A 52,265-nucleotide genomic window follows, 5' to 3' on the forward strand; every position below is an offset into this window, starting at 1 on the left:
GGAAAGTTCCTAAAATAGAGTCAATGCGCTAGGATGCGGGCTTTTCAGGAGAACGAAAAACCATGCAGATCACCGGCGAAAATATCACGCTCGAAAGTCTTTACGAAATTGCTCACAATCCGCAGATCAAGGCGGAGCTTGCCGCATCTGGAAAAGCGCAGATGCAAAAGTCCCGGGACTATATCGAAGGACGTATTGCCAGTGGCGAAGTCATGTATGGTGTGAACACCGGTTTTGGAGCGTTCTCATCCGTGCGTATTTCTGATTCTGAAATCGAACAACTGCAAAAAAATCTGATCCGCTCTCATAGCATGGGTGTGGGCACTCCATTTACGAAGACCGAGACACGCGCGATGATGGTTCTTCGTGCGAATGCTTTAGCCAAAGGGCACAGTGGAATTCGTCCGGTGGTGGTCGAAAAGATTTTGGAATTCCTCAATAACGACATCATTCCTGTTGTGCCGTCTCAAGGCTCTGTGGGGGCCAGTGGCGACTTGGCGCCGCTTTCACATTTGGCATTGACGATCATCGGTGAGGGCGATGCGTGGGGAGCTGACGGTAAAATCGTGCCGGTACAAAAGCTGCTTCAAGAAAAGGGGATCAAACCTCTTGAGTTGAAAGCCAAAGAAGGTCTTTCCATGATCAATGGTTGTCAGGTGATGACTTCAATTGGTCTCTTGTCTGTGTGGGAGGCGCGTCGCTTATTGTGGATGGCGGATTTAGCGGGGGCCATGTCCTTAGAGGGCTTGCGTGGATCTCGCAAGGCGTTTGATCCTTTAATCTCGGCCAGCCGTCCTCATCCGGGAGAGGCGAAGACCGCGCGTAACTTGATGAAGCTGATGGGCGAAATAAGCGAGATCGGGCAAAGTCACTTTACTGACGATCACCGTGTGCAAGATGCGTACTCTCTTCGTTGTATGCCGGCGGTTCATGGGGCCGCGAAAGATGCTTTGAGATATGTGACAAAGGTTCTTGAGACAGAGGCCAATTCTTCAACGGACAATCCGTTGGTATTTGCTGATGCCAATAAGGTTCTTTCTTGTGGAAACTTCCACGGAATGCCGGTCGCGCACGCGATGGATTTTGCGGGGATTGCAATTTCTTCTCAGGCGAGCATCAGTGAGTGTCGTATTTCAAAAATGATTTCAACTCAAATGAGTGAGTTGCCGGCGTTCTTAACTCCCAATGGCGGTTTGAACTCAGGCCATATGATTGTCCAGGTAGCAGCGGCATCATTGGTCAGTGAGAATAAAGTATTGGCTCATCCGGCGAGCGTGGATTCGATTCCCACTTCGGCAGAAAAAGAAGATCACGTTTCCATGGGAACGATTGCCGCGAGAAAATTCAATCAGATCTTGCGAAACGCAGAAAATGTCGTCGCGATGGAGATGTTGTCGGCGTGCCAAGCTTTGGATTTGGTGGCTCCACTGAAGCCAACTGCAGCGGTGAGGGCCGCTTACGATTTGATCCGCAAAGATGTTCCATTCGCGAAGGAAGATCGCGTGTTCTCAAAGGACGTGGAAGTCATCAAGGCTTTGATGAACTCAAACGAACTATTAAAAGTAACTCAAAAAACAGTCGGCGATCTGGAGTGGTAGGTACCTGCTTCCGATCGTGTTGAAAAAGTACATGGATTGATAAAACTATAACGCCGCGCACTTCAAAAAGGTACGGCGTACCTCCGGAGGAAAAATGTCTCGTGTTGTTAGGGCTCCCACTGGGAATAAGTTGGTTTGTAAGGGGTGGCTGCAAGAAGCGGCTTATCGCATGATTCAGAATAATTTGGATCCGATGGTGGCTGAGCGTCCTGAGGATTTGGTGGTTTATGGTGGAATCGGGAAAGCGGCTCGGAACTGGGAATCTTTTGATAAAATTTTGGAAGCCCTAAAGAATCTTGAAAATGATGAGACTCTTTTGGTGCAGTCGGGAAAGCCCATTGGTGTTTTGAAGACTCATGAAGACGCGCCTCGTGTTTTACTTGCAAACTCGAACCTTGTGCCGAAGTGGTCGACGTGGGAGCACTTCAATGAGCTCGATAAAAAAGGTCTGATGATGTACGGCCAAATGACGGCGGGATCGTGGATCTATATCGGAACTCAAGGAATCATCCAGGGAACGTATGAGTCTTTTGTTGAAGCCGGTCGTCAGTATTTTGGCGGAAGTTTGAAGGGCCGCGTGATTTTGACAGCGGGCCTTGGGGGAATGGGCGGAGCTCAGCCTTTGGCTGGTGTTTTTGCCGGTGCCTGTGTTCTTGCTGTTGAGGTGGACCCTACGCGTATTCAAAAACGTCTTGAGACCAAGTACGTGGATGAAGTGGCGACTGATATCGACGATGCGATTGCGCGTGTTCGTAAATACACGGCGGCGGGAGAGGCCAAGTCGATTGCTCTTTTGGGCAATATGGCGACGGTTATTCATCAGTTGATTGAGAAAAATTTTACTCCCGATCTTTTGACCGATCAAACATCGGCTCACGATCCGTTGGTGGGATATATTCCTGAAGGTTACACTGTTGAGACGGCCAAGGAATTCCGCACGCGAGATCAGAAGGCTTATTTGGCGGCGGCTTACGCCTCTATGGCCAAACACGTTCGCGGAATGCTTGAGATGAAAGATCGCGGCGCTGTGACTTTTGACTACGGCAATAACTTGCGTGAGCGTGCGTTGGAAGCCGGAGTCACCAATGCGTTTGATTATCCTGGATTTGTGCCCGCGTTCATTCGTCCTCTTTTCTGTAAGGGCAGTGGTCCTTTCCGCTGGGTGGCTTTGTCGGGAGATCCTAACGATATCAAAGTGACTGACGATGCGATGAGAGAACTTTTCCCTCACAAGAAAGATCTTCTGCGTTGGCTGGATATGGCCGAAGAACGTATTGCCTTCCAAGGACTTCCCGCGCGTATTTGCTGGTTGGAATATGGAGAGCGTGTGAAAGCCGGTTTGATGTTCAATAAACTTGTCGCTGAAGGCAAAGTGAAAGCGCCGATCGTGATTGGTCGCGATCACTTGGATTGTGGTTCTGTGGCGTCGCCCAATCGGGAAACCGAAGCGATGAAAGACGGGTCCGACGCTGTCAGTGATTGGCCTCTTCTCAATGCTCTTGTCAACACGGCCTGCGGAGCCACCTGGGTGAGTTTGCACCACGGGGGTGGCGTGGGAATGGGTTACAGCCAACATGCGGGGCAAGTGATCGTCGCTGACGGTACTGAAAAAGCGGCTCGTCGCTTAGAGCGCGTTTTGACAGCAGACCCAGCTATGGGTGTCTTTAGACATTTGGATGCGGGCTATGAACTTGCAAAGGACGTCGCCAAAGAGCGCGGAGTTAAGAGCTGCTGGCTCTAAAGAGAAAAAGATAATGAGATTGAAAAGGGGCTTTTTTAAAAAGCCCCTTTTTTTATTTAGCGCCGTCCCGAAGGAATCACAGAGTTTTGGGGTTGGGAAAGAATTTTCTGTCTTTCCCGGAAGTCGCCGGAGTTCTTGCGCGAAAGTCGCATCTTCGGTTGCAGGGTCAGAGAGGCTTCCTCTTCGATACTTTCTTGTGGTTCGCTACGCGCTTTTTTCGCTCTTGTCTGTTTTACGGTTTTTCTTTTCATAATGGACTCCTTGGTTGCCTTCTTATTATAGAATTGAAAATGCCCTCTGTGATCTTTCCCCATGCAGTTTCTGTTGTTCTACATGATCCGACTCCGGGCCTCTGTCATAAGACTTATTGCGAGTCTGGTGTTTCAGGAGTTTCATGAAGGCAAAATCAGGGGAGGTCGTTTATGCAACCAGGATATCGGCGCAACTCAAAACTGCTTCTCAGTTTCTTCTTTCTCCTCATTCTGTCTATTCTCAATTTTGATGCCAAAGCTCAGAAAAAAGATGTCGTGCGAGTGGGAAATCTGAAGTTCGCGCACTACGGAGCCATTAGCTATATGACGGAGATCTGTGGCCGTTACAACTTGAAGGTGCAAGAGAGAGTTTTTGCTAAAGGTATTGATATCATGCCCGCCATCATTGCTGGCGAGATCGATGTGGCAGCCAGTGCCGCAGATGCCGCGATCGCCGGAAGAGCCGGGGGTGTTCCGATTTACGCCGTGGCAGGGTTTGCGGAAGGGGGCGCTCGGATCGTTATACGACCGGACGCGAATATCAAATCAGTGAAAGACTTCAAAGGGAAAAAAGTGGGAGTGGCTCGCGGGGGAGCCCAGGAGCTTCTTTTATTGGCGGAGCTCAGCAAAAACAATCTGACTTGGTCCGATCAACCGGGAAAAGATGTGCAGATTGTGTATATGGCTTTCGCAGATCTCAATCAGGCCCTTCAGGCAAAAAATATCGATGCCATGGCACAAAGTGAACCGCAGTCTTCGCAAGCCATTAATAAAGGATTCGGTGTGGAGTTGTTGAAACCCTACGACACTCCGATGGGGGAACCCATTCGAACCTTGGTGATGACTGAAAAAATGTATAACACCCAAAAAAATGTCGCTGAACGTTTTATGAGATGTTTTGTCGAGGCGACAAAAACTTTCATTGAAAAGCCGGAGGTCGCCCAGAAGTTTGTGATTCAAAAGATGTTCAAAAATCAAATCACCGAACAAGATTTTAAAGATGCGATTGGAAACTCTCCCTACACGTACGATTTGACCGTGGAACACATTCAGATCACGACGGATTTTATGCAAAAGTTTGGTGTCGGTCGCATGCAAAAACCTCCCAAAGCGGTGGACTGGGTGAAGTTGGATTTATTGGCTGAGGCAAAAAAAACTTTGGACGTAAAATAGGTGACTCATGACGGGAACGGGATTTCTTTCAAAAATAAAAGGAGTCTGGGTTCCCACGCTGGTTGTGATCGCCTGGGAAGTTATTGTCAGATTAGGATGGGTGAATCCCCAAGTTCTGCCGGCTCCTTCGGCGGTCTTGATTCGATGGTATCAGTATCTTCTTCCTTTAGAATCCTATGATCCACAGACAAGTTCACGATGGGCGTGGATTTTTTCAGGAGAACTGGTGCGTGATCTCTTTGAAAGTTTTTATCGAGTGATGTTGGGTTTTCTTATCGGAGGCGGTTTGGCCTTGCCGTTGGGGCTTTTGATGGGGGCCAGTCGAACCATTTATGATTATTTAAATCCTTTGATTCAAGTCCTGCGTCCCATTCCGCCTATTGCATACATTCCACTGGCCATTTTGTGGTTCGGGTTGGGAAATCCTCCTGCCGTTTTCTTGATTGCCTTAGGGGCTTTTTTTCCCGTCCTGATGAATACGATTGTGGGGGTGCGTGCGGTGGATAGCATCTATATCCGAGCGGCAAAAAATCTGGGGGCCGGTCCGGTGTTGATGTTTCGTAAAGTCATTGTCCCGGCGGCCATGCCCTATATTTTGAGTGGTGTGCGCATTGGAATTGGTACGGGGTTTATTTGTATGATCGTGGCCGAGATGATCGCCGTGAATAATGGCTTGGGCTATCGCATTCTAGAGGCGCGTGAGTACTTTTGGTCCGACAAAATTATTGCCGGAATGTTCTCGATTGGCCTTTTAGGTTTAGCGATTGATACGGTTGTGAGCTACTTAAATAACTATCTATTGCGTTGGCATCGGGGCCTAGATTCATGAGTGAAACACAAATTGAAATCAATCATGTTTCGAAGGTCTTTAAGGGCTCTGAGCAGGAAGTGGTGGCTCTTAAAGATATTCATTTTTCCATTCCCTCGGGGCAGTTCGTTTGTCTTCTGGGGCCCTCGGGCTGTGGCAAAAGCACTTTGCTTAATGCCATTGCGGGCTTTTCTTTACCCAGTCAGGGAGAGATCAATGTCGATGGAAAGCTAATCTTAGAGCCCGGCCCTGATCGAGGAATGGTTTTTCAGGAATACGCCCTTTTCCCCTGGATGACCGTGGAAGAGAATATCGTCTTCGGTCTTAAAATCAAAAAAGAGAACCCTGCCAAGGTCGAACAGAAGCTGGCGGATCTTTTGCGGATGCTTAAGCTCAGTGACTTTAGAAAGCGCTTCCCTAAAGATCTTTCTGGGGGCATGAGACAAAGAGTGGCCATTGCCCGAGTATTGGCCTTGGATCCTCCGATCATGTTGATGGATGAGCCTTTTGGGGCATTGGACGCCCTGACCCGTCGAAGTCTGCAAGATGAACTTCTGAAAATATGGAGCGAATTAAAGAAAACCATCGTCTTTGTCACTCATAGTATTGAAGAATCGATCTACCTGGCGGATCGAATCATTGTTATGAGCTATCGACCTGGGACTGTCAAAAAGGACCTTTGTGTGGAAATTCCCAGACCTCGCAACCCGTCGGATGGAGACTTCAATAAACTGAAGAGAGAACTTTCAGAGATGGTGATGGCAGAACAAAGTCGTTTTGAGCAGGCACAGCTTTTAGGAAGTACTGGCGATTGATGTTCTGGACTTAGGTTGGATTTTATAGAAGCAAAATTATGTCGATAAAGACAAAGAATGAAACACGCATTCTTTGTACTTATTTTTATGACATCACTGGCTCAGGCCTTCAATGTTCGAAAGAGCAAAGATCGTTTGCTGTTGAGGGAAACCAACTGTGAAGAGGGACAAGAAATTGTGAGCTCTTTAGCGCAGTGGAATCTTCTGGCGAAAACGGGAAAACAATGTGACACCTCCGCCCCCGGAGAAATTAAAAAGAACTATTGTCAGTTTGATATTACAGACTGTGTGCCAGATCACGTGGTCAAATATCAAGGAGCCACCCCTCAAACGGATGGTCCAAATTGCTGGAATCTTTCTTTGGTCATGAGCAAAATTCTTCCAGCCCTTCGCTATTCAAGCCCTGAAGAGATGAACTTCTACATGCGGCCGCCGCTGTGTCGCCAACTAAAAGATGGCGAAGAAAAAATTGCGGGAGATGTCGGGGCCATTCGTCAGGTCAAAAAAGATAAAACTCCCGAGTATCACGGCTTCATTTATATTTCCGAGAAAGTAGCCTATTCAAAGAATGGCTTCAGCCGGATGGCTCCTTATGACCTTCAGTCTTTGGATAATGTTTATGAGGTTTATCAAGTGCCACGGCAGGAGGAATGCCGTAAGAACGAGATCACGGAAGGGGCGACGTGCGATAAAGCGGTCGCGTTCTTTCGTTGTCAATCCATGGACGAGTATTTAGAAAACAACTCGAACATTCCCGAGAAAATCAAAGAGACTTTTCAGAAGGTCGGTATGTTTGAGGTCTGCGTGGAAGACCGAGCCCTGCGAGGTAACGCGATCTCGAAAGAAGCCACTAAAAACATTCTGGATACCAGCAAAGCCTTGTTGAATTATCTGAAGCAGGCGAAGGATTCTCCTGAAGTTGCTAAGTTGGATAAAGAGGAGCGGGACTTTGTCATTGGCAGTTTGCAGATGCGTCTAGAAGCTATTTCAGAGCAACTCGCTATGTTTGGTGGGACTCAGGACGGTACGTCCTTGGTGTCGGGCTTGGCCTTGGAAGGTTTTGCCAAGCAAATCAAGTCCGCAAGTAAGGGTGTAGCAGGAGTTCAAAAATGAAGATGTTGTTAGCTTTGGCCGTTTTATTTGCTGTTTCCTGCAGTCACGATCCAATCAAACAATCCCAAAGGAAACCGGACAGTTCACGTTTGATTTTAGCGGCGGACTTGCAGCAGTGGGGCCCTGAATCTTTTTTGTTGGCTTTACGAGATAACTGTTGTGGGGCCGTGATGGTGAAGGGGGGAGATATCTCCTTTTGGGGAGCCCCTGAGATCGCGATCTTAGAGAAATTTGTAAATGATGAAACTCCGGCGGCTCCGGTTGTGCAGCCGATCAGTTCTGTGAGCTGTCACGGCGCTCGATATGCTTCTACGGTAGGACGTGAAGCGCGACATTTGATTTTAGCGATTAAAAAGAAAACCTATCCGTTGGCTCTTTGTTCAACTTACGATCTTGAACTGAGTCCTTAAATTCAGTCTTCACTGAGAGAGCGAGTCGTTACTTTACTGCGACTCATTTGCATAACTCTTGTTGAGATATAGCCCAGCGTAAATCCGATACTTGAGAAGGCAACCCCAAAAGCCAACGTCGTGGAGCTTGAAACCAGAGCGAGATAGAGGAAGTCCTTCATGGAGGGGGCTTCGGTGTATGAAAGCTTTAAAGAATTGCGAATTAACAAGGGAAGAATATACCCTAAGGTCATCAGCAAAGAGTTTTCAAGAATGTGCAGGGGGCGTTTGGCAAAAATGCCATTGATCAGAAATAGCAGACACAGGAAGTTAACAGAGTCACCAATCACATCCCATCCGAAAGCCTGATAAACTAAAACCAAAGAACCGGAAAAAAAGAGGGCATAGTAGATCCACAAATTTCTGCTATGTAAAAACGAACTCTGTTTTCTCATAAAAAAGACCCTCTGCCTTTTTTGATTTTAGCAGAGGGTTTGCAATTTGAAATATTGTGACAGGAACTTAATGTGGTCCTGGACTAAGGGCCTACTGGCAGAGGCAATCTTTGAAGCGACAGGAAAGAACTTTGCCGTGATTGTTGTACTGAAGTTCGAAGACCTTCTGGTCGTGCATCTCCAAAGCCAGGGAAGAGTCGTCTTTCAAAAGAAATTGAGAACGAGCCTCGTGCTTGGTTACAGTGCCCAGGGCCAACAAAGACTGGAGGGTTTCATTTCCTTTTAAAGAAAGACGCTCGGGATACCCTTCCGCATCCAACTTAAAGAAGCGCAATTCTTTTTTACTGGAGCTATTGGTGTTGTCTGCAACGATAACATGAATGCGTCGCAAAGACCCATTTGGCAAAGTGAGATGATAGTTTTCCAGCGACACGTCTTCTTTTTTTACGCCGACGCTTTTTTGTAAATACTCAACAAGGGCCTCCGGGGTCCCCACAGTTTGAGCCGCGATTTCCGGGGCACAGTTTTGCAAGGCAGAAAGAAAGTTGTCTTTATTGGAGTCTTCCGGGGATGACTCTGAACTCTCGGGCGCCCCCAGAAAAGACTCATCAGAAAGAGCGGGGTTGGAAGAATTTTGCGAAGACTCTGCAGACACAATCTTTGCGCCATTCAGAGCGTTTTGTTTTTCATGGAACAGCAGGTGCAGAAAATAGTAATCCGTCAAAAGGCCCAGGCCGAAAAGCACCAGAGCCCAAAGAATCCATGTTTTTAATTTGATCGGTTCCATACGTCCTTTGCTTACTCTTGGTTAAGATCGGGACTCCAAGGGTCCCAAGATTGGCAACTGCGCGCGCGCTGTGAAGGTCCACGCAATTCGCCCCAGCGATAGGAACCATCGTCATGAGGGTTGTTGGAAATAAGTCCTAGGAAAAGACGGCGTTTGAACTCTGCCAGGTCCATGCTTTGGCCCGGAAGGTACTCTGTGACACAGACTGAGGAAGCTGTTTGTCCTTGGACTGCCATCTGAGCCGCTTCCGTCGCGACAGATTTTTGAATCGCGGGGAAGATCTTATTCAGTTGATTGACCAGATCGGCACTTAACTGATTGCCTCCGTTGATCTGTAATATCTCGCGATAGGAGCGACGCAAAGACATAAAATCGTCAAAAACGCGGCGGTCTCTATTGGGTGTTGAGTAAGTGTCATAGGTTGCATAGTCCATGCAGCGAGAGTTCTTTTTCAGATAACCCAAACCATCATTCACAGCAATCACTCGTCCTGTGAGTCCTTCACAAGTGGTTTTCATAAGGCGGGTGATTAATTGATTGTCCGTTTCTTGGCGAAGCGCCAGGCGGTTTTGCACGTAGCGAACCCATTTATTCAAAGGAATGCGATACTGTTCTTCACTGTAGCCAGGGACTTCCCACACGGGTTTGTTAATGTGGGAGGTGGGTCTCCAATAACGGAACCCGGCATTGCCCGCAGGAGTGAAATCAGTTTCAAAAACCCAATCAGGATTGGGCCAAGATTGTCGTTCTTGCAGGCCGTATCCTGAGTTCGAGCCGACAACGGAGTTGAAGACCAAGTGGGGAACACCGATAGGCAGAATTTCTTTCACAGTCCACGAGTGATGATTCTTTTTGGTCGTCGCCATTAAAGCACCTGAGCGAATGGTGTCGCGACTGATGGCGATAGGGTAAGTGTCATTAGGAAGTGAGCGCGTACTCATCGTTTCATAGATGAACCACAAGAAGTTGCGAACGCGTGTGATTTCACTTTCCTTGTCCCAGCGACTCATTTTGTTGGAGATAGTTTTTCCTGAAGCCGTCGGATCTTGCGCAACGAAAGGCAGGCGGTTTTCATAGGCGAAAATGATACGCATAGAATAAACGGTGTCAGCACAATCCACGCGCAAGCCATAATAAGGATTGTTTTGGCCATTCGGAAGATACTTGCGAGAAAAGAAATCAACTCGCCACTCAGATCGGACCCACTCTGCAAAACGATTTTCATAAGTTGCAGACCAGTCGTTGACCTCAGTCCAAACGGCCGCTTGAGCAGAAGCACTCAAGATGAGGGAGATAGAAAAAAGCAAGTTACGAAGCACGTCATTCTCCTGTGAAGGGTTACACTTGCGCAGGGGTATATTGCGGGGAAGTAAGGATCAATGAATTAATTATACTGCGGCATGTGTCATATCGAATTTCACAACGCGTGGCATTAGTATCTCCGTTATATATGAAAACAGCCCTCAAAATCGTTTTGTATGCGCTTATTTTTTGTGTCTCGTCTTGCCAGTCCAAAGAGGAACCTCGGACGCGGGAGCAGTCTCTTTCTCGAGGTTTTTCTATGATGGACAGCCAGAGTTATGATGAGGCGATTCAGTATTTTTCTGATCTTGCGAAAAAAGATCCTCATCCTCATGTGAAGATGGCGTGGGCGTCAGCTTATGCTGCCCGGGCGGGAGTGCGGATTGAGCAAATTTATTCTTTTGTCGTCGCAAGATCGGTGAAATCTCCCGAGCCTTTTGTGGTAAGCAAAGATATTTCTCAGCAAGTCGCTGGGGTTCTCCTCTTCCTCGAGGGTTACTCTCAACAGTGGGCGCGCATTCCTTCGGTCGGTTCTCAGGAACGGAAAGATTTAGCAAAGGCCCTCGAGATCTTAAAAGATGAGACGACTCCCGGAGCACGTCTTTACGGCGCCACCTTGCGAGTGGTGTTATTGAAGTCGGCGCTTGAAGAGGGCATTAAAAATTGGAAATCACAAAAGACCCAAAAAATCTGTACCGAACCACTGCGTGCCTACTTTGTTTGGGGGCTAAGGGCATTGGACGGCGTCTCACTTCTTTTGCAAGATTTAGCGATCGCCTTTCCCGCTCAGGCTCAAGAGTCTCAAAATCTTCAAGAGCAAATTTTACGTCTTAAAGAGCAGATGAATGCGGTGCCGTGGCCCGAGGAGGACCTGTGCATCTAAGAATTTTATTTCTGATTTTTTTCTTCTGTGTTCTGGCCAATGGAGAAACTTTGCCGGCGACCTTGCGCGATGGAAGCACACGCTTCTTGTCGCGCTCTTTGGGGAGCGCCTGCTATACGTTGGACAGTGTCGAGAGGGGACTTCCCTGTAATCCAGCAGCGGTCGCGAAAGCTCGAAGACCTCGTTTTGACGCCGATCTCTTTATGGGAAGCCGCATGGAGTATCTCAAAGACGCCGAAGAAATCTTAAGAGGCGAAAGCCATGAAGGGGCCGTGGCTCGTTTTTTTTCCCATCGAGAATCGATGGAAGCTGATTTTTCCATCGAGGCGTCTTTTCAAGCCGCGACGTGGGGTGTGTCCTTTGGGCCGTATCGCCTGGTGGCGGTCAGTCGTTTTGAAAATCCCGCTTTGCCGATGGTGGATCTTGTTATTGCTGAAGAACAAAGTGTGAAGGGGCAAATTGCAAGCTACATGCAGGATAATTTTTACGCCGGCGTGCAGGCGCGCTATACGCATGTGCGTTTTATTGGTCAGTACTTCGCTTTGAGTGAGGCTTTTGCCGGGGACTCGGAACATCTTTTTTCCGCACAGACGCAAGAGTTGTTTTATTTGGAACCTGGATTTCTCTATGCCTGGGAAGAAGTCACTTGGCAGCCCCAGATTTCAGGAATGTTAGCGCACTGGGGAGTCTCCAGTCAGAAGAGCGAGCAGTATCCTATTCAACCGGAAGCCCTTCTGGGAGTTTCCGTTAAGCCCGAGATTCCTTTAGGACTTTTAGAGTTGGGTGTGCAGCTTCAAGTCAATGCGCAAACGGAAAATGCGCGCGAAGCGGTGCGAGCGGCGGCGGCCTATCGTTTGGGAATTCTTCATGCCGTCGCCAGTGCCTCAGAGGGGGATCATGCCGCGGGGTTCTTGATATCTTATAAGAGCTTTACCGGCGGTCTTTCTTATTGGACTGAAAAAGATAATCGTGGCGTCTTCATGCAATTAGGGGCGACGTTATGAGAATTGGAATCTATCTTCTTGTTCTTATGTTGGCGTCGACGTCGCTGTGGGCTTCTGAGGGAGACTCCTCGTATGCGGGACCCGCTCAGTGGACAGAGTTTCGCGAATACATTCTTCATCAACAGAAAGAAAATGAACGAGTCGGTTTGGGTTATATGATCTCAGGGGCGGTCGCGGCCGTCGGTGGGGGCTTTGGTTATTATCAATCCGAGGAGGTCTTCAGTCGCACGATTTTTGCGATCACCTCCAATGTGGGATTGATCGCCATCGGGTGGGGCGCGACACAATACTGGACCAGTAATGAGTTGGACACCTTCTTTTATGCGATCGAGGGTTCGTCCCTCTCGGTGACCGAGAAAAATGAAGTTCTGCAGCGCTATCTTTTCAAAGAGCGAAAGGAAAACGAACGTCGTCGTTGGATTCGTGTCGCCACGCACGCTTTGATTGCGGTTGCCAATCTTTACAGTGCCTCTCAAGAACAAAACGCGGAGGTTCGCTCCGTCTTCTATTTCTTAGGCGGAGCAAACACGCTCTTAGCTATCAGCTATAGTTTCTAGGCATAGACCTGGACCTGCCTGAAGGCGGGTTCTAGACCTTAGGACATTCAGTTTTTACCCAAATAAACAGATAAGGAGATGATGAGATTCGCGCAGGCGTTTTCGCCGACCTGTAGGAAAGGGAGATAGTGGTGAAGCAATCTAAAGCATCCTTTTGGATTTATACATTTTGTTGTTTTGCTTCGTTTGCTGTGTTTGGGGGTTATAGTCTTTATTACCAAACAGGGTACAGCGATTATGCTTCGACGGCTGAGGAGCAAGTCCTTAAAAAGCTTCAAACCGTCAATCAATCATTGAGTGGAATGACGCCGAAAGAGGACATGAGTTGTTCATGCCAATTCGGAGATCAGACCAACGTTCTTAGCTTCGAAAAACCCTCCGACTGCGGTCCTGATCGGAACTATCTGCAAGACAAGTTTCAAGCCTTCAAAAAGATCGACCCCAAAGGTTATTTTGTCGGAGGTCGAGATTATTCCAAAACGGCGGATGTTTTACCGCGTAAGTGCGCACTTTATATCATGAAAAGATTCTGGAAAGATCGTGCGCTGTCTCCTGAGGAAAAAAGGGAGGCGGATATTGAATGGAATCGCTCCGCGCCGCCATCGGATCAGCGTGAAGTCAAAGAGGTGAAGGACTACAGGCAAGATCCTCGCCTCTTTTCAAAGTGTGATAGTGATCCTGACGGTGTGCCTGAGCGTTATGGGCACAAAGCCTGTGTGACCGAAGATTATGTCAACTTGGTCTATAACTCACTTATTGACGTTTCAGATTGTTTGGATGTGCCTGCGAAATTTATTGCGCCTAAACTTTCCAATGAAAGTGGATTGCATGTAAATGCTTTCGGTTTGGTGAATGATGGCGGTATTGGGCAGTTCACGGACCAAGCTTTGGCGGACGTGGCACAAAATTATGACAACTTCAAAGGACGCATCACCGGCAGCAGCAAAGAATCTTGCCAGCGTTTGCGTTCAATTCCGGGTGTTATGCCTAAAAATAGCAAAGAGATTCTGAGCTCTGACTCAAATCGTTGCCACGCGATTTCAACACCGCCCAATCCACTGCGCAGTCTGGTGTACTATGGAATCTTCTATCATTCGACGAAACGAAATTCGAATGGGGCTTTCAGTAGATCCACAGACTCTAAAGATCCGAACTTCCGAGGTGCAGAAGCTTTGATGAAAGAGGCGGGTCTTGAAGGGTACGACATTGAAAAAATCAAAGAGATGATTTTTGTGATGGCTTACAACTCGGGGCCGGGTCGCCCTGCGGTTTTCTTCCGTGAATGGTTGAAGTACCGTCTTGAAACGATAAAAAAATATCCTATCACGAAGGCAGACTTTGATATGAACTATTGGCCGACAGGTCCTCAGTTTAAAGCCAAGGCGGGGGAGGCTCGCGTGCAGGCCTTGGGTAAAAAGGGCAAACCTTTGACATTGGCGGAGTATCTTTTTGCCTATAAAGATTCTGTCTATATAGCGGCGGTAAAAGCGCAAGCCAGAGTTTTAGATAAAGGACTAGGAGCGGGAACATGCACAGAATCCAAATTTTTAGAGCTTTAATTTTGATCTTCCTTCTTGGCGGCTCGGTGGCGGGTGCGGCGCGGGCGGCGAAGGTGGACGTGTATTCCGAGTTTCAGAAGAAAATTGCAAAATTAGAAACGGATCTTAAGAAAGAAAAGGACATTACAAAGAAGTATGATTCTTTTTTGAAGTCCTATCGCGAATTGAGTGATCTGCGAGCGAAGAATCCTCGCCAAGCGGAAGAAAAAGAGCTGAATATGAGCCTTTTCATGGATTCTTTGGCGTTCTTGCCTGAAAAAAAAGAATTTCAGGCCAAGAAATGCGGGGACTACAAAAAAGAAGTCACTACGATGATGCAGTCCTATTCAAAAGATCAAAAAGAGCCTTTTGTCGAAAGAGCTTTTAAAGTCGTGGATCTCATCTGCAAATAAGGTGAGCACTCATTCTCGGCGTACTTCATAGGGACCGAGAAGCTTTTTCCGTCAACATCAATATCCAAGACAACTTTGCGGGAGTTAAATTTTCCCGCAAAACTTTTTTCCATGACTAGGGCAGAAGAAAAGGCCCAGGCTTTGACCTTGTGACCATTCATTTCCTGAGCGTCTGTCAAACCGAAGCAGGATTCGATCATATCGTCTTGAATTTCACATTTTTCCCGAGGCCATTCGTAACGTTGAACGGTCGGTAAAGAAGACAGCGTCTGCGCGCGAGCGGCCAAGGTCGCTATATCATTCGGAGTCGCCAGCCCATCAAAGATCGGCATATATCCCGTGCCATTGTGATGAAAGACTTCAACAACCACTGTGCCCCCGAATTCTCGCACGACGAAGCTGGTGGTGGGAAACTCAGTCACACACGCCATATCCATTTTGTCAGAGGCAAACGAGGCCAAGGGAAAAAGAAAAGTACAAATTAGTAATAGTGTTTTCATTGTGATTCCTCAACGATCTACATTAAAAAGGTATCAGTAATCAGGCACAAGCCCCAGTCGAGATTGAAAAAACTGTAGGAACATAAGATAAAAGGACGGGAGGTGAGCATGAAGACATCCATTTTAACACTCTTATTATGGCTCTTGGTCTTGGATGCCCTCGGGGCGGTACGATCCCGTCGCCATCACGAGATTCCAATTCGCAGCTCACGAAGTTTGAGAACTCAGGTCGACAGTTACGCGGAACTTCTGCAAAAGGAAGTGATAAAAGCTAAGAACCCTCGAGATAAGTTTCGCGCCGTGAATCGAGTTCTTGGACAGATCCAAGCCTTGCGTGATAACAGCGCTCCCCAGGGGGCTTTAGATGAATCCCATATGGATCTTCTGGTGACGGTGTTGGAGTCTTTGCCAAGGGAAAGTCAGTTTCGAAAAAGAGATTGTTCTAAATACGAAAATGATCTGTTGACGCAGTATGAACCTATGGCGGACGAATCCCCCTCAGAGCCCGCCGTGACGCCGGGGTGGAATGTTTTGCAATCCCTGTGTCGGTAAGGGCCCGCAAGAGGAGCTGATTCTTTTAGGGCGTTGAGGTCGTTTTTACTCTCTGGAACCAGGTTAATAAATCCTGATCAAAAAGATGACTTTCTTCCAGTTGAGGCGTGTGAGAACTTTTCTCATAGATTTTACACTCGATATTTTTAAAATAAGGCAGGACTTTATCCCATAAAGACGGGGGGCCCGTCAGAAAATCATACCGTCCCAAACCTAAGAAGACGGGAGCATTCAGCTTATCCAAACCTTGAGTGATATCAATATCTCGGAAAACCTCACCCCAAACATAGTCAAAGACTTGCATGTTCGTATAGACGCCCCGCCAACAAGTTCGGTGGCATCAAAGTTGATTTCATACCAGCTCTTAGGTCCCATGCGAAGGCAGTAGGTGACAAATCGTTTCTCGGGATTCGCTGCGATTTCCGGTCCAAGATGTTTTAGATTCTCCGTCAAGGCTTCTTTTCTTTCTAAGGAGGCAAAGTCGTCAAAATACTTCTGCCCAGCCTCATGACTGGAAGGGCTGTAGTTAGGGCTGACTCCGAGAAGGACGACGGCTTGAATATGCTGTGGATATCTTTTGGCGTATTCGAGTGCCATAAAGGCATGGCCAGAGTGTCCAATGATCGTGAAGCGGTCGAGATTCAAAAATTTTCTTTGCGCTTCAATGTCCGCGATAATCGCATCCAGGGAAAAAGTGCTGTTTGCGAAATTTCCTGAGGGCGGATGGACAAATCCTTTATGGTCAACAAAGTGAAAATGAAAATGTTGACGCAGTTGTGGTGAGAAGGTTCTGGGATAATAGACAGAACTTCCGATCACCAGGGCCGGGTCACCCTGCCCTTCCGAGACGAAGCCAAGCTGAAATCCCGCAATATCAATGTGACCTGCTTTGGAGCGAGTGCGTGTTGTTTCCATATCCTCAGAGTGTAATAGGAGAATTGTCAGAATTCCAGTTTCTTTTAAATGTTTCTCTATAACAATATTTTCAGCGACGACCCTTCCTAATGGGAGTATAACGATCTCACGAGCTGATTATGAGAAAAAAGATTTCATTCGAAAACTTAAAAGATATTCAACGGTCCCAGAAGGGACTCAGTGGCGACGAAGTGGAAAGACAACGCAGACACTTCGGTCTGAATGAAATTGTCGAAGTTGCCGGGAATCCTTGGATAGAGCTGGCCCAGGAAACTCTTAAAGATCCTATGATTTGGTTTTTGGTCGGCATTGGCAGTATTTTTTTTCTTGTGGGAGAGCCCAGTGAAGGATTGGTGCTGTTTGTTGCCATTCTGCCTTTGCTTTTTATGGATGCCATCCTTCATCGCCGGACCCAGGCCTCGATTCGATCTTTAAAAAGTCAGTTGGCATCGCAAGTTCTTGTGATTCGCCAAGGGGTCGAACAAACTCTGCCTTCGCAGGAACTTGTTCCCGGAGATCTTGTGCGGATTTCTTCCGGCGAATATTTACCTGCCGATGGTTTCTTCGAACAGACGGACGGTCTTCAAGTGGACGAGTCTCTTTTGACCGGAGAGGCCTTTCCGATAACGAAAGGCCCGTTGGCGTTTCAAGATTCATGGTTGAATAGCAAGGATGAAGTATTGGTTGAAGCGCAACAGTTGGGACATGCGGGAACGCGTGTATTAACTGGACATGGGTTTTTGCGCATTCTTTTTACGGGTCGTCAAACGGCCTATGGCGAGATTGTTGACTCCGTGGGAAGACTTCCCCATGAAAGAACTCCTTTGCAAAAGGCGATAACGAAGTTGGTTCAGGTGTTGGTGTATTCGGCGGCTGTTTTTTGTCTTCTTTTGGCGGCAGTGCGAATTTATCAGGGATATGGCTGGTTGGATGCTCTTCTAAGTGCGGCCACGTTGGCTGTCGCTGCGATTCCTGAAGAGTTTCCGGTGGTGTTCACATTTTTTTTAGGAGTCGGAGTTTATCGTTTGGCGACCAAACATGCTCTGGTTCGTCGCGCGGTCTCCGTTGAAAATATCGGGCGTGTGACACAGATTTGTACGGACAAAACAGGGACGATCACAATAGGTCAGCTTAAGCTTGTTCATCTCGATGTGGCCCCCTCAGAAAGTGAAGAAAATTTGTTGTGGGTCGCCTCCCAGGCCTCTGACCGCGTTGGCATGGACCCCGTCGATCAGGCGATCAATGAGAGAGCGCAAGAAAAAGCGATTCCCCATTTGCAACGCCTTCGGGTTTTCCCTTTTACCGAAGATCGAAAAAGAGAAGCGGCTTTCGTTAAGAACTCTCAAGGACAGGATATCTGTTGTCTTAAAGGGGCTCCCGAGATGGTTCTTTCCATGTCGAAGTTGTCGATAGAAGAGCGAGCACAGTGGCTTGAGAAGACATCCCGATGGGCGCAAGACGGGCACAAAGTTTTAGCTTGTGCTCAAAGAACACTGACTTCTCAGGATCTGACGCAAGAGCCGCAAGAGGATTTTATTTTTTGTGGACTCTTGGCATTTGAAGATCCTCCGCGAAAAGAAGTGGCGGCGGCCATAAGTTACTGTCAAAAAAATGGCATTCGCGTCTTGATGATCACCGGCGATCATCGCGAGACGGCCTTGGCCATCGGAAAAGACATCGGCCTTGGGCAGGGCTCGCCGGTTGTGGTGTCGGCGGAAGATGAGGCAGAAAAATTTGCAGAGTCTTGGTTGGCCGATCATCCTGACTTTTTAAAAGGGTTGGATATCGTGGCTCGTTGCAATCCCTTACAAAAGCTTCGCATTGTCAGCGCCCTTCGTCATTCGGGTGAGCTGGTTGCGGTTACGGGAGATGGGGTTAATGACGTGCCAGCCTTGAAGGCGGCTGACATTGGTATTGCGATGGGAGAGCGGGGAACCCGCAGTGCCAAAGAAGTGGCCTCCATCATCCTTATGGACGACAACTTCAGTACGATCGTGAATGCCATTCGCGAAGGTCGTCAACTTTTCTTAAGTCTGAAAAAAAGTTTCGAATATCTTCTTCTTATCCATATTCCTCTGGTGTTGACGGCCGCGTTAATTCCGTTGATGGGGTACCCACTTCTTTATTTGCCTGTGCATGTTGTTTGGCTGGAGCTGCTGATCCATCCCTCCGCTCTCTTTGCGTTTCAGCAGAAGTCGTCAGATAAACAGAAAGATCGCTTGCAGATTCACGAGCGCAGTAAGAACCTCTTCTTCTTTTCAAGGCGTGAGGGGTGGTGGTTGAGCATTCTCGGATTGGTTTTTACAGGGGTTCTGACTTTAAGCTATGTTTCCAGCTTTTCTGAGAGCGGAGATGCGACTCATGCCCGCGCCAAAGCTTTGGCGCTTTTAACCTTGTGGAGTGCGATGATCGTGGCGGCTTTGACAGGCCTTCGTGAGATCGCTTCCAGATTGATTTTTACCGGAACTGTCTTATCCGCCGTTTTGATTATTCAAATTCCTTGGTTCAGTAAACTATTGCATCTTTCTGGCCTTCATGGGGAAGACTGGATAAATGTGGTGGGAATCCTCGGCGTCTTTTTTGTGATCCTTCAATTGCGGCGACCTAAGAGAAAGGCATCGACCTAACCTCGGAGGACCTTGTGAACTGCTTTTACGTAATGTCTTTGCTTTTTATCCTCCTTCTGGGGCCGGTGGGGACCTTCGCCCAAGAGGCCACAGAGGGGATTGGCTTTTGTTCTGAGTATGTTGCACAGAAGACAATGGGATTTATTTCTGATTCGGAAGTCGTTGGAAAAAGCTGTTCGGGAACATTTTGGATCAAAAAAAGTTCAGGCGGAAAGTTCGTAGTTTCTGCGGTGATTCCGGTGGGAAGTTTTGACAGCGGCATTCGCAAAAGAGACGTCGACATTGAGCGACTGTTCACGAGCTCGTCCTCAAAAGGCCTTTTGCGTTTTGATTCTAAAGAGTTAGATGCCACTTTCTTGGAACAACTAAAATCAGGCAGTGCCGAACTTCCCGGAGTCTTGACCTTAAAAGACGTCTCACGCGATGTTCGATTTGAAGTTCAACTTGATTCTGAGAACAAACGAATTCTGGCGACCTTAGAGACGAAGCTGACCGATTTCGGCTTAGAGCCTCCACGGGTGCTCGGGGGATTTATTGCTAAAGTGCATCCCGATTTTAAAATCAGGGTCAACGTGGATGCCAAAGTTTTGTCTGATTTCAATCCTCAAGAATAAATTCCTGCAAATCTGTCTTACAGCAAAAATATATCTGGCCTTATGTATTTCATAGAAGATCTGTGATTGGGGTGAACGCCGCCAGTCAACAATCGTAAGATGAGGGGTGAACACGCGAGGTGTTTATGAAAAACAAAGTGGCCTTTGTGACCGGGGCGGGCTCGGGAATCGGCAGAGCGACGGCGTTGGCTTATGCGCAACGAAATACACGCGTCGCGGTTGTTGATTACTCTGAAGAAGCGGCGTGGGAGACTCTTCGTCAGATCCGCGAAAAAAGTGACGTCCCCGCCGAGGCTTTCATTTGTGACGTGACCATAGAAGAAGAAGTTCGAAGTGCGATTCTTAAGACCAGTGATGTTCTGGGGCCTATCACGGAGGCTTTTAACAATGCGGGTACGGAAGGGGAACCGGGTTCGTTGTGCTCTTGTACTGATGAAAACTGGGATGGAGTTTTTAATATCAATATTCGCGGAATTTGGCTGTGCATGAAATATCAGTTGGACCAGATGGCGAAGAATGGTGGAGGAGCGGTGGTGAATTGCTCCTCGATTGCGGGCTTGACCGGTTTTGCCAATATGGCCCCTTATGTCGCCAGCAAGCACGCCGTTCTAGGTCTGACCAAAGCGGCGGCGTTGGAATACGCCAAGTACGGTGTTCGCGTCAATGCGATTTGTCCCGGATTTATCGATACTCCGATGTTGGCAAGATATGCCAAGTACTTTCACGTCACCAAAGAAAAAATGGCAGAGGGAACTCCCATGGGACGCTTGGGAACGCCGCCCGAAATTGCCCACGCTGTTCTTTGGCTTAACTCTCAAGAGGCCTCCTTTGTCACGGGACATGCCTTGGTGGCAGATGGAGGTTGGGTCATTCAATGACCTATTATGGCGGAGCAGGCGGCGATTCTTTCAGCCAAAGATCTCCATAAAAACTACGCGATGGGCGAAGTTCAGGTGCAGGCCCTTCGCGGTGTGAACTTACAACTTTTTCCTCATGAGTTTGTTGTCTTGTTGGGTCCTTCAGGAAGTGGCAAATCCACCTTGCTTAATATTCTTGGCGGTTTGGACTCTCCCAGTTCGGGAGAAGTTTTTTATGCCGATCAGAATCTGACAAAGGCCACTCAAACACAGTTGACTCAATATCGGCGTTATCATGTGGGCTTTGTCTTTCAGTTTTATAACTTAATTTCGAATCTCTCTGCCGCCGAAAATGTCGAATTGGTCACGGATATTAGCGAGCATCCCATGACCTCGCTGGAGGCTCTGGATCTTGTCGGCCTGAAAGAACGTAAAGATCACTTTCCCTCGCAACTTTCAGGAGGGGAGCAGCAGCGTGTGGCCATTGCCCGGGCCATCGCCAAGCGGCCTCAAATTTTGTTATGTGATGAGCCGACGGGCGCTTTGGACCTGACCACGGGGAAGTTGGTTTTACAAGCGATTGAAAAGGTCCATCGTGAATTGGGAACTCTGGTTGTTGTGATCACACATAACACGGCCATCGCGGGACTTGCGGATCGGGTTCTTTATTTTCGCGATGGACAGGTTTTTAAGGAAAATCGAAATCTTCAGAAAACGTCTTTAGATGAGGTGTTTTGGTGAAAGTTTTGGATAGAAAACTTCTTCGTGATTTATGGGCCTTTCGCGCCCAAGTCCTGACTTTGGCGACGTTGGTGATCTGTGGTGTCGCGGTCTTGGTGGCTTCCTGGAGCGCATATATTTCTTTGCAGAAGGCGCAGGTGATCTATTATGCACAAAATAGATTTGCCGATGTTTTTGCAGAGGTGGTGCGAGCCCCGTCTGATATTTTAGAGAGAATTCGTAAAGTCCCCGGTGTGGAACTGGCCGAGGGCCGGGTGGTGGAAGATGTTCTTCTTGATGTTCCCCAACAGGTGGAACCGGCCTTGGGGCGGTTCATTTCTTATGACCCTCAAAGTTTGCTCAACTTGATTCATCTCAAGAAAGGGCGATTTCCAGAGGGAGGAAGTGCTAACGAAGTTCTGGTGCACGAAAGTTTTGCCAAAGCTCATAACCTAAATCCGGGAGATCATTTTAAGGCTCTGTTCAAAGGCAAAGTCACTCGTTTCGTGGTGGTGGGGGTTGGAATATCTCCAGAGTACGTCTATGCCCTCAGCCCGATTGCGCCCTTACCTGATGATCGCCACTTTGGTGTGATCTGGTTGAATCATGCCGTTCTGTCGCGACTGAACCAGATGGAGGGGGCCTTTAATAGTTTTGTTATTCGTCGAGAATCGGGAGCGTCGTTAGGTCCCCTGAAAGCCTCGCTGGATAGGCTGCTTAAACCTTTTGGTTCGATGGGGTCCTATGATCGTTCTCGGCAAATCAGTAACATGTTTGTGGAGGATGAGATTCGTCAACAAAGATCCATGTCGGCGGTGGTGCCGGGAATTTTTATAAGTATCGCCACTTTTATTATGCATATCGTGATGGTCCGTCTGGTGAGTCTGCATCGAGGACAGATCGCGACGTTAAAGTCTGTGGGTTATTCTTCTTTTCATTTGGCGATCTACTATTGGAAGCTGGTCTCTGTGATCCTTGCGATTGGATTGTTGCCCTCTTTTGTTTTGGCCTATGGCATCGGTCAGTGGTACTCCGGGCTTTATGCGGAGTATTTTCGCTTTCCACAGATCGATTTTTCACTTTCTTTACAGGCCGTTTTGTTAGGGCTGATCGCAGGATTTGTTCCGGGGTGGATGGCTTCACTGACGGCCTTACTAACGGTATTTCGTTTGGCTCCGGCCGAGGCGATGCGCCCCCTGTCCCCGCCGAAGTTTCACAAAAGTTTTTTTGAGAAGTGGAGACTGGTCAAACTTCAGTCTGTGCAAACCAAGATGATTATGCGCAGTCTGCTTTTTCGTCCTTTGCGAACTTTCTTTGGAATTATGGGTGTCGCAGCGGCGACGGGAGTTTTAATCAACGGGAGCTTTTGGATGGACATCGTCAATTATATGATTCAACGGCAATTTCATGAAATGAGCCGTGACGATATCGAAGTGCGATTTGTTCATCCACGAAGACTTGATGTGATATCAGAGCTAAAAAGGATTCCGGGCATTGCGATGATTGAAGGAACGCGCAGCGTTCCTGTCCGTTTGCATTTTCGCAATATATCAAAAGAAACAGCACTGATTTCAGTGAGTCCGGAGTCCTCCTTGCGGCGAATCTTGGATCGCAGAGGGCAAACCTTGCAGGCTTTGAGTGGGCGGGTTTTGTTGAGTCAGTATTTTCAAAAAAAATACAATATGAAGGTGGGGGACGAGGTGTCCTTTGAAGTCATCGATGGGCGTCTTCCCACTTTCAAGGCCGCGATCGGAGGTTTTGTCGATGATGTCTTGGGGTCTACGGCCTACGTCGACAAAGAGGATTTGCATAGATGGCTTTCAGAGGCCGCGAGTATCGATTCCGTTTTTTTGACGGTGTATCCTCAGGAGGCACAGCGAGTTTATATTAAACTCAAGGAAATGCCGGAGGTCGCGGCGGTTTCAGTAAAAAAACTTTTGATCGAGAGCTTTACGGTGACCTTGGCGGGGATGATTCTAACCTTTACTTTAATTCTTATTGCCTTTGCGATTATGATTTCGGCGGCCGTGTTGGTGAATTTAGCCCGTATTAACCTCTCTGAAAAGTCTTGGGAAATGGCAAGTATGGAGATCATGGGTTTTCGTGTGGGGGAAGTTTTTCGACTTCTTTTTTTGGAGTTGGGAATTCAAGTCCTCCTCGCGCTGATCCCGGGTCTGATCTTGGGTTACGGTCTTTCTTATTTAAGCGTTAAATGGATTCATACGGACACTTTTAGTTTTCCTTTGATCGTTGAGGCCAAAACCTATGCGTTGGCGACAGGTGTGATCACTTTGACTTTTTTGGTAAGTGGTTGGTTTCTCTATCGCAAGGTCCGACAGTTAAACTTTTCAGAAGCCCTGAAGGCGAGGGAGTAATATGGCAAACAAACCTCGACGATGGATTTCCCAAATTATGTACGCTGGCTTTGTTATTGTCCTTGGGGTCTCGCTGTGGGTGTTTTTTAGAACGGCCCCTCTCAAGGTGGAAGTTGCGAAAGTCACGCGAGGGCATTTTGAGGAGACTCTATTGATTGATGGGAAAATTCGGTCGCGCAACCGCCTGACCGTGGGGGCCTTTACCACAGGAGACCTTGAACGGATTGATTTGAAGGTCGGAGATCTCATAAAAAAAGGGCAACGGATCACAACGCTGATTTGGGACTTTCGAAAGGACGTCCGAAGTCCGATGGATGGAGTCATTGCCAAGGTCTATCGCGAATCCGCAGGGCCGGTTCTGCGCGGAGATCCCTTGGTGGACATTCTAGATCCCAATGATCTGGAAATCGTTGCCGAGGTTTTAACCACGGATGCCGTACGTATTCCTGAAGGCGCCCGCGTTTTTGTTTCAGGACTGGGAATTCCCCAGGTGTTGCTAGCCAAAGTCGTCGGCGTGAGTCGCGCGGGCTTCATAAAGATCTCGGCGTTGGGGGTTGAGGAAGAAAGAACGGAGTTGCGCATGTCTTTTGATAAGCTGCCGAAGGAGCTTCTTTCTAGAATTGGCGATACCTTTCATGTGGAGCTTTCGATTCTTATCTCGCAAGATGAAAATGTCCTCAAGATTCCCTTGTCGGCAGTGTTTAAGGATCAATCAAAGTGGAAAGTCTACGCAGTTGAAGATAAAAAGGCCGCGATAAAAGAGATTTCTATCTTAAAGAAAAACGACTACGAAGTGGTCGTTGGCAGCGGACTTTCAGAAGGGGATTTAGTGATTGTCTTCCCCGGGGATACGGTGGCTCCAGGGAAACGAATTCAGTGGAAAGAAGTTGCTACCCCCTCAAGTCTTCCGGCAGAGGAATGATGTCAGGTTCACCGGGGACTTGGGGGAAGCTTCCGTCGCGCCAGGCTTGTTTGGCTCTTTCAATTTTCTCTTTTGAAGACGAAACATAGTTCCAATAGATATGACGAGGTTCGGGAAGAGGTTCTCCTCCGAGAAGGACCAGATGCGTGTCTTCTTTTGCGATGACTTGTAAAGAGGAATTTGTCGCAAGCACGACGAAGTCATCTGTGGTGATCTCTTTGTCTCCCACGGATAAACGCCCTTGAATAATAAAGAAGGCGGACTCTTGCCCTTCGGGATCAAAATTGAAGATCTGCCCTTTCTTCATTCGCACATCGAGAAAAAACAAAGGCGAGAAAACTTCAACGGGTGATTTTCTTCCAAAGGCGGAGCCTGCAATCAAGGCGACGTCGATATCATCCACCTTGAAGTGAGGAATGCTTTCTTGCGCATGATGGGTGAAGTGAGGCGGGCTGTCTTCTTGATCAAGGGGCAAGGCCACCCAAAATTGCAGAAGGTGAAGGCGGTGAGGAAGAGGGCGCAGTGCGGGGGGTGTTCTTTCGGAATGGGAAATGCCAATCCCTGCAGTCATCCAGTTGACGTCGCCCGGAGTCAGGAGCTGTTTGTTTCCGAGGCTGTCGTGATGCAGGACCTCTCCCTCAAGAAGGTAGCTTAGTGTGGAGAGCCCAATATGAGGGTGAGGACGAACATCCATTCCTTCCCCTGCGGCAAAATCCGTAGCGGGAAAATAATCAAAGAAGATGAAGGGGCCGACCATGCGTTTTTTGGCGTACGGGATCAGACGATGGACTGTCGAACCACCTAACGAGATCAGGCGCGGAGCAATTTCCATCAGAATGACATTTTGTGTGGAACTCATATTCTGCCCCCTTTTATTCTGTCAAAACCCATGTTAGCCTAAATCACTTTATTAGATGAAGAAGAATTGAGGGAGTAGCATGAAAACAAAAAAAGAGATCGTAGAGAACTGGTTGCCTCGCTACACAGGCGTACCTCTTGAAGACTTTGGACAATACATCTTGCTGACCAATTTCAGCAATTACGTAAAGATGTTCGCTGAACAATTCAATGTTCCAGTTCGTGGCCAAGATAAACCAATGCAAACTGCCACGGCGGAAAATATCACGATCATGAATTTCGGAATGGGAAGTGCTTTGGCAGCCACTTGTATGGATTTGTTGTCGGCCATCAACCCGAAGGCGGCTTTATTTCTTGGAAAATGTGGTGGGATTAAAAAGAAAAATCAATTAGGTGATTTTGTTCTTCCGATCGCGGCCATTCGCGGCGAAGGCACCAGTAATGAATACATGCCGGCAGAGATTCCCGCGCTGCCCTCTTTCCGTCTTCAAAAAGCTGTATCGACGATGATCGCCAAACATCAGTGCGATTATTGGACGGGGACGGTTTACACCACCAATCGTCGAGTGTGGGAGCATGATGAGACATTCAAAGACTATTTAACTAAAACTCGGGCGATGGCCGTGGATATGGAAACAGCCACGATCTTTGTAACCGGTTTTGTGAATGAGATCCCGCGTGGCGCTTTGTTGCTAGTTTCGGACAACCCGATGATTCCAGAGGGCGTTAAGACCGAAGAGAGTGATAAGAAAGTCACAGCAAACTATGTTGAGAAGCACTTGGCGATCGGAATCGATGCTCTTCGCGAGTTGCGCGATTCTGGTGAATCCGTGAAGCACATGCGCTGGGACTGATTTCAGACAACTTTCCCTGGCCCGGAGTTCCCAAAGATATTCAGGTCGACTAGTGTGTTGTCATTACTTTGTAAGTAATGGAGGCCTGAATGACAAAATGGTTTGTACTTCTACTTACAGTGTTTTCGCTCTCGCAGGTGGGAGCGGCGCAAGAGCTGCCGCGTCCTCTGCCGGATGACCCTTATCCACGCGAGCCTTATCCGGGAGAGCCCCCCAGAGGCGTGGAGTATCCCTACTCCGTAGGGAGTGGAGATGTGGGGAGATTTGCGGCAAAGACTTATCAGTTTTTTCCGCGAACGGATCTTAATCGCCTGATAAAGATCCGTGTGGTCGGATTGAAAAATAAAATTGTAATCAACGAAGTAAAGCTTGTTTATTTGGATAACGGCAGTGAACGGTCGGAACTCATGTTGCCAGGAGATCTGCATGCGGGCTCTTTTCGTGAGACCTATTTAGACGGGCGGGCGATTTATCGTATAGATATCAACGCCTCCTCCTCAAATATCTTTAAAAAGCCCGGAGGTTACCGAGTGGACGTCACCGCTGTAAGGTGACAAATGCCTAAATTGGAGGCGTGAAAATTAGACATGAAACTTCAAAAAGCTCACAGTCCCCGGGGGACATTTTCGCTATTTTCACCTTTTTTCATGCAATTAACATATTGTGTCATTTTAAAATGTGCGATATAACTGGGCCCACTTTGAATCACAGATAAAAATGAAGATGCACTTTTGGGGAGGCTCGCTTTGATCAATCCAGGCAATAACATGCACGCTGATGAAATGATCGACTCTGACTTGGACTCGGACCTTGAGAACGAAAAAGAGATGAAGAAAACCTCTGCTTTTGAAGCAGATATGGACGACCTTGAGGTAGAAGCGGCTTTGGCTGCGATGCCGGGCAACCTCTTGATGGAAGGCGAAGAAGACGATCTGAACTTGGATGAGATCGAGAACATCTTAGAGTTACCAGATGCAGGATTTCCGAAGTTTACTCTTGCTAAGAATAAAGCTCGCTTTTTAAGAATGGTGAGCTGGTACCGTGGTAAAGAAGAGTGGATTGAAGTGGCTCCTTTGTCAGGGGTTACGAAGCTCTTTAAACAGCAAACCAAAGAATTAGAAGGCATTCGTTCTTCTAAATTGGACTATGAAATGGAACTTGAAACGGGCACATTGACGCCGTCACAAAGATCTTACCGTCGTGACGAACTTAAGATGTGTAAGGTTCAAGAGAAAATGGCTGTTCACTTGATCTCTAAGCTTCAAGTGAAAATTAAATCTGGCCGCAGATAATCTCTATCGCCAGTTGAAAATCAAAAACCACCTAAAACCCCGTTTCCTCATCGAACCGGGGTTTTGTTTTTCGTAGTCCTTACTATCAATTCTTTGTAAGGCAGCGCAGTGGGCCTATCACCCTCATGGGATTTCGTTTAGTCTTTTTAGAAAGATCTTACTTTCAGAAAGGCAGCGGCTATGAAAAAGAATAAACAATCTAAGCAAACAATTGATATTGGAATTTCTGAAAAAGAACGTCAGAAGATCGCTGACGGACTTTCTTGTCTGCTTGCGGACTCTTACACTCTTTATCTTAAAACGCACAACTTCCATTGGAATGTGACCGGGCCGATGTTTCAGACACTTCATTTGATGTTTGAAGCTCAGTACACAGAGCTTGCCTTGGCGGTGGATTTGATCGCGGAAAGAATTCGTTCATTGGGTGTTCCTGCGCCAGGCACCTATCGCGAATTTGCGAAGTTGACGACGATCAAAGAACCACATGGAGTTCCCTCAGCGACAGATATGATTCAACAATTGGTGGAAGGACAAGAGGCGGTTGTCAAGACAGCGCGTTCTTTGTTCCCTGTCGTTGAAAAAGCCGGGGATGAAGTGAGTGCCGATCTTCTGACCCAAAGAATGCAGCTTCATGAGAAGAATGCGTGGATGTTGAGAAGTTTGTTGGAGTAGGGGAGTTCCTGAGTCTACCGCCTCGAGAAGTATTTGCCTTTCACAAGTGAAACGGCTCGTTGGTCACTTCTGAGAGGGTACTCTCAGAAGTCCGAGGTAGAAAGGAATCCCCCATGGTCTTGACCTGACGAGCACGAGGCTCGTCAGGAAGGCCGCTCACGGACGGCCCCACTCGCTTCAACCCCGAGAGCAGCTGTAATAAACCTCAACCCAGCCCCTCTAAAAAACCGCCCACTTTTTAGACACAATCCCCGAAAAACCCGTCAAGCTGCATTTTTCTTAATTCAAAAGTCCAGTGTTTTAGCCCTTTTAAAGTGTCTCAAAAAAAAGTTTCAACTAGCCCTAAATTCTCACCATGAAACGCCGATAGGTACAAAGTGAGTCAATTTGGCTTTGTTAATGTTTCAAAAGGGGAGGACTAAATGTCACGCACAGTAATGATCGTGGTGAGCGATAACCAGGAAACAATCGAAAATACGAAGAAGTACTGGGAGAACCATGATGTGACAGTTCAAGCTTATTCGTCAGCTCAATGGCGCGAAGGTCTTGATAATGCATTTTTCAGACAGCAACTAGTAGCAGGTGTTCCAGCTTTGATTTCTGGTTCAAGTCCTGTGAATTCCGATGTCGGTGGAAACGTAATTCAGTTCCCAACTCCGACAGCAACAGCATCTAGCGTACAAAAGATGGAAGAGCTCGAAGCTCAGGCTATCGAAAACGCGATTGTTCAGTACAAGGGTAACTTGACTGAAGCGGCAAAAGCTTTGGGTATCGGTCGTGCGACTCTTTACCGCAAAGTGAAGCAATACCACATTGATCCTTCTGCGGCTCGCAAGAAGAAAGTGGCAGCTTAATACGACTCCTCAATATTGGAAATCGAAGACCGGGCTCGGCTCGGTCTTGGTTTCGAATGAGTGCACAGAAATGCCGTCATGGCATTTTTGTTTTTTTGTGGGATCGACATGAATCGACTCTTATCTCTTCTTCTGGCCGCCATCTGCGCCATGGCCGCCTATCATTTTACTTTGCAAAAGGGCTTCGTAAATCCCTATCCGGTGGTTTGTGATTTGGTGGCGAAGAAAATCTTTTTAGATGACGAACAAATTCGTAAATGGAAGCGCACCTGTCATCGTCGCAGTCGTCTGGTGACACCGTATTCGCCGAAAAAACTTGTCATTAAAGATATCAATAATGTTTTGGGACTTCTCAATGTTTCTCATCTCGAGGTTTATGACTCTTCCGATGTGAAGAGTATCTGGAGAGGCGAAAGCTTGGAAACCGGCATTGAAAGTGAGTTCGTCGATAGTGAACTGGTTATTTTCCGGGTTCATCCTCAATCGCCCGCAGAACAGTTGGGACTAAAAAAAGGGGATGTGATTAAAAGCATCAATGGCGAACAACCCAATCCCTGGGAAGCACAGACTCTGTCCGGCACCTATCTGATCGAGCGGGGCCGTGAGGAAAAGACTTATAAGGTCAAAGCGGCCGCTATTGTTCGTTCCGAGTCCGTGCGTTTTGAGAAAATCAAGGAGGCGTCGGCCTTAGTGCAAGTCCCTTCTTTTCGGGCGACTTTTTTCCAAGACCAAGAAATGCAGGAGCTGGGAAATAAACTTCAAGGGGTGCGACGTTTGGTCGTGGATTTGCGTGGCAATATTGGTGGAAACTTTGTCGCAGGATTAAGATTTTTGTCTTTACTCATGTGTTCGCCAGAGGAAGTGGGACGTTTGGTTCGTCCGCGTTTTGAGAAAAAGATCAGCGCCGAGTTGCCGAACGATCTGCGTGATGAAGAGCAGCTTCAGATTCTGGATCAGCATCGCGAAGTGATTTTGAAAACCTTTAAGAGCGGATCTTGCTATCAGGGAGACATCCGTGTTCTGGTGGATGGGAAAACGGCATCTGTGGCGGAAATGGTCGCGCAGGCGCTCAAAGAGTTTCGCCGCGCACCACTGATGGGAAGCCCCAGTCGTGGACAACTGCTTGTGGGGGTCTGGTATCCTTTGAACGAGGTCGGCCCAGGGGTGGAGATCTCCATTCCCGAAGCGCTTTACCTGAGTCGTCGTCAGCATCGCATCGAAGGACTGGGTGTGGAGTTGGATAAAGTGCTTTATTACAACCTCTCGGAAATGCAGGCGGGGATTGATTCTTGGGTGAAAAAGGCCCTCGACTAGACTCTCAAAATTTAGATTTTTGTGAGTCAAAATGAGATGATCATTTTAATACGTCAAACATCTTTTGTTCGTGTGATCATCTCTTTTTCAGTAAGAGAGAATAGGATACACTTATAAACGGCACACTCTTCGCAATCGAATGCTATAGGACACTAGCGAGGGGTATAAAAATGAGGAATGCGAAAGTGATCGAATTTCCAAAGGCTCAGTCAGTAAGAAAAAGACTGCAAGACAAAGCGCAAGAGCAAAAAGCTGTTCTTATCCTCTCCATCGCATCAGTTTTGATTATGACAGTGTTTCTTAATCAGTGGCTTATGCAGGGCCCGGATTCATCTTTGACATCTGGCGGTTCTCGTAATGTGGCAAGCTTTCAGCCTGCGACTTTTGCCAAAGATGTAAAGTGGGAACATGATCTTGCCAAAAAATTAGCGTCAGATAAGTCCACTCTTTCGGCCAGTTTGGCGGAAGCTCCGACTTTGCGTGACGAATTGATCTTTGGTTATCTTGAAGGCAAGTACGGCATGAAACTAGCTCAAGGTCGTATTGAAAGCCTTGAGTTCATTGATGCCCAGGCCGGGGAACACCCCATGGCAATCAACGATAAGGCGGAGTTTTTGGCTAAATACTCTGAAGCTTTTGGTTTGAACTATGCCGAAGTCAGCCTTGTGCAGAAGACAGATTCGGAACAAGTCTATAGTTTGATTGACTCTTCCAAACAGATCATCGGTAAAGCCTACTTCATGACTGACGACCAGGGGCGAGTTTCCGAGATCAAGTTCACACAATAATCGCTTTAGTCTTTTTTGTCCCAAGCCGATACGATCTGTATGGTATTTCCAGATTTATCGGCTCCTGCAGGGAAGCCTCACAATAACGATTCGACACCCAACATTCCGATCGCCTCGGTGGCGGATCGTTTTGTCGCCCTGGTTCTTGATTTTCTAATTTTATCTCCCGTCATCAGTCTTTTTATCGCCGGCCTTGTTCGTCAGACGAAGACTTATTTTTTACTGAATGCGATGTCGCAAGAAGGTGTTGTCGCCATTTTCCTCGTGATCGCGTCGGTCATTTTTTTGACCACGGTATTGCAGGCATTTTTTCTTTATTTTTGGCAAGCCACTCCCGGTCAGCTTTTTTTGCAGATGCGGGTGATTTCTTATCCTCAAAGACAAACTCGCTTAACCTTGAATCAGTGTTTTTTGCGCTCCTTTTTGTGGTGCAGTGGGTTTACGTTGTTGGCAATACCTTACTTAGAGGTCGCCAGCCATCCTTTGCGCCGGGCTTTTCATGAAAGAGCTTCCGACACGTTGGTGACGACATTAAAAAGAAACTATGACGAAGGCCCTCTTCCTTTGGAAAGTCGTTTTATTTCTTCATGGATGCGGATGAGTTTCCTGTTTCTTCTGCTCTTTGGTGTGATTGGCTTTTTTAAGACGTACCACTCTTTGAAAGTGGGCGCTTACCGCGAAAAAGATTCTCGAGCTCCTTTTGCATGTAAAGAGATCCAAGAGTCAGATCTTTTGGGTACTTCCCGCTTGGATGCGGCGTTATCTTTATTTTTGGTGAATGAGATTTCCGCTGAATGTTTGGATAAAGAAGCGGAAGTGTCGTTATGGGGAGATCCGGTCAATTCACAGGGATTGGCTTATTTGGCGAAGTTTATGACGGCCGAAAGCTCTGAACAGGAAAAGTATTTCGATAAAGTGTGTGAAGAAAGAACTTCTTCTGTGTGCGCCATGGCTCGCTATATGCGCGAGGACGGAGAACTTGAAGACCTTGAATTGGCAGACAAAACACTTTGGACGACTCAACTTTTATTGGCCGATGAAAAATACACCAGCCAAGATTATGTCGGTAGCCTTAAGCTGATTGAAGATCTGCAAAAAGTTTCCGTTTTAAGGTCCGCATTGGAAAAACGTTACGTTCGTTCGGTGTGGGCTTTGAATGAAACGATGCAGACTTACTCGAAAAAAAGCCGCATCCCCGCGAGCGTGAACGGGGACTCATGGATAGACAGCTTCAAAGAGAAGTACGAGGTTCCATGATTTTACCTTGTCCAGAGGATTTTCGCAGTTACTCTCGTTATCCATTGACCCTGACGTTGGTTCTTCTGAATGTCTTTATCTTCATTTTGATATTCAGCGGGATGAACTCCAGTATTTCATCGTCTTCTTTACTGCAAGCCGACGGGATGACCTTGACCGGTCGTCTTTACTATCAATATCTTCAAGGCTTGTCTCCTGATGAGTTGTTTGAAAAGCCGGAGTGGATTCTCCAGGTCAAGTCGCATAATACGGAACAGCTCGGAGTTTTAGGAGCCTATGCGCTTCGTGATGCCCGCTTTATGGCCCAGGCCGAAACTTTTATTTATCGGGGCGACGAAATTCAAATCTCGCAGTGGAAAGAACAGCTTGTTCAGTTTCGCAGAAAATACCAACAACAACTGCTTTATCGCTTTGGACTGAGCTCCGCCGAGAAGGGTCCCTTGGCTTGGGTTACCTATCAGTTTTCTCATTCAAACTGGATTCATCTTCTTTCGAATCTGGTGTTTTTGGCTTTGATTGGAATGGGCGTTGAGGCCTTAGCGGGGAGTGGGATCTTGCTTGTGCTCTATGTCCTGGGCGGGCTTGCCGGCGGCGCGGGATTTCTGTTTTCCGATGCCCACGGGACAGTTCCCATGGTGGGGGCTAGCGCATCGATCAGCGCCCTCTTGGCATTTTATTGTATGGCGGAAATGCGAAGAAGAGTTCGCTTTCTTTATTTTGTGTCGCCGATGCCCGGGCAATACGGGGCTATTTATTTGCCGACGTTGTTGATTATCCCTTTATTTCTGGTGGTGGATTTGGCCAGCCTGTGGTCGACCCCGGAGGGCTTGGGGGGAGGGGTCGCTTATGCGGCTCATCTCGGTGGATCGCTTATAGGCGCTTTATTAGGCATGGTTTATCGTTGGAAAGCCACGCCCGTACCCACACCCTCATAACCCTGTAATTTCTTTAGCCCCATTGACAGAATTGTTACCCATACGTCACATTGTGCGGCAGAGGCTGTACATCACCCCCAAAACTAGAAATGGTGGACCCGAATGAAGCTAATGAAGCTCATTAAGTCAGTGATTGTTTTAACATCTGTATCTTTTGTTTGCGCGGCCGAGGCAGCACAAACATCCCAAGTGATTCCCTACTACGGGGATGATTTTTATAATGCTCTGAAAGCTGGCGCTGCCAATGAAGATCTTCAAGCGGATTTGAAAACCGTTTTGCGAAGCTTTCATGTGCTTCAGAACGGAAAGAACGATGCTCTGGTGTCTAACTGCCAGGGGCAGGGACCTTGTTATGGACATCGCGCGATTGGTTATGATGCAGCTCGAGTGTTCTTGATGGGTAAGTACTATCTTGTGCCCAGCGGGACGGGGTATGCGATTCGCGATGTTTATTGCGACAAGGACCTGACCAGCCGTGATTTCCGTGGGCAAGGGCCATCTCCTGGAAAAGTTCCCGACAACCGCGTGATCAATATCGAGCACACCTGGCCGCAAAGCCGCTTTACCAGAAAGTTTTCAAAGGAAGCTCAGAAGTCTGATTTGCATCATCTTTTCCCGACTGATTCTGAAGTTAATGCCATTCGTGGAAACAACCTATTTGGTGAAGTGACTAAAGACCTTGTTGAGCTGAAGTGTTCGGCTTCTCGTTTTGGAATTGGCAGTGCGGGTTCGGATGATGTTTTTGAACCGCCTCAGGATCACAAAGGGAATGTGGCTCGCGCTTTGTTCTATTTCTCAATTCGCTATGATGTGGCGATTGACCCTCGTGAAGAGAGTGTCCTTCGTAAATGGAACCGGGAAGATCCTGTAGATGCTGACGAAGTTCGCAGAAATAATGAGATCTTTAAAGTTCAGGGAAACCGAAACCCGTTCGTGGACTTTCCAGAACTTGCTGAAAAAATCGCCGATTTCTAGAAGTGATCTTAACATAATTAGAGTTTTATAAAGAAAGCTCGCCTCTGGCGGGCTTTTTTATTTTCCAAGAGCCTCTCAAAAACTGTTTTACTTAATTAAATTTAAAAATCTTAAAAAATCTGTAATAAGGCTCTTGCCAGATCATTTTTGATATGCTGGAATCATTTCTACGGGAGGGGTGATACCACGGAAGGTCTCGGGGAGCATGATGTTCTCACCTCTATTTTTGATTTAAATAAAAAAGGCCCACTGCAAAGTGGGCCTTTTCTTTTTTGCACCGGGGTGGGAAGAACTACTCTTCCACCGGAGCAAAACCACGACGAAGAGTATTCTCTGTCACGGCTGCGGGTTCCATGTACTGCTTCAAATAGTCAGGTCCGCCAGTTTTAGAACCGATTCCAGACATTTTAAAGCCACCAAACGGATGGCGATCGACCATGGCGCCAGTGATGCCACGGTTGATATACAAGTTTCCGACCTCAAACTCTTCCTTCACGCGAGCGATGTTCGCTGGGCTTCTTGAGAAAAGACCACCAGTCAAAGCGTATTCGGTGCTATTGGCAATTTCCAACGCTTGATCCAAGTTTTTCGCGCGAACCACGGCTACTACCGGGCCAAAGATCTCCTGTTGAGCTAATTTGGCATCACCCGGAACATCCCCGAAGATTGTGGGAGGAACATAGTAACCGCCACCGGGAACAGAACCTTTAAAGAGAAGTTTGTGAGTCTTCTCGGTCTCAGCAATCGTGCCTAAAATACGATCATAGGCTTCCTTGTCGACGACCGGCCCCATATAAGCTTTTGGATTTTCAGCGGCGTAGATCTCGATGGATTTCGCGGCTTCAACCAAACGATCGACAAAGCGGTCATAGACTTCATCCAGAACAATCACACGGCTGGCTGCAGAACACTTTTGGCCACTGAATCCGAAGGCAGAGTAAAGAACTCCGTCCACGGCTTCATCAAGATCCGCATCGTTATCGATAATAACGGCGTTTTTACCACCCATTTCGATAATACATCTCTTCACATGAGTTTGACCGGGCTGCACGTGTGAAGCGCGGTTTAGGATATGTAAACCCACAGCTTTGGAACCCGTGAAGGCGATGGTTGTCGTGAATTTGTGGTTCACAATGTATTCACCAACTTCTTCACCATAACCTGGAAGGAAGTTGATCACCCCTGTTGGGAAGCCAGCTTCTTGGATCATCTTCATAAGACCCCAGGCCACTACGGAAGATTGTTCTGCCGGTTTCATCACCACCGTGTTGCCGGCGACGGCGGCCGCTGTCACCATTCCACAAAGGATCGCTAGAGGGAAGTTCCAAGGCGCGATGACCGCAGTGACACCGCGGGATTTATAGATATATTGAGACACTTCCCCAGGAAGTCCACCCACGCGAAGAGGTTTTTGCAACTCTCTCATATGACGAGCGTAATAACGACAGAAGTCGATCGCTTCGGCGATGTCACCGTCGGCTTCCGCCCAAGGTTTACCGACTTCAAAAACTTGTGTGGCGATCAGTTTGAAGCGATCGCGAACCATGATGTCTGCAAGCTTGTCCACCAAAGCCGCTCGTTGATCTGCGGGAACGGTCTTCCAAGTTTTGTAAGCCGTTTGCGCGGCTTGCATGGCTTGTTCGGCCTGTTCGACGGAGGCCATTGAGATCTTACCAACAATCTGATCTGCCTGAGATGGATTCACGCGGTCAAAGATTTTCTCGGTGCGGATCTCTTTGCCGTTGATATGCAGAGGAACTGACACCGGCATAGAGGCTTTGAATTCAGCCAAAGCTTTATGCATTTTTTCGCGATCCGCTTTGACTGCAAAATCCAAAAGAGGTTCGTTATAGAATTTGCCGGCCTTTTTGGGAAGGATCGGAGAAGTCGGAGTCAGACCCTGCGCCGGATCTTTCAAAAGTTCCGCCGTGGTTTTGCCATCAGCGAATTTTCCACGCAACCAAGATTCGTTAGAGGTGTTTTCAAGAAGACGGCGAACCAGATAAGCCATTCCCGGAATCAACTCACCAACAGGCGCGTACTCACGCAGGCGGTAGCCCATGTCCACCAAAGTTTTTTTAATAGGCTCTGCCATGCCGTAAAGCATTTGGAACTCCAAAGCTTCTTTGGGGATGTTGAGCTTTTCCGCATACAACATACACGCCGCCAATGTTCTGACGTTGTGAGAGGCAAACGCAGGACGGATGTGTTTGATGTTTTCAAGAAGATACTTCGCGCACACTTCGTAGTTGGCGTCGGATTCCGCTTTGTTTGTATAAACCGGAACCGGCCAGCCACGTTGTTCGGCTTCGATGGTTTCGTAATCCCAATAAGCCCCTTTTACGAGGCGAATCCAAAATGGAGTTCCGCGTTTTTGCGCAAAATCTGTCAAGGCTTTGACATCTTCGAAGGAGTCACGCAGGTAAGCTTGGATCACAACGCCAAAAAATTTATAATTTTTAAATTCAGGTTCGTTGATCAGTTCCGTGAAGACTTCCAAAGTCAGATGTTTGACGGAGTATTGCTCCATATCCAGATTGATGAAGACGCCATTTTCCATGCCCAAACGGAACACGGGACGCATGCGGTCTTTCAAGATTTTCTTAGATTCATCCCAAGCCAGATCTTTGATTTGAGAGTAAAGAGCCGTCATCTTGACAGAGACGTTGACCTTCGGCAAGGCACCTTCATGGTCGCGATCAATCTGTGGAATCTCGTCCCAGCCTTGGGCATCTTTCGCTAGCCAAGTGATCAATTCGAAGTATTTGCTGTTGTACTCTTGCGCTTCTTTTTCAGACAACGTCGCTTCACCCAAGATGTCGACGGTGAAAGTCATTTTGTTTTTGCGTGCCTTCTTTAAAACCGGCAACGCTTCATCGGGGCTTTCGCCCGTGATGAACATTTTTGCCATGCCCATGACGTTTTTCTTAATGGCTCCGGCCATCAATCCTGGCGCCAAAGAACCCAATCCTAAACCGACGTTAAAAACCGGAGGAAGAGATCCGCCATCTTCAGAGAAATACTCTTTTAAGTGGCGAGCCACCTCGTCGCCGGAGTTGATGGAAGGAAGAACGTCGACAAAACGGAACATGTTCGTTTTGAATTTTTCGTTTTTCATGCTCCATTCCATGACGGAGCCATACCAGAAGTCTTTAGAAAAAATGGAAGCCTTGGATTGGCTTTCCATACGCTTTAAAATCTCTTCGCCTCGGGCGACGATTTGCGATTGGATATCATTCATATTTTTACCTCAAATGGAGGGCCGCATATTCCCTCTCTGAGAGTAAAAACTCAAGCACTTTGCGGGCGAGCCGGGAGGGGGATTTTACTCGCGGCCAGGTGCGTTAGGAGACCTTCCAAGAATGTTTCATTTTTCCTTGGATTTCCGCTTCCAGATGGTCTCCGCGTTGAATAGGGCCGACTCCGGAGGGGGTGCCGGTTAAGAGGAGATCTCCGGGGACCACGGGGAAGTGGTGGCGCACGTAATCGATCAGCTTTTCCAATGAGAAGATCATCTGGGAGGTGTTGCCTTTTTGGCGGACCTCGCCGTTGATTTTTAGAATTAGATCCAGTTTTTTAAGCTCTTCCAGATCAGAGACCGGAAAGAAGGGGGAAAGGGGGCAAGACTCTGTAAAGCTCTTAGCCAGCGTCCAAGGGTGTCCTTTGGCTTTGAGTTGGTTTTGTTTCGCTCGTTCCGTCAGATCCAGGGCGATGCAGGCTTCCTCAATTTGCAAGTTGTCGTCAAATCGCAGAGCCAGCTCAACTTCGTGATGGACCTCTTGAATCCACGCGGGAAGGTGAATCTCTTTGGCGGCCAGAGTGGTCGTACTTCCGGCTTTCAGAAAAATCATGGGTTCGGTGGGAACTTCATTTCCCAATTCTTTGGCGTGTTCGGCATAGTTGCGGCCTACGGCCCAGACATTTTGAATCATAGTTGAATCCTTTTAAGCTCAATGAACTCATAAATTCCATCTTGATTGACTTCAAAGGCGACATACTGAGCGGGGCTCCAGTGTGAAAACTCTGAGCCAGAAAGATCTTTGTCACTGGGAACAATCGACATGGCCTCAACGACCCAGTCATAGTGAGTACACAAAAAAACCACGGCATCTTCTTTTTCGACAGCTCCTTCAAAGAGGCGCTCGATACGTGAACGGAATTCCGAAATGTTTTCTTCGCTTTTTTGTTCCAGCAGGGAGTCTTGGATTTGCAGTGGTAAATTGAAATGCTGTGACAGAGGGCGGAAAGTGCTATGGGTTCGTTTTTTGGGGGAAACCCATAACTCTGTAGGACGAGGGATTTCGCTTTTGAGCACCTTGTCGAGAATTTTGGAGGCCTGGGCATGACCTTCGGGAGTCAAATCAGGATCTCCTGAAAAATCCATGGCTTTTTGTGCGTGTCTAAAGAGATATATCTTCATAGCGGCTTCTACTTGAAATTAAACGGTGGCTTTGTTAGTTTGCTGTTTTCGAGTTTTCCATAGAATGCGGGAGTTTGTCATGAGTAAAGAACGTGTCCATCGTTTTGTGTCTAAAGATTTGACCGTGCGAATTGCCGCTGTAAATGCCACCGAAGTTGTTAAACACATGCAAGGTCTGCAAAACACCTATCCTTTGGCAACAGTGGCTGTGGGGCGCAGCATGGTGGGGGCCCTCTTAATGGCGTCGCAATTGAAGGACGGTCAAATGGTCGGACTGTTCTTTCGGGGCAATGGACCTTTGCAAAGTGTTTATGCCGAAGCGTCCTTTGATGGACATGTGCGCGGCTACACACCCAATCCTCAGTATCAACCACCGAATTATGATAACGGACTGAGTTTGAAGGAGGCCCTTGGAATTGGTATACTCAGTGTCGCTCGACACCAGCCGTTTCAAAAACAGCCTTTTCATGGAACCGTTGAATTAGTCAGTGGTGAAATTGGACAGGATATTGCGCACTATCTTCATCAGTCTCATCAAATCCGCTCGTTGGTGTCTTTAGGAGTGTATCTGGACTCCTTCGGAAAAGTTCAAGCGGCCGGAGGTGTTTTGATTGAGGTTATGCCTGGAGTTGAAGAAGCCGTCGTAGAAAAGATTCAGCAAAACTATGAATCTAAACAGCCGAATATTTCAAAAATGTTGATGGATGGCGCCTTGCCTGCGGATCTGGTAAAGCCCTTCATGGACGGCATTGAGTTTGAAGAGCTTTCTCATGATCATCCGATCGAATACTTCTGTCCTTGCACTAAAGATCGTGTGGTGCGAGCTTTGGAAACCTTGGGTGAGGAAGAACTTCAAGATATGATTGAGAAGAAAGAAAACGCCGATGTGACTTGTCAGATCTGCGGACGTCCTTACACCGTTTCTGTAGCGGAAATTCAAGACATCAAAGAACGCCTTTATAAGGCATCCCTTCATTAAAAGAAATATCAGAGCAACGTTTCGCACTGAGATCTCGCTCTGATTTTTGTATCAAGATAGAACAGTCTCTGGGTTGATATCTCAAAGATTCCGTTAAACTATTGGTAATTTAATAGTTTACCTACCTTCGTTTAGGTTATCATGATGGTGGTTGGCCGTCGATCGACTCCTGAGAGTCTTCGGCTGGACTAACGCCTCTAATGTTTATGCTTCTAGATGAGAGACACTTGTAAAAGTGTGATGTCTGACAGAACAATAGAGGGTGCATATTGTGTGATTCAATTTGGGGGAGAAATCTATGGGTCGTTTTGTTTCAACCTTGGTGTTGAGTTTAGGCCTCTATTCAACTTCGTTTGCAGCGCCAGCTCCAAAAGACTGTCACTCCGATGATATTAATATGACTCTTCCGGGAATGAACGCCTCGGGACGTAGTTATGTTTTAAGGGCGCCGAAGACGGATCACGATAAGACTTATACCAAAGCTTGTTCAGATGTTTCTGAGGACGATGCTCTTCGCTACTCATCGGGAAATATCAAGGTTAAGTGCGACGACGGCGATTTTAAAACCCCCTCTCAAGATTGTGTCATCGATGACGTCGAAGCGACTTGTTCGTTGGCTCCGTCTTTAGGTGTTTCGAAGGCGGAACTTAAGGATGCATATCAAAATGCTGGGAAGTCCTTGTTGGGCGATTCTCTTCTTAAAGATATTCCTGAGGGTGACATGGCTCAGGATAATATCGCCAAAATTTCGGCATCTTGTGGTTCTAAATTTCTTTCTGATAAAAGTGGCGCAGAACTCTCTAATGAAGGGGGCTACAACGTAAAAATTCCGGCTTGTAGCACTTCGTCGACGGGAGTCTGTTATTTGGATCCCTACGGGGGAGTCAAGGGCGCAGATCCTGAGGGCAGCAATTCAATTGCTTTCGTCACAAAAGGTGATGTCGGTCCCTTGGTAAACAATGAAGGCAAGTTCCGCAGAGCTTCCGTCATTTATATTTGGAATAAAGGAACAACTCAGTCCAATACTTTGGCCGCTGGCAATGTGAGTTTCATCCATCGTCATCGCATTGGTAATGTATGGCAATCCAAAGTGGCCACAGATCTGTCTTCTTTGGTCGTTCCTGGAATGCCGGAAGAGGCGACGGGATGTGAGTTGAAAGTGTCAGGAACCGTGTCCTCTTATTCAACCAGCAATCCTCCGCAGGTCACTGTCGGAAATGATGTCTTGGTTTTCTCTGTTCGCCTCACGGGAGGTTCGGGGGGAGCCGCTCCTCCTACGATTGAATATTCTGGTGGACCTAATGCGGTGACGGGCGTTTGGTCAAGTCCTCCTGTCGGTGTGGCGTCGACAGTGACGGCGAATGTGGAGACGGCAATCAGTAAAAATAAATTCAGTTGTAAATTAACGGTGGTTCCGCAAGGGAAGTCAGCGATGGTTCGTCTGCGCCGTTTTGGTGATTGCTCTTACTTTAATAGCCTGCGCTCATATTATTTTATGGATTCCTCCGGCAAGGGATATCAAAGCGCCGCTTACTCAACTCCATTGAGTCTTCCTGGAATTCCCGCAAAGTATGGAACCAGTGCCGCAGAAGTACCATTCCGCGGAGTAATGAATGCGTCCGCAGCTTTGTCGGGTGAATTGGCGGTGAACTCTTCAGGGAAGGTGATCACGCCTCCTCTTGAAAATCGTGCCTATTCAAAAGCGATTGTCGTTGCGAAAAGATTCCAAGCTTCCACTGCGGGAGGCAAAGCGGCAGATCCTTTATATTATGGTATTTTGGATTTAAACGACTATTCTTTAACCCAGCTCTATAAGGTAGATCCTGCCTCTGAACCGGATCCGGAAGAGACAGTTATCTTCCAAGCATATCTTGCTGCGGTTCAGCCCAGTGGAACTCGAGATCTGCGTGGAACCGCAGGGGGACTTCCTTACTATCAATTCGCACCGGCGACAAGCAGCGGAAAGCCTTATGACCGTGTGATTCCGTTTATGAATGAATCTTGTGTGCCTTTGTTCCAAGTGAGTGCGCCCAAACGGGGCGACAAAGCCATGCCGACGGAGTTAACCAGCGCGACTCAATGTATGTATTCTCGACCTTTTAAAGTGTCGGACATCAAAAATGGTCGTGTTGATTTGACTCTTTTACATCTGGTTCCTGAGCATGCTCATCATCAGTTCCCAGCGGAGTTGTTTAAAGCAAGTGCTCAGCCGGCCTGTGTTGCTAAGAATCCGTCAAATCAAAAAGAGTGTTGGGATATCAAAGCTTCGAGCTTCGGAGTGGCTGCCAATGCAGATCCCTTCTCAGCCCACGATTCCTGCAGAACTGTTTCGACAGTTTGGGTTGATCAATCTTCAACTGTGAGTGGGCAAAGTTGTGTGTCCGTTGGGAACTCCTACAGTTGCAGTCCTTATAGTTACACAGTCACAACCAAAGTTCCGGTGACTGTTGTTAACTACAAAGCAAGTTGCCCGGTGTTGGAATCTGCGGGCGAGTGTAGCAAGAATCTGGCGATTCGTTTCAGTGGATATAATCAAATGATGATTGCGGGCTTGGGATGTGCTGCAAAATACAACCGCGAGGGCGAGTTGGTTTCAGCCAGCTTAATCAATAATGGAATTCTGCCTTATACGACAGCTTTGGGTGGATCCGCACCAAAAAGTTATGAACAGTATCCGACGGGATATAGTGATAAGAAGGGCTTTGCGTGTATTCCTTGTCGTTTTGCCAACGATGCCATTGCAGTGGGAAAAGACTTGGTCAATGACACGGCAAAACTCCCTGTGGATCAAGACGCCACTTCGGCAAGAAAGCCGGTCTTTAGCTTTAATAAATTGAAGGCTCCGGCGGAGTGCGTGCGAGACGTGACTTTTGAGGTTCGTTATTTCGGCTCCAAAGAATGTAACGGCGTTTCGAATCCTCCAGGGCATTTCTGTTCTTCCGAAAATCTGGGTGGACAAAGTTGCTCGGCGGCAGATGGCAAAGGATCGGGCAATGTGGCAGGTAAATTTACCGTTCCCGTGTGCCCGAACTCAGGATTTGAGTATGACAATGTCTCTGTCTCTTGGTCGCCTTTGTTGATTGATGCTTCAGGAAATGGAATCGAGATTTCTCGTGATGCTCAATACGGCGTGCAATTCGATATTCGCGGTGATGGAGTGAAAAGATTGATCGATTGGCCGATTAATACCAAAGAGGTGGCGTTCTTGGTTCTGCCTAACGCTCAAGGTAAGGTGGAATCTATTAAAGAACTTTTTGGAGATTATAAAGCGGCGGACGGCTTTGTGGCTTTGGCTAAGTACGACAAAAACAAAGATAAGAAAATCAATAAGGATGATCAGATCTTTGGAAAGTTGCGCTTGTGGTTTGATAGAAATCGCAACGCAGTGGCTGAAGCGGACGAAATTGTTTCCTTGGATGATCACGGCGTTGAGACCATCTATCTAGAACACCGTCGAATCACCAACCGAGGAACTGAAGGCCGAACGCTTTCTTCAGTTTATTACAATAGCAAATACCGTGAGTATTTGAACGTGGGGGATTACTACTTCAACGATTACTCTGGCGTTAAGAAGAAGAAGTAAAGAGGCAGATGCTCAGAATTTTTGAGAGACGCGAAAAAGGATTTACCGTCACTGAGTTAATGATTGCTGTGGCGATCACAGGCTTCTTTGTCCTTGCGATCGTCGCCGTCATGAATCAGTTGTCGACTTTTGAAAAAGACGTTTCTAAACGTCTGATGGATGACTTTTTGATCGTGAATTCTCACAAACGCGTGATTGCCGATCTGGAGGGAACTTATTGGTCTCGCCTGGGCATCTTTAACTGCAGTTCCTCTGAAACTTTGATGACGACCGAGGATGAGTCCAAAATGACCCTGAGTGGGGATGGCTCCAGTATTGAATTTGTGAGAGTGGATTTGGCCAGCACTGTGGGATTGGCTCCGACCGTGAATACGATTGTTGTGGCAGAGGCTGCAAAACTTCGTGCTGGCGACTATGTCTTGTTGAATCTGGCCTCGGCCATGTCTGAAGCGGGACTTTTTAAGGTGGAAAGTGTCGACGCGGCAACCAAGCAAGTGAAAATTAAGTCGACCTCTTTAAGTGAAGAGGGAAGTTCGTGCCATGATTCATTGTCGGCAAAAAATCTGAGTACTTTCTTTGGACCGAATATCAAATCCAACACTTTGTTAAGTCGTGTCAGCCCTGTGAAATACACTTTGGAAAAAGGAGTCTTTTCCCGTCAGACCTGGCCAGGAGGGGGCGTGGCAGAACCCGTTTTAGATGGGGTCAGCCAAGTGAATATTTCTGCCAAGTGGACGCCAAACTCTGACGACAGTGAAGGAAAGAAAATCTACGGGCGAATGAATTATAAAGTGGATTTCAATATCGAACAAAGCACAATGGCAAGTAACGCAGCTAAATACTATCAAGGCAAAGCCATTGAAGCGCAGTACAATCTCAATGCGTTTCAGATTTCTAATATCTATTCTCCTGTGGGAGCACCTTCCGTGGCCATGAACTTCCCGACGTGTTCCGTGAACCAAGAATATAAGGCCGGTATATTAAAGCTCAATCCATCTTCGGAATTATATAGAAATACGATCTCGTTGAAATTGACGGGATCCGTTTCTGAATCCATTCCGGCGGCCTCTATTAATATTGCCTTCAGTCCTTCAACGGGAGCCACGGTTCAATGTTTTAAGCATGATCCTGCGACGGGCTCTTATCCGCCACCAAGTATCGGGGGGCAGGTTGATGGAGCTGGAATTAGTGGCTCTATCACCTTGAATCAAGGGGCGACGGGATTTGATGTCTACACTTGCGCGGTTCGGGGGCTCGTGGCTCTGACAGCAAGTATGAGTTATTTTGATACAAATCTAAATCAAGTGAAGACTATTAATTGCTCTGCGGAATCCATCGAAGCTCCGACGAAATATCGTTTTGGGGGCCCTTCGACGCCTTCCTGCAGTGGGTTTGGTTTTGTGAACTTAGGCAGTTCTTTTTCTGGGGACGACAGCAATGTCTACTACGGAAAGTTTGGCGTGAATATGGAGACCAGTTGCCAGTGGTCCGGTGAGCCTGACGCCTTTGCGACAGGGGTGTCTGGAAGTTGTTACGCTTGGGAGCATCCCTTTAGAGCGTTGAAACGGGTTTATTTAAGACCCTACAAAATGGATGTCATGCCGAAAGATGGAGCGAACTCTGTCTTTCCAAGTAGCGGTGCCTATATAAACTGTAATTAAACGGGAATGTCATGAGAGTTGGAAAAAAAGGAAGTGCTCTGACAATTGTCATCATAGTTACGGCGGTCTTCGCTGTTGCTAGCTATGTCATTTTGAATTTTGTGCAGTCCCGTCGTGGTGGTTCCGAGGACGAAATTCGTTTTCTTCAAGCGAAAATGATTGCTGGTGATATTGTTGAATTGGGAAAGTACTTTCTTGCTTACGAGCGGGTCATCTTTTTAGACAATCCTTTGTCGATGAATTCGGGACGTTTGGCGCTGCTTAAAGATTTTTCCCAGCAGTCTTATGGTTCCTTGGTGGCCACCAACGCATTTCTTTTGAACAGTTGTGGGGGCTATGACGCCAATGCCGTGGAGGTCGGAGATCTCAAAGCGGCAGGGCAATCCACATTCTGTCCTTTCTTCGTAAGAAATCCTTTGATGGATGGTGCGATGTTTGAAGATATGATGTTGAAGATGTGGGCTCGCTCAGGCAGTGTTGGGGTCTTGGGTATGACCGATGGAGTTTTGCAGACGACCTCGGGCACGCGCCAAGCCATTATGACGAAGGACGGTTCCGGAGGTTATAGTTTGACCCTCAATTTGGATGAAGTTTTGAAGAATCCAGATAACCAATCTATTCGCCTGAATACCGATCAGAACATTCTTAAGATGTTACAAAGTGGTGTGTTTGACGCGAAGTTGATTTTTACGTTCTACAGTTCTTCAGCAGGTTTTGAGACTGTTTCGAATGAACGTTATGTGACGATTCGGTCTGAAGTGAATTATGGCTCGTCCTTATTTAGAAGAAGTGCCAATGCCTCTGAGTCCATGATCCTGTACAGTTCAACGGTCAAAGACTTTTCGATCTTCATGATGTATCCGGAAACTTCGGCCGGGGCTAAGACACGAAAGTTTTCACAGTCTATGAATCTGGGCGGGAGCGATAGCAAGGTCAATGGGCGAGTGTTTTTTAACGGCGATATCGACGTCGCATTAACAGACCTGCCGGTGTTCAATGAGATCGTCATTATTTCGGGTGACTTACTGGTGGATTCCACAGTGGCCCCCGAGACCTATCGTGCCCTCATGAAAGAAAAATTCCGTAAGGGTCTGATTGTACGGTTCCCGGTTGAAAAGCTTATCAATGATGGCGAGTGTGTTTCGGGAATGCCCATGGCCAATCAGTCTTCGATGTACTGTAAGAAACCCTTGGCGCCGACTCAAGATTTTGGAATTTCTGATTATATTTCAAATCTGGGGAATGTTTGTTCAAGCTTGAAGGTCAAGGTTGATAGTGGGGCCTACACCTATGATACCGCCGGGAATACGAACTCGATGATTCAAGAGTACTGCAAAGGCTCTGAGCCAGAAAAGCTCTTTCTTTCAGGGGGGGCGGACGCCGTGGAAGTGGTGGGAAGTCATGCTTATATCGTCAGTCCTGTGAAATCATTGACGGTAAAATCAGCCGCCAATATTTACGGAACTATTTTTGGTGGTCATATTCAGGCCCTCGCGGGAACAAAGTTTTACAGCTTAAGTGCGTTAAGAAAAGGATTCCCAGGAATTGCTGGCGATAAGGAATTGGCCGCCATCAGTGGTGAGGGAACAAGAGTGCAGGCGGGGGTTGGGGTTCCCTTGTTGAATCTGCCTTTGATTAAAAAGCCATATTTGGGAAAATAGGACCTATGAACGTTGGAATATTTAAGACTCAAAAGGGTATTTCGATCTTGGAAGTTGTGATAGCTCTGGCGATTTTTGGAATCACCGTGGCGGCTATTATTTCATTTCAGGCGAATGTCTATAAACAGAGTCGCAGTATTCTGCAGCGATCCTCCTTGATACGAGTTGTCTACTCTGTTCAAGAAGATCTTTTGAAAGACCTGGAAAGTTTGCCTTTTAGAAAGAACGCTAAATTTATACAAGGAGCGGTTTTTGATCAGGCCGCCTACCAGGCCAGCTTTGACGACGATCAATCCACGCAAGCTTGTTTTGATAAAGAAGGACAACCTATTCCTTTAACGAACGAGCCGGTTTGTGAGATTCGTCTCAGCTATTACCGAGTTCAGGAAATGGATCGAAATTATGACGGAAATCCCGCGGTTGCGGGGACGTCTTTCAACTACGTTCCGATGTCTCGATTGCTGATGCGAATTAAGTTCTTGGATAAATCTACCAACTCAGAAAAAGTTTATTACCTCAGTCGTTTGAAAGCCCATGTCCTCTCATTCTGAAGAACGTCTTAACACTCGTTATCTTGCTATTTTTTTGATTCTGGGATTGCTTTTGCGTTGTGTGGGGCTTTTCTTGTTTCCAGCAGGAATGGAAGGGGACGAGGCCGTTGTCGTCTATTGGGGAAGAAAGTGGATTGAAGAGGGGCGGTGGCTCCTTATTAGTTATGGTGAGATTCCCGCCTGGGAAACTCCGTCAGCCTATTTCTTTGGAGCCTTGGATCTGTGGGGAATTTCCCCGCGAGTGGGCGCCGTCTTTATTTCGTTTTTAGAAGTGGGGCTTTGTTATCTTTGGGTTTTGCGCCGGAGCTCCCGTGAGACAGCATTGCTTGCGGCGACGTTCTTGGCTTTGATGCCTTGGCATTTTTTCTTTTCCTATGTATTGGGTCCCTGTGTCGCGGGTTTATGGACCAGTCTCTATCTTCTGGATTTGAAGAACCCTTTTGGGCGAATGTTCGTCTCTTTTGGAGGTCTGGCTTACTATGCCTCGTTTCGAGTGGTTCTTCTTTGGGGAGGGTTGGTCAACCTGATGCGCCGACGTTGGTGGAAATTGGGGGCTGACATTGCGGGAGCCGTTACTTTTTTTGGGGCCCTGTTTCTTCTTGGAGAAGATCATATAAAAGGATTCATTTCAAAAGGATCTTATTTGGTGGAAAGAGGTTGGCAAGAAGCTCTCCATCATTACTTAAATGCGGTCCTGCTATGGTGGCTTCCACCTCTGCAAACTCATTGGGGAAAGATTTCTGAAATCTCGATGGACGATGTGGGATACGGTTTTGCAAACATGTTGGGGCCGCAGAGTCCGCTTTCTTATGGAACCAGTCTGTTTTTTGCTTGGGGACTTTATATCTGCTTCAAAAATAGAACAGACCGAGATATTTGTGGGCTATTTCTTTTGGCCTTGGTTTTAGTGGGATTTAGTCCCAGCTATGTTCATTTCCCCTTTATTCTTCCCGTGGTTGCATTTGTCGCCGCCGTGGGGGCTTCGCAGATTCTCAAGAAAAATCAGCGCGCAGTGATGGCGGTCTATTTGTCTCTGCTTTTGTCGTTGGGAACCTTGGCCTATATGCTGGGGGGCCTGAAAAGCCGCGATCGGTGGCGTATTTTCTCGGGAGATAGCGAGAAGGTGAGCCAGTTGGTTTTGGCTCAGACAAAGGCTCCGTTTATCTGGACTTCGGGCATTGATTACACCAAGGCTCGCTTGGCGGCAGATCGCGCAGGAATTCCTATTACTTTTTTTGGAATCAATCATGTGGATTGGTTAAATCGAATGCAAATGATGGAGCGGGAGAATAAGGCGAAATGGGTTTTTATTCAGGCTATCACCATGTTGGAAAGACCCAGACCAGAAATCAAAAATTTGTTACTTGAGGCACAGAAAGATTACGAAAAAAGACTGATTTTGTTTGAGAACAACCACTTCATCAAAAGCAAAAAAGAAATATCTTATGATGGAATCACCCTGGGAGTTTTGTATGAATTGGGTGATTAAAAGAAGCAAATCATTTCCGGATCTGCATGAATTTAAAAATGGGATGTGGAGATCTTTTTTGGATCTGCAATTTCGCAGCATTCTTCAAGCCGAGAAAGACCTGGGATTGGACACCCCTCAAGGGTGTGTTTTAGATTTTGGTGCGGGTTCTCAGATTTTAAAACAGCGAATGACGTGTCGGGAGTATCACAGTGTTGATCCCAACTTTGAAGCGACCTGGAAGTCTTTGGAAGAGATTCCTCAAGGACGGCAGTTCGACTTGATTGCGGCCCTGGAGGTCTTTGAACATCTCCGGGATCCTGCAAATATTTTGCAGACACTTACCAGACATCAAGATCTTGGTAAAAAAATTTATATCACAACACCTTTTCTGGCGCGCGAACACGGAGCACCGGAGGATTTTCAAAGATGGACCGCCGAGGGGATGAAAGAGCTTTTAACCAGCGCCGGCTACCGAGTTGAGAAGATTGTCAAAAGAGGGAACGGAGTGTCTGTCGTCAGCAGCTATCTGAACTTCGCGCTGTTTCGTATGCTAACTTCGCGCTATTTTGTCTTGGCAGTTTTGCTGGCGCCGATCGCCGTGATTCTTTTGTTGATTGCTCATTTTACTTTGCGAAGAAGTTCGGCTTCGTTCTATTTGGGACTTTCAGTTTTAGCTTCCAAAGAAGCAGATCGCGAGAACTCAATCCATAAAGATTGAGAAATCCGCCGACGTAAAAAGTCAGGTGCCATCATTTCCAGAGTACGAAGTCTTTTTAATAATCCCGGTGGCGTAAAAGGGTAGGCCCAATCTTGGGGGACAACGCGAACCTGGGGAAACAAAGGTCGTAAAAGAGATTCGATCTCTTCTTTAGTAAAAGCCTCTTCCTTTTCCTCTAAAGAAAACCATCTTCTTCCTAAGGAAGTGCCAAAGATAAATTTGACCAGGGGATTTGCGCGATTGGGCTCCCAGAAAAGACCACGCCCGTCCTGCTTTAAGCAATGGGCCATCCGAGGCAAAATCGACGGAAGATCTTGAGTCACATGATGCAAGATCCCCATGCCCACGATGGCATCATAGTGATTCGCTTCCTTTTCTAAATAGAGGGCAAGATCCGATTGATGCAAGCTGAGTCTTTGATGGTTTTGACACTTTTTAGCGGTCGCTTCGAGCATCTTTTGTGAGCGGTCTACGGCGGTGACGTGGTGACCACCGTCAAGAAGAGCTAATGTTAAATCACCGTGTCCGCAGCCCAACTCCAAGACATGCGAATGGGGAGGCAAAGTGTTGAGAATTTTGGAAATACGCCCTTGAGCCCGGAGTGTGTTTCCGGAATGAGGGGCCCAGACTTGGCTGTGTCCTTGCTCATCTTTAATGACGAACATCGTCTTCTCGAGGGAAACGGACAAGCAGTTGTTTTTTTATCAGCTCTTCTGTCGTGAATGCGGGATAGTTAAAGTAAGAGGTGTAAATCAAATTAAGAAGAGCTATTAATAAACTCAAACCCCCGAGTCCCCACAAAACGACAAAATAAAAGTGACCTTGAAATAACACCATCCCTACGAGGCCTAAGATCGCATAAGTGAGAGCAATATAATTGGGTGTCGAGAAGATAAACTTTATAAACCACAAAAGAAGTTTGCGATTGCTGTTGGTGCTATGTCCAAAAGCCCGACAGGGTCTTTGATAGGGAACTAAGGCTGTTTTATAGGAAGGGTAGGCTCTGAGGGCACGCCATATTTTAACGCGAGCCCGATGATGGATGATTTGCAGGACCACTTCTTTAGAAACCAAACCGAAGTCACCGCAATCCAGAGGAATTTCAATACGAGAAAACAGATTCCACAGGCGATAAAAAGTTTTGCACTTTAAAGAGAAGAAAAAACCTTCCTCACGAGAAATGCGTTGTCCTAGACACAACTGCGCCCCTTGTTCCCAGTGCTGAATGAACTCAGGAATCAGCTCGGGAGGATCTTGCAGGTCTCCGTCCATAAGAATGACCGCGTCCCCCGTGGCTAGTTCCAAACCATGTAAAAAAATAGCTTGAGAGCCGAAGTTGCGAGTGTGCTTAGCCAGCACCCAGCGAGCGTCCTTCAAGGCGTATTCCTTGAAGGCTTCGTAGGCGCCATCAGGGCTGAGGTCATCAATAACGATGAATTCAAAATCGTAATCGAGGTTCAGAAAAACCCGGTGCAGTCTTTCAAACAAGACAGGGATGCTTTCTTTGTCCATGTAGCAGGGGGCCACGATAGAGATCTTCTTTTTGGGAAGAAAGAGTTTCCGTTCCAAAAGGTGTGGATTCGATCTGTAAAATTCGACGGTCCGACGCAGTCCCTCTTGCAAAGTCAGTTGCGGTTTCCATGCAAACCGTTTGAAAGTTTTTTCCGTAGATCCTGACCAGCGTTTAAGATCCCAGGATTTTCCCAAGGCCGTGTCCCATTGTACTTGGGAAAAGTGGAATTCATTTTTTAGCAGATTTTCAATTTCACCCAGAGTGGTCTGTGATCCTGAACAAACATTGTAGGCTTCTCCATAGTCCTGGGTATCGACGTCGGAAAGACTGGTTAAAATGATCTCGAGAAGATCATAGATATGCACGAAGTCTCGGGCCGTTTTTGCATCGGAGAGCTTCACGGGCGATTCTTGAATCAAACTATGGCAAAGTTGAGGGATCAGCCTTTGCGGGTGTTCCCCGGGGCCATAGATTGAAAACAGACGTAACGTGAAAGCGGGAAAGTGAAGTTGTTTTCCATAATATGAAATCAGGCCGTGACATTGGCTTTTAGCCAACGAATAGAGACTGTTACATTGTGGCTGTTGATCTTCTTTGGCTTGATCACAGTGACTTCCATATTCACTGGAAGAACCAAGGTGAATAAAGCACTGAACCTGAGCTTCTTTAGCAAGGCTTAAAAGATTCTCTAATTGGGTCACTTGCTTAAAGATCTCTGCCGATTCGTTTTGCCAAGAATAAGCGCCGAAGGTCGCCGTATGAATGACCGAGGTGATGCCTTCAAAATGCGGGCGAACGCTGTCATGGAGATCCAGGTCACAGAGTACCAGATGTTCTTTTGCTTTTTCAGTCAGACGAACATTCGAAGTGTTTTTGCCAGAGCTGAGGCCACGACAAGGGACGTCCGCCAAAGTGAGAATATTTAAGAGGTGGGACCCGATAAATCCGTGAGCTCCCGTCACTAAAATGTGACGATGACGAAGAGTCTGAGCTTTTTCAA

48 protein-coding genes are annotated in these 52,265 nt (G+C 47.3%); 36 read left to right on the forward strand and 12 right to left on the reverse strand.

The features are described 5' to 3' along the window. Positions 1-62: 62 nt before the first annotated feature. Together hutH and hutU are read left to right on the forward strand one after the other, a co-directional pair. Entirely contained in the window at positions 63-1,598 is a 1,536-nt protein-coding gene (gene hutH, locus ACM64D_RS01995) for a histidine ammonia-lyase (protein WP_415061511.1), read from the forward strand. A gap of 94 nt (positions 1,599-1,692) precedes the next feature. Then, a complete protein-coding gene (hutU, locus tag ACM64D_RS02000) occupies positions 1,693-3,339 on the forward strand; it encodes a urocanate hydratase (RefSeq protein WP_415061512.1) in 1,647 nt (548 codons plus the stop codon). Between the two features lie 56 nt (positions 3,340-3,395). On the opposite strand, the gene ACM64D_RS02005 is transcribed toward hutU, so the two are convergent. After that, complete coding sequence (locus ACM64D_RS02005; protein WP_415061513.1) at positions 3,396-3,590, reverse strand: hypothetical protein; 195 nt, start codon at positions 3,588-3,590, stop codon at positions 3,396-3,398. 171 nt (positions 3,591-3,761) lie between these two features. On the opposite strand from ACM64D_RS02005, the gene ACM64D_RS02010 reads away from it, so the two are divergent. The 5 genes from ACM64D_RS02010 to ACM64D_RS02030 are packed head-to-tail and all read left to right on the forward strand — an operon-like array spanning position 3,762 to position 7,909. Continuing rightward, complete coding sequence (locus ACM64D_RS02010; protein WP_415061514.1) at positions 3,762-4,763, forward strand: ABC transporter substrate-binding protein; 1,002 nt, start codon at positions 3,762-3,764, stop codon at positions 4,761-4,763. 7 nt (positions 4,764-4,770) lie between these two features. After that, positions 4,771-5,592, forward strand: coding sequence for an ABC transporter permease (locus ACM64D_RS02015; RefSeq protein ID WP_415061515.1), 822 nt, complete (start codon positions 4,771-4,773; stop codon positions 5,590-5,592). Next, positions 5,589-6,386 carry an ABC transporter ATP-binding protein gene (locus ACM64D_RS02020; protein ID WP_415061516.1) on the forward strand — a complete coding sequence of 266 codons (798 nt, stop codon included), beginning with the start codon at positions 5,589-5,591 and terminating at the stop codon, positions 6,384-6,386. Before ACM64D_RS02015 ends, ACM64D_RS02020 begins: the two co-directional genes overlap by 4 nt. Positions 6,387-6,443: 57 nt before the next feature. Beyond that, on the forward strand, positions 6,444-7,499 hold the full coding sequence (locus tag ACM64D_RS02025) for a hypothetical protein (RefSeq protein ID WP_415061517.1): 1,056 nt from the start codon (positions 6,444-6,446) through the stop codon (positions 7,497-7,499). Next, positions 7,496-7,909 (forward strand): hypothetical protein, encoded by a 414-nt coding sequence (locus ACM64D_RS02030; RefSeq protein WP_415061518.1) that lies wholly within the window; start codon positions 7,496-7,498, stop codon positions 7,907-7,909. Before ACM64D_RS02025 ends, ACM64D_RS02030 begins: the two co-directional genes overlap by 4 nt. 2 nt (positions 7,910-7,911) lie before the next feature. On the opposite strand, the gene ACM64D_RS02035 is transcribed toward ACM64D_RS02030, so the two are convergent. The 3 genes from ACM64D_RS02035 to ACM64D_RS02045 form a co-directional block, all read right to left on the reverse strand. Next, positions 7,912-8,343, reverse strand: coding sequence for a hypothetical protein (locus tag ACM64D_RS02035; RefSeq protein WP_415061519.1), 432 nt, complete (start codon positions 8,341-8,343; stop codon positions 7,912-7,914). A 91-nt stretch (positions 8,344-8,434) separates the two neighbouring features. Continuing rightward, a complete protein-coding gene (locus ACM64D_RS02040) occupies positions 8,435-9,130 on the reverse strand; it encodes a hypothetical protein (RefSeq protein ID WP_415061520.1) in 696 nt (231 codons plus the stop codon). A gap of 11 nt (positions 9,131-9,141) precedes the next feature. Further along, positions 9,142-10,449, reverse strand: a complete 1,308-nt coding sequence (locus ACM64D_RS02045) for a hypothetical protein (protein ID WP_415061521.1) — start codon at positions 10,447-10,449, stop codon at positions 9,142-9,144. Positions 10,450-10,691: 242 nt separating this feature from the next. Between ACM64D_RS02045 and ACM64D_RS02050 the strand changes: the two genes are divergently transcribed. From ACM64D_RS02050 to ACM64D_RS02070, 5 genes are all read left to right on the forward strand, one after another. Then, entirely contained in the window at positions 10,692-11,315 is a 624-nt protein-coding gene (locus ACM64D_RS02050) for a hypothetical protein (protein ID WP_415061522.1), read from the forward strand. Then, complete coding sequence (locus ACM64D_RS02055; RefSeq protein ID WP_415061523.1) at positions 11,306-12,319, forward strand: hypothetical protein; 1,014 nt, start codon at positions 11,306-11,308, stop codon at positions 12,317-12,319. The genes ACM64D_RS02050 and ACM64D_RS02055 overlap by 10 nt, the downstream gene beginning before the upstream one ends. Beyond that, positions 12,316-12,876, forward strand: a complete 561-nt coding sequence (locus tag ACM64D_RS02060; protein WP_415061524.1) for a hypothetical protein — start codon at positions 12,316-12,318, stop codon at positions 12,874-12,876. Before ACM64D_RS02055 ends, ACM64D_RS02060 begins: the two co-directional genes overlap by 4 nt. Before the next feature lie 131 nt (positions 12,877-13,007). Next, the gene (locus tag ACM64D_RS02065; protein ID WP_415061525.1) at positions 13,008-14,435 is read left to right on the forward strand and encodes a hypothetical protein; all 1,428 of its coding nucleotides are present in this window, start codon (positions 13,008-13,010) and stop codon (positions 14,433-14,435) included. Beyond that, positions 14,405-14,827 carry a hypothetical protein gene (locus tag ACM64D_RS02070; protein WP_415061526.1) on the forward strand — a complete coding sequence of 141 codons (423 nt, stop codon included), beginning with the start codon at positions 14,405-14,407 and terminating at the stop codon, positions 14,825-14,827. Before ACM64D_RS02065 ends, ACM64D_RS02070 begins: the two co-directional genes overlap by 31 nt. Here the strand turns inward: ACM64D_RS02070 and ACM64D_RS02075 are convergent. Next, on the reverse strand, positions 14,770-15,327 hold the full coding sequence (locus ACM64D_RS02075; protein WP_415061527.1) for a hypothetical protein: 558 nt from the start codon (positions 15,325-15,327) through the stop codon (positions 14,770-14,772). The genes ACM64D_RS02070 and ACM64D_RS02075 overlap by 58 nt on opposite strands. Before the next feature lie 108 nt (positions 15,328-15,435). Here ACM64D_RS02075 and ACM64D_RS02080 point away from each other — a divergent pair, with 108 nt between their 5' ends. Next, complete coding sequence (locus ACM64D_RS02080; protein ID WP_415061528.1) at positions 15,436-15,879, forward strand: hypothetical protein; 444 nt, start codon at positions 15,436-15,438, stop codon at positions 15,877-15,879. Between the two features lie 231 nt (positions 15,880-16,110). Here ACM64D_RS02080 and ACM64D_RS02085 read toward each other — a convergent pair whose 3' ends face one another. Beyond that, complete coding sequence (locus ACM64D_RS02085) at positions 16,111-16,794, reverse strand: alpha/beta fold hydrolase (protein WP_415061529.1); 684 nt, start codon at positions 16,792-16,794, stop codon at positions 16,111-16,113. A gap of 119 nt (positions 16,795-16,913) precedes the next feature. On the opposite strand from ACM64D_RS02085, the gene ACM64D_RS02090 reads away from it, so the two are divergent. The 6 genes from ACM64D_RS02090 to ACM64D_RS02115 all read left to right on the forward strand — a co-directional run bounded on the left by ACM64D_RS02090 (position 16,914) and on the right by ACM64D_RS02115 (position 24,909). Next, positions 16,914-19,421 carry a cation-translocating P-type ATPase gene (locus ACM64D_RS02090; protein ID WP_415061530.1) on the forward strand — a complete coding sequence of 836 codons (2,508 nt, stop codon included), beginning with the start codon at positions 16,914-16,916 and terminating at the stop codon, positions 19,419-19,421. A 14-nt stretch (positions 19,422-19,435) separates the two neighbouring features. Next, positions 19,436-20,035 (forward strand): YceI family protein, encoded by a 600-nt coding sequence (locus tag ACM64D_RS02095; protein WP_415061531.1) that lies wholly within the window; start codon positions 19,436-19,438, stop codon positions 20,033-20,035. 125 nt (positions 20,036-20,160) lie between these two features. Then, positions 20,161-20,913 carry a glucose 1-dehydrogenase gene (locus tag ACM64D_RS02100; RefSeq protein ID WP_415061532.1) on the forward strand — a complete coding sequence of 251 codons (753 nt, stop codon included), beginning with the start codon at positions 20,161-20,163 and terminating at the stop codon, positions 20,911-20,913. 6 nt (positions 20,914-20,919) lie between these two features. Then, positions 20,920-21,633, forward strand: coding sequence for an ABC transporter ATP-binding protein (locus ACM64D_RS02105; protein WP_415061533.1), 714 nt, complete (start codon positions 20,920-20,922; stop codon positions 21,631-21,633). Further along, positions 21,630-23,987, forward strand: coding sequence for an ABC transporter permease (locus ACM64D_RS02110; protein ID WP_415061534.1), 2,358 nt, complete (start codon positions 21,630-21,632; stop codon positions 23,985-23,987). The genes ACM64D_RS02105 and ACM64D_RS02110 overlap by 4 nt, the downstream gene beginning before the upstream one ends. A 1-nt stretch (position 23,988) precedes the next feature. Next, positions 23,989-24,909, forward strand: coding sequence for an efflux RND transporter periplasmic adaptor subunit (locus tag ACM64D_RS02115; RefSeq protein WP_415061535.1), 921 nt, complete (start codon positions 23,989-23,991; stop codon positions 24,907-24,909). Here ACM64D_RS02115 and ACM64D_RS02120 read toward each other — a convergent pair. Then, positions 24,878-25,768, reverse strand: a complete 891-nt coding sequence (locus ACM64D_RS02120; RefSeq protein ID WP_415061536.1) for a pirin family protein — start codon at positions 25,766-25,768, stop codon at positions 24,878-24,880. The genes ACM64D_RS02115 and ACM64D_RS02120 overlap by 32 nt on opposite strands. A gap of 79 nt (positions 25,769-25,847) precedes the next feature. Between ACM64D_RS02120 and ACM64D_RS02125 the strand changes: the two genes are divergently transcribed. The 10 genes from ACM64D_RS02125 (at position 25,848) to ACM64D_RS02170 (ending at position 34,708) form a co-directional block, all read left to right on the forward strand. Next, a complete protein-coding gene (locus ACM64D_RS02125) occupies positions 25,848-26,621 on the forward strand; it encodes an AMP nucleosidase (RefSeq protein ID WP_415061537.1) in 774 nt (257 codons plus the stop codon). Positions 26,622-26,710: 89 nt separating this feature from the next. Next, positions 26,711-27,175: a hypothetical protein gene (locus ACM64D_RS02130; protein WP_415061538.1), complete on the forward strand. Its 465-nt coding sequence runs from the start codon at positions 26,711-26,713 to the stop codon at positions 27,173-27,175. A gap of 192 nt (positions 27,176-27,367) precedes the next feature. Then, on the forward strand, positions 27,368-27,913 hold the full coding sequence (locus ACM64D_RS02135; protein WP_415061539.1) for a hypothetical protein: 546 nt from the start codon (positions 27,368-27,370) through the stop codon (positions 27,911-27,913). Positions 27,914-28,093: 180 nt separating this feature from the next. Beyond that, the gene (locus tag ACM64D_RS02140) at positions 28,094-28,585 is read left to right on the forward strand and encodes a Dps family protein (protein ID WP_415061540.1); all 492 of its coding nucleotides are present in this window, start codon (positions 28,094-28,096) and stop codon (positions 28,583-28,585) included. Positions 28,586-29,007: 422 nt separating this feature from the next. Then, positions 29,008-29,439: a helix-turn-helix domain-containing protein gene (locus tag ACM64D_RS02145; protein WP_415061541.1), complete on the forward strand. Its 432-nt coding sequence runs from the start codon at positions 29,008-29,010 to the stop codon at positions 29,437-29,439. Between the two features lie 108 nt (positions 29,440-29,547). After that, complete coding sequence (locus tag ACM64D_RS02150) at positions 29,548-30,753, forward strand: S41 family peptidase (RefSeq protein WP_415061542.1); 1,206 nt, start codon at positions 29,548-29,550, stop codon at positions 30,751-30,753. Between the two features lie 170 nt (positions 30,754-30,923). Beyond that, positions 30,924-31,541, forward strand: a complete 618-nt coding sequence (locus tag ACM64D_RS02155; RefSeq protein WP_415061543.1) for a hypothetical protein — start codon at positions 30,924-30,926, stop codon at positions 31,539-31,541. A gap of 39 nt (positions 31,542-31,580) precedes the next feature. Beyond that, a complete protein-coding gene (locus ACM64D_RS02160) occupies positions 31,581-32,798 on the forward strand; it encodes an RDD family protein (protein WP_415061544.1) in 1,218 nt (405 codons plus the stop codon). After that, positions 32,795-33,733 carry a rhomboid family intramembrane serine protease gene (locus ACM64D_RS02165; protein WP_415061545.1) on the forward strand — a complete coding sequence of 313 codons (939 nt, stop codon included), beginning with the start codon at positions 32,795-32,797 and terminating at the stop codon, positions 33,731-33,733. Before ACM64D_RS02160 ends, ACM64D_RS02165 begins: the two co-directional genes overlap by 4 nt. Positions 33,734-33,835: 102 nt before the next feature. Next, a complete protein-coding gene (locus ACM64D_RS02170; protein WP_415061546.1) occupies positions 33,836-34,708 on the forward strand; it encodes an endonuclease I family protein in 873 nt (290 codons plus the stop codon). Positions 34,709-35,000: 292 nt separating this feature from the next. Here the strand turns inward: ACM64D_RS02170 and pruA are convergent, their stop codons facing one another. From pruA to ACM64D_RS02185, 3 genes are all read right to left on the reverse strand, one after another. Then, entirely contained in the window at positions 35,001-37,949 is a 2,949-nt protein-coding gene (pruA, locus tag ACM64D_RS02175) for an L-glutamate gamma-semialdehyde dehydrogenase (protein WP_415061547.1), read from the reverse strand. A 103-nt stretch (positions 37,950-38,052) separates the two neighbouring features. Then, the gene (locus ACM64D_RS02180; RefSeq protein ID WP_415061548.1) at positions 38,053-38,640 is read right to left on the reverse strand and encodes a fumarylacetoacetate hydrolase family protein; all 588 of its coding nucleotides are present in this window, start codon (positions 38,638-38,640) and stop codon (positions 38,053-38,055) included. Further along, positions 38,637-39,128, reverse strand: a complete 492-nt coding sequence (locus ACM64D_RS02185) for a SixA phosphatase family protein (RefSeq protein ID WP_415061549.1) — start codon at positions 39,126-39,128, stop codon at positions 38,637-38,639. The genes ACM64D_RS02180 and ACM64D_RS02185 overlap by 4 nt, the downstream gene beginning before the upstream one ends. A gap of 79 nt (positions 39,129-39,207) precedes the next feature. Here ACM64D_RS02185 and ACM64D_RS02190 point away from each other — a divergent pair, with 79 nt between their 5' ends. From ACM64D_RS02190 to ACM64D_RS02220, 7 genes are all read left to right on the forward strand, one after another. Further along, positions 39,208-40,107, forward strand: a complete 900-nt coding sequence (locus ACM64D_RS02190; protein WP_415061550.1) for an Hsp33 family molecular chaperone HslO — start codon at positions 39,208-39,210, stop codon at positions 40,105-40,107. A 298-nt stretch (positions 40,108-40,405) separates the two neighbouring features. After that, the gene (locus ACM64D_RS02195) at positions 40,406-43,690 is read left to right on the forward strand and encodes a hypothetical protein (protein ID WP_415061551.1); all 3,285 of its coding nucleotides are present in this window, start codon (positions 40,406-40,408) and stop codon (positions 43,688-43,690) included. Between the two features lie 8 nt (positions 43,691-43,698). Beyond that, positions 43,699-45,351 (forward strand): type IV pilin protein, encoded by a 1,653-nt coding sequence (locus ACM64D_RS02200; RefSeq protein WP_415061552.1) that lies wholly within the window; start codon positions 43,699-43,701, stop codon positions 45,349-45,351. Between the two features lie 11 nt (positions 45,352-45,362). Beyond that, on the forward strand, positions 45,363-47,012 hold the full coding sequence (locus ACM64D_RS02205) for a hypothetical protein (protein WP_415061553.1): 1,650 nt from the start codon (positions 45,363-45,365) through the stop codon (positions 47,010-47,012). A gap of 5 nt (positions 47,013-47,017) precedes the next feature. Next, positions 47,018-47,563 carry a type IV pilus modification PilV family protein gene (locus tag ACM64D_RS02210; protein ID WP_415061554.1) on the forward strand — a complete coding sequence of 182 codons (546 nt, stop codon included), beginning with the start codon at positions 47,018-47,020 and terminating at the stop codon, positions 47,561-47,563. After that, the gene (locus tag ACM64D_RS02215; protein ID WP_415061555.1) at positions 47,547-49,052 is read left to right on the forward strand and encodes a hypothetical protein; all 1,506 of its coding nucleotides are present in this window, start codon (positions 47,547-47,549) and stop codon (positions 49,050-49,052) included. The genes ACM64D_RS02210 and ACM64D_RS02215 overlap by 17 nt, the downstream gene beginning before the upstream one ends. Next, complete coding sequence (locus tag ACM64D_RS02220; RefSeq protein WP_415061556.1) at positions 49,036-49,752, forward strand: methyltransferase domain-containing protein; 717 nt, start codon at positions 49,036-49,038, stop codon at positions 49,750-49,752. Before ACM64D_RS02215 ends, ACM64D_RS02220 begins: the two co-directional genes overlap by 17 nt. Here the strand turns inward: ACM64D_RS02220 and ACM64D_RS02225 are convergent. Further along, a complete protein-coding gene (locus ACM64D_RS02225; RefSeq protein ID WP_415061557.1) occupies positions 49,686-50,417 on the reverse strand; it encodes a class I SAM-dependent methyltransferase in 732 nt (243 codons plus the stop codon). The two genes, ACM64D_RS02220 and ACM64D_RS02225, sit on opposite strands and share 67 nt — an antisense overlap. Beyond that, positions 50,404-52,265 (reverse strand): NAD-dependent epimerase/dehydratase family protein (locus tag ACM64D_RS02230; RefSeq protein WP_415061558.1); only part of this gene is annotated, 1,862 nt, incomplete at its 5' end. The genes ACM64D_RS02225 and ACM64D_RS02230, both read right to left, overlap by 14 nt.

It is taken from the genome of Bdellovibrio sp., assembly GCF_047637665.1.
In the GTDB taxonomy this organism is placed as follows: Bacteria; Bdellovibrionota; Bdellovibrionia; order Bdellovibrionales; family Bdellovibrionaceae; genus Bdellovibrio.

Bases quoted from the DNA above. Each gene is read 5' to 3' on its own strand.
- hutH (WP_415061511.1), top strand. From the start codon at position 63: ATGCAGATCACCGGCGAAAATATCACGCTCGAAAGTCTTTACGAAATT.
- hutU (WP_415061512.1), top strand. From the start codon at position 1,693: ATGTCTCGTGTTGTTAGGGCTCCCACTGGGAATAAGTTGGTTTGTAAG.
- ACM64D_RS02005 (WP_415061513.1), bottom strand. From the start codon at position 3,590: ATGAAAAGAAAAACCGTAAAACAGACAAGAGCGAAAAAAGCGCGTAGC.
- ACM64D_RS02010 (WP_415061514.1), top strand. From the start codon at position 3,762: ATGCAACCAGGATATCGGCGCAACTCAAAACTGCTTCTCAGTTTCTTC.
- ACM64D_RS02015 (WP_415061515.1), top strand. From the start codon at position 4,771: ATGACGGGAACGGGATTTCTTTCAAAAATAAAAGGAGTCTGGGTTCCC.
- ACM64D_RS02020 (WP_415061516.1), top strand. From the start codon at position 5,589: ATGAGTGAAACACAAATTGAAATCAATCATGTTTCGAAGGTCTTTAAG.
- ACM64D_RS02025 (WP_415061517.1), top strand. From the start codon at position 6,444: ATGAAACACGCATTCTTTGTACTTATTTTTATGACATCACTGGCTCAG.
- ACM64D_RS02030 (WP_415061518.1), top strand. From the start codon at position 7,496: ATGAAGATGTTGTTAGCTTTGGCCGTTTTATTTGCTGTTTCCTGCAGT.
- ACM64D_RS02035 (WP_415061519.1), bottom strand. From the start codon at position 8,343: ATGAGAAAACAGAGTTCGTTTTTACATAGCAGAAATTTGTGGATCTAC.
- ACM64D_RS02040 (WP_415061520.1), bottom strand. From the start codon at position 9,130: ATGGAACCGATCAAATTAAAAACATGGATTCTTTGGGCTCTGGTGCTT.
- ACM64D_RS02050 (WP_415061522.1), top strand. From the start codon at position 10,692: ATGATGGACAGCCAGAGTTATGATGAGGCGATTCAGTATTTTTCTGAT.
- ACM64D_RS02060 (WP_415061524.1), top strand. From the start codon at position 12,316: ATGAGAATTGGAATCTATCTTCTTGTTCTTATGTTGGCGTCGACGTCG.
- ACM64D_RS02070 (WP_415061526.1), top strand. From the start codon at position 14,405: ATGCACAGAATCCAAATTTTTAGAGCTTTAATTTTGATCTTCCTTCTT.
- ACM64D_RS02075 (WP_415061527.1), bottom strand. From the start codon at position 15,327: ATGAAAACACTATTACTAATTTGTACTTTTCTTTTTCCCTTGGCCTCG.
- ACM64D_RS02080 (WP_415061528.1), top strand. From the start codon at position 15,436: ATGAAGACATCCATTTTAACACTCTTATTATGGCTCTTGGTCTTGGAT.
- ACM64D_RS02085 (WP_415061529.1), bottom strand. From the start codon at position 16,794: ATGGAAACAACACGCACTCGCTCCAAAGCAGGTCACATTGATATTGCG.
- ACM64D_RS02090 (WP_415061530.1), top strand. From the start codon at position 16,914: ATGAGAAAAAAGATTTCATTCGAAAACTTAAAAGATATTCAACGGTCC.
- ACM64D_RS02100 (WP_415061532.1), top strand. From the start codon at position 20,161: ATGAAAAACAAAGTGGCCTTTGTGACCGGGGCGGGCTCGGGAATCGGC.
- ACM64D_RS02105 (WP_415061533.1), top strand. From the start codon at position 20,920: ATGGCGGAGCAGGCGGCGATTCTTTCAGCCAAAGATCTCCATAAAAAC.
- ACM64D_RS02115 (WP_415061535.1), top strand. From the start codon at position 23,989: ATGGCAAACAAACCTCGACGATGGATTTCCCAAATTATGTACGCTGGC.
- ACM64D_RS02120 (WP_415061536.1), bottom strand. From the start codon at position 25,768: ATGAGTTCCACACAAAATGTCATTCTGATGGAAATTGCTCCGCGCCTG.
- ACM64D_RS02125 (WP_415061537.1), top strand. From the start codon at position 25,848: ATGAAAACAAAAAAAGAGATCGTAGAGAACTGGTTGCCTCGCTACACA.
- ACM64D_RS02130 (WP_415061538.1), top strand. From the start codon at position 26,711: ATGACAAAATGGTTTGTACTTCTACTTACAGTGTTTTCGCTCTCGCAG.
- ACM64D_RS02140 (WP_415061540.1), top strand. From the start codon at position 28,094: ATGAAAAAGAATAAACAATCTAAGCAAACAATTGATATTGGAATTTCT.
- ACM64D_RS02145 (WP_415061541.1), top strand. From the start codon at position 29,008: ATGTCACGCACAGTAATGATCGTGGTGAGCGATAACCAGGAAACAATC.
- ACM64D_RS02150 (WP_415061542.1), top strand. From the start codon at position 29,548: ATGAATCGACTCTTATCTCTTCTTCTGGCCGCCATCTGCGCCATGGCC.
- ACM64D_RS02155 (WP_415061543.1), top strand. From the start codon at position 30,924: ATGAGGAATGCGAAAGTGATCGAATTTCCAAAGGCTCAGTCAGTAAGA.
- ACM64D_RS02160 (WP_415061544.1), top strand. From the start codon at position 31,581: ATGGTATTTCCAGATTTATCGGCTCCTGCAGGGAAGCCTCACAATAAC.
- ACM64D_RS02165 (WP_415061545.1), top strand. From the start codon at position 32,795: ATGATTTTACCTTGTCCAGAGGATTTTCGCAGTTACTCTCGTTATCCA.
- ACM64D_RS02170 (WP_415061546.1), top strand. From the start codon at position 33,836: ATGAAGCTAATGAAGCTCATTAAGTCAGTGATTGTTTTAACATCTGTA.
- pruA (WP_415061547.1), bottom strand. From the start codon at position 37,949: ATGAATGATATCCAATCGCAAATCGTCGCCCGAGGCGAAGAGATTTTA.
- ACM64D_RS02180 (WP_415061548.1), bottom strand. From the start codon at position 38,640: ATGATTCAAAATGTCTGGGCCGTAGGCCGCAACTATGCCGAACACGCC.
- ACM64D_RS02185 (WP_415061549.1), bottom strand. From the start codon at position 39,128: ATGAAGATATATCTCTTTAGACACGCACAAAAAGCCATGGATTTTTCA.
- ACM64D_RS02190 (WP_415061550.1), top strand. From the start codon at position 39,208: ATGAGTAAAGAACGTGTCCATCGTTTTGTGTCTAAAGATTTGACCGTG.
- ACM64D_RS02195 (WP_415061551.1), top strand. From the start codon at position 40,406: ATGGGTCGTTTTGTTTCAACCTTGGTGTTGAGTTTAGGCCTCTATTCA.
- ACM64D_RS02200 (WP_415061552.1), top strand. From the start codon at position 43,699: ATGCTCAGAATTTTTGAGAGACGCGAAAAAGGATTTACCGTCACTGAG.
- ACM64D_RS02205 (WP_415061553.1), top strand. From the start codon at position 45,363: ATGAGAGTTGGAAAAAAAGGAAGTGCTCTGACAATTGTCATCATAGTT.
- ACM64D_RS02210 (WP_415061554.1), top strand. From the start codon at position 47,018: ATGAACGTTGGAATATTTAAGACTCAAAAGGGTATTTCGATCTTGGAA.
- ACM64D_RS02215 (WP_415061555.1), top strand. From the start codon at position 47,547: ATGTCCTCTCATTCTGAAGAACGTCTTAACACTCGTTATCTTGCTATT.
- ACM64D_RS02220 (WP_415061556.1), top strand. From the start codon at position 49,036: ATGAATTGGGTGATTAAAAGAAGCAAATCATTTCCGGATCTGCATGAA.
- ACM64D_RS02225 (WP_415061557.1), bottom strand. From the start codon at position 50,417: ATGTTCGTCATTAAAGATGAGCAAGGACACAGCCAAGTCTGGGCCCCT.